This window comes from Pseudomonas sp. KCJK9000, from assembly GCF_046230725.1.
In the GTDB taxonomy this organism is placed as follows: Bacteria; Pseudomonadota; Gammaproteobacteria; order Pseudomonadales; family Pseudomonadaceae; genus Aquipseudomonas; species Aquipseudomonas promysalinigenes.
This window is the reverse complement of sequence record NZ_JBJJLN010000029.1, coordinates 1-56,353: the sequence shown is the minus strand read 5'-3', so window position 1 is coordinate 56,353 and position 56,353 is coordinate 1. Positions and strand designations below refer to the sequence as shown.

Sequence of the window (56,353 nt, the reverse complement as noted above, 5' to 3'; positions counted from 1 at the left end):
AAGTGGCTGCAAAGCCCAGCCCCGCACCCAGTACAACCAGGATCAGGGACAATGCAGCGGCAGCAGCAGCGCCTGCGAAAATAGCAGCCCAGGAAACACCTGAGCGGCTTTGCGTATCGACAACTGAGTAATCGGCAGAGGGGATCATGATGTGGTCGCCTATGTGTGTTGTTAGCGAGAATTCCATTCGCGCAATAACAGTTGCAGGCGCTGTGCCACTCTTTACAAAAAGTTACCGCCTTTAAAATCAATGAGTTATAAAAACCTGTGAATAATTGACCGTGCAAAATGCGCGAGTGGGTGTTCGGCATCAGGTGTTCTGCAATATTCTGGCGGCGATACAGGCAAGGCATGAACGGCCGATGACACTTCAAGATGGCCCCACCCAGACCCCTATCACCGCCGAGATCGTGCTGCGCTACCACCTGTGCTGGAAGCATCGCGACCTGGAAGGTGTGCTCGCGCTGTATCACCCTGACGTCCAGTACCGCGACTTTTTTCAGAACCGTGTACTGGGGTATCGCGAGCTGCGTGACTATGTGCGCGCCAGCCTGCCACACGAAGCCGGCGAAGACATCGTCCATAGCGACCGCATTCGTGTGGACGGTTGCACTGCCTTCATTCAGTACCAGGTCACGGTGCAGGGCGGCGATGGCCTGGTGGCGTTTCAGTCCAGCGAGGCGATCACCGTCAAGGATGGGTTGATCTGGCAGGTAAATGAATACGCCACTCTGGTACGTCAGCACGGCAACGGCCCGGCCAGCTGCGGCCCTCGCCCAGCCACTAGCCGCCTGGGGCTCTCGCCCCGTCAGTTGTCGACCATGGCCCAAGACCTGGAGCACTACTTCCAGCGCCAACGCCCTTACCTTGACCCAGAGCTGGACCTGCAACAAGTCGCCGATGCCAGCGGCTACAGCCGCAACCAGATCTCGTACTTGCTCAATCAGGTGCTGGGGCAAAGCTTCTACCGCTACGTCAACCAGGCACGCCTGCAGCATCTGATGGCGCGCTTGAATGAGGGCAGCGCCGTGGCGACCATCGACGAGCTGGCGTTCAATGCCGGTTTCAATTCGCTTTCGGCATTCTATAAATGCTTCCGCGAACACACAGGCCTCACCCCAAAAGCTTACTTGAAGCAAAATTCTCTGCGTGCACGCACGTAAGACAGGCGCCAGCCGCCCCTACTAGCATCGCCACAGACTTGTACGAATGTGGAGCAAAACCGATGCAATCGCTGCGCACGCTCAGCCTGTGGATGGACCAGCTTGACGAGCCTTTGTGCGCGCGCCCGGCCCTGCGCCAGGACCTGGATGTAGATGTTTGCATCATCGGTGCCGGCTACACCGGCCTGTGGACCGCCTACTATCTCAAACGCCAGGCCCCGCACCTGAACATTGCCGTGATCGAAGCCAACATTGCAGGTTTCGGCGCCTCGGGGCGCAATGGCGGCTGGCTCATGGGCAATTTGCTCGGCGAAGACCGCCTGCTGGGTACCGTCTCGGCGCAGCATCGCCGCGCCAGCATCGATTTGCTCCACGGCATCCCCGATGAAGTACACAGCGTGCTGCAGCGCGAAGGCATCGACTGCGATTACCGCAAAGCTGGCGTACTGTACTGCGCAGCGCGCTACCCTGAGCAGGAGCGCAGCCTGCGTGCCTACCTCGATGACCTGTATCGCCAAGGCATGACCGAGCAAGACTACTGCTGGCTGCGCCCTGAGCAGTTGGACGCCCAGCTGCGTATCAGCAATGCCTACGGCGCTATCTACAGCCCGCATACCGCGACCATTCAACCGGCCAAACTGGTGCGTGGCCTGGCCCGGGCCGTGGAAAGGCTCGGGGTGACGATTTACGAGAACACCCCGGCCATTGACTGGCAGCCAGGTGAAGTTCGCTCGCACTTGGCGCGCATCCGCTGCCAGTGGGTGGTGCCGGCGGTCGAAGGGTACGCCGCCAGCCTGCCGCCGCTAGGCAAACACCAGTTGCCGGTGCAGAGCCTGCTGGTGGCCACAGAACCCCTACCAGAATCCATTTGGGACCAGATCGGCCTGGCCCAGGGGCAGGCTTTCAGCGAGAGCAGCCGCCAAGTGACCTACGGCCAGCGCACCGCCGACAACCGCTTGGTGTTTGGCGCTCGGGGTGGCTACCGCTTTGGCGGCCGCCTGCGGGAGAATTTCAACCTCCAGCCAGATGAAATCGAACTGCGTCGTTATCTGTTCGGTGAGCTGTTCCCACAACTACGGCACGTGCGCATCACCCATACCTGGGGCGGCAACCTGGGCATGGCGCGGCGTTTTCATCCGCACATGTTGTGCGATCGCCAGCGCGGCATCGCCTTGTCAGGCGGCTATGGCGGCGAAGGGGTCGGCGCCACCAACCTCGGTGGCCGCACCCTGGCGGCTTTGATCCTCAATCAGCATAACCAACTGACTGCCCAGCCCTGGGTGCTCGACAACCGCCCGCTGTCCAGCTTGGCCAGCTGGCCGCCCGAGCCCTGCCGCTGGCTGGGGTACAACGCGATCATCAAAAGCTTCGTCCACGAGGATCGGACCCTCTCCAACCCCGCCAGCGCGCCTTGGAGGCGGCGCCTGGCCAGCTCGCTCGCGGACTTCATGGAAGGCTTCATGCACTGACTACCCTTTCTCGACACAGGATCCACCGGTCATGAGCATCACCCAGTTCAAACACACAGACAGTGCCGTGCTCGAAAGCTGCAACCCCGTTGCGGTGCCGCTTGGCGACACCGTGGCCGTGACATCGGTCACCTGCGTGGAACGCAGCGACGGTGTGGAAACCGGCATCTGGGAGTGCACCCCAGGGCGCTGGCGTCGGCAGATCGTCCAACAGGAGTTCTGCCACTTCATCAAAGGCCGCTGCACCTTCACCCCAGACGGTGGCGAGCCCCTGGTCATAGAAGCCGGAGATGCACTGATGCTACCGGCCAACAGCACTGGCACCTGGGATATCCAGGAGACCGTGCGCAAGACCTACGTCCTGATTTTCTGATCCGCTGATCGCCTGCCTTCGATAACAACAGACAAAGCAAGGTAACCCGATATGCGTACGCTTCTGATCGCCCCACTGATGCTGGCCGCCAGCGTGGCCAGTGCCGCCGAAACCGTGAAGATCTACAACTGGTCCAGCTACGTGGCGCCCGATACGTTGAAGAACTTCCAACAAGCCACTGGCATCGTGCCAACTTATGACGTCTACGACAGCAACGAAACCCTCGACGGCAAGCTGATGACCGGCAACTCCGGCTACGATGTGGTATTCCCCTCCAACCACTTCATGGCCCGGCAGATCCAAGGCAAAGCGCTCAAGCGCCTGGACAAGTCGCAGCTGCCCAACTGGCAGAACCTCAACCCGGTGCTGCTCAAGGCGCTGGAGGTCAATGACCCTGGCAATCAGTATGGTTTTCCGTACCTGTGGGGCAGCACCGGCATTGGCTACAACATCGACAAGGTCAAGGCGGTGCTGGGCGACAACGCCCCAGTGGATTCCTGGGACCTGATCTTCAAGCCTGAGTACATGAGCAAGCTTAAAAGCTGTGGTGTAGCGGTGCTGGACAATGGCCCTGAACTGCTGCCGATCGCCCTTCACTACCTTGGGCTGCCGCACCATAGCAAGAACCCGGCCGACTATGACAAAGCCAAGGCGCTGCTGATGCAGGTGCGACCCTATATCAGCTATTTCCACTCGTCCAAATACACAGGCGACCTGGCAAATGGCGATATCTGCGTGGTGGTGGGTTTCTCGGGCGATGTGCTGCAGGCCAAGAACCGCGCCGAAGAGGCGAAGAACGGGGTGAAGGTGGGTTACTCGATCCCTAAGGAGGGTGCGCCCATGTGGTTCGACATGGTCGCCATGCCGGCCGATGCCCCGGATGAGAAGGCGGGGTACGCCTACATGAATTACCTGTTGCAGCCGCAAGTGATGGCCAACATCAGTAACTACGTGCAGTACGCCAACGGCAACCTCAAGGCCGATGGCCTGGTGGACCCGGCGATGAAGGGCAATAGCATGATCTACCCGAGTGAGGAGGTAATGGGCAAGCTGTATGCCCTTGAGGCGATGCCAGCGAAGATCGACCGCATTCGCACGCGGATCTGGACCAGCATCAAGGCTGGTAACTGATCAATTTTAGGAAACTGGTCATCAGTGGGCGCGGGTTAACCTGCAAATGCGTCGGTGAGTTCACCCTCACAATTGCAGGTTGACCCGCGCCTACAGCGGGTCTGAATAGACCTTGGTAATCAGTGGTGCTCGCGGGTCGCTCGGAACTTGATGTCTGGCCAGCGCTCTTCCATCAGCGACAGGTTGACGCGGGTCGGCGCCAGATAGGTCAGGTGGCCGCCACCATCGATGGCCAGGTTTTCCATGGCCTTGTTCTGGAATTCCTCGAGCTTCTTCTTATCATCGCAAGCGATCCAGCGGGCCGACCACACGGTGATCGGCTCGTAGGCGCATTCAACCTTGTACTCTTCCTTCAGGCGGCTGGCGACGACGTCAAACTGCAGCACACCGACTGCACCGAGAATGATGTCGTTGCTGCGCTCGGGGAAGAACACCTGGGTCGCGCCCTCCTCCGCCAACTGTTGCAAGCCCTGACGCAGCTGTTTGGATTTCAGAGGGTCCTTCAGGCGCACCCGGCGGAACAGCTCTGGGGCGAAGTGAGGGATACCGGTGAAGCCCAGCGCTTCGCCTTCGGTGAACGTATCGCCAATCTGAATGGTGCCGTGGTTGTGCAGGCCAATGATGTCGCCGGCGTAGGCCTCTTCCAGTTGCTCACGCTCGGAGCTGAAGAAGGTCAGTGCATCGCCGATGCGCAGGTCTTTGTTCAGACGTACATGGCGCATCTTCATGCCCTTTTCGTATTTGCCCGAGCAGATGCGCATGAAGGCGATGCGGTCGCGGTGCTTGGGGTCCATGTTCGCCTGGATCTTGAACACGAAACCTGTGAACTTCTCTTCAACGGGCTCGACGGTGCGCTCATGGGCGACACGACCCAACGGGCGAGGCGCCCAATCGACTACAGCGTCCAGCACATGGTCGACACCGAAGTTACCCAATGCCGTACCGAAGAATACCGGGGTCAGCTGGCCGTCGATGAACTCTTGCTGGTTGAACTCGTGGCAGGCTCCCTGCACCAGCTCCAGTTGTTCGACGAACGACTCGTACTGATCGCCCAGGTGCGCGCGGGCCTCGTCGGAGTCCAGCCTCTCGATGATCTTGGCTTCGGTACGTTCATGGCCATGGCCTGGGGTGTAGACCACGATGTAGTCCCCGGTCAGGTGATACACGCCTTTGAAGTCGCGGTAGCAGCCGATAGGCCAGGTGATCGGCGCGGCCTTGATCTTAAGAACCGCCTCGATCTCGTCGAGCAGTTCGATCGGGTCACGGATGTCCCGGTCGAGTTTGTTGATGAAGCTGACGATCGGCGTATCGCGCAGGCGGCAAACGTCCATCAGGGCAATGGTCCGTGGCTCAACGCCTTTACCGCCGTCGAGCACCATCAGTGCCGAGTCCACTGCAGTCAGGGTGCGGTAGGTGTCCTCGGAGAAGTCTTCGTGGCCGGGGGTGTCGAGCAGGTTGATCATGTGCTCGCGGTACGGGAACTGCATCACCGAGGTGGTGATGGAGATGCCGCGCTGTTTCTCCATTTCCATCCAGTCGGAAGTGGCGTGGCGGTCGGACTTGCGCGACTTCACGGTACCGGCGACGGCAATGGCCTTGCCCATCAGCAGCAGCTTCTCGGTGATGGTGGTCTTACCGGCGTCGGGGTGGGAAATGATTGCGAAAGTGCGGCGCTTCGCGACTTCGGCGGCCTGGTTGGTCATGGGAAATCGCCTGACTGAGGATCGAAAAGGGGCAGTATCATACCCGAATCCGCAGGCAGACCAAAGCACCGGCGCGCCGCCTGTTGAGGCGACACACCGGTTGCGGATCAGTGGTCGTCCAGCAACTCTTCACCGATGTCGGTGATTTCAAGCCGCAGGTCCAGCACCGGCCCACCGTGGGAAACCGCGTACGCCATCCACTGGTCAGCCACCTCGGTACGGCCGTAGCCACAAAGGGCAAGGTTGGTTGGCGTCCAGATCTGCGCTTGGATGTGCTGGCCTGGCGCCAAGTCATCGCCAACACTGACGAATTCATCATCCTGCAGGGTCATGACGCTCCACAGGCGGTCAGTGGCGGTTGGCTCCTTGTAGAGCTTGGCGTAGCCGTTATTGGTCAGTTCAAGGTTGCGCACCTTGGTGTTGAAATCCCGCCCGGTGCGACGGCTCCACGACTGAATGTCGTAGTAACGCATGCCGTGCTCGTCTTCCATGCAGCGAAACCAAAGGCGATGCGGCTCACGCCCGGCCACAGGCGTGATGATCATGTAGTCGTCGGCCGTGAAGGCAGCTCGTCCATCCTTTTCGGCCAATTTGGCGAAATTCAGATACCCCTCAAGCATCGGGGTGATACAGGCGACATGCGCCACGAACGATCGGTCATACACATGATTGAACATTTTCAGCTCCTGTAAGCGACTTAAGTCAGGTTTTTCAACCGCTTGTCGGCATAGCCGACACCCTTGATTTGAAAGGCCTGGGGCGCTGCGAAGCAGTGGGAATATTTGTGCGGGAAGGAAATCGGCGCTGGCCAAATGCCGCCTCAAATGGGAACCTTTGCGCCCACGGAGACGTCCATTCCCCTGCAACCCGCTTCGCTTGGGGACTGGTTTCATCAGCATTTTCGGGCCCGACGGGGTTCGGCTCATGGCTTGAAAGCAGCCTTCGGTTGCCTCTTGCTGCTATTCGCGAACACACCACCCGCCGCCAGCATTGGCCGGCATCGAAGAAGTGTGCTCGCCGACAAAACAAGGAGTCCGCCTGTGGCTAAACGCTACGGAAAAGGGCTGTTGGGATGCGCCACCGTGCTCATCATCCTAGCCCTGCTGGTCCACTGGATCGGCATCGATACGATCGTGCGATATCGCGACGATCTTCAGTTCTACCTGCAAGCGCACCTGGTCCTGGTGCTGGCTTCGATGGCGGCGGCGCTGGCCGTGGGCATCCCTGCCGGCATTGCCTTGAGTCGACCGCACCGGGTCGACAAAGCCGAGCGCTTCATGCAGTTCTTCAACGTAGGCAACACCATCCCCCCGCTGGCCGTACTGGCCATTGCTCTGAGTATCCTCGGCATCGGTGCCGGGCCTGCGATCTTCGCGCTGTTCCTCGCCTCCCTCCTGCCCATCGTGCGCAACACCTACGAGGGCCTCAAGAACGTCCCCGCCTCACTCAAGGAAGCCGCCACCGGCATCGGCATGACACCGCGCCAGCAGCTCTGGCAAGTGGAACTACCTAATGCTGTGCCGATCATCGTCGGCGGTGTGCGGGTGGCCCTGGCGCTGAACGTCGGTACCGCGCCCTTGGCGTTTCTGATCGGTGCCAACAGCCTTGGCAGCCTGATCTTCCCCGGCATCGCCCTGAACAACCAGCCACAACTGTTGCTGGGTGCAGCCTGCACCGCGCTGCTGGCCCTGATTCTGGATGCGGCAGTGAGTTTTGCCAGCAAGCGCTGGCTGGAACGCGGCCTGGCTGGTTAACGAGAGGGAAACCATGAAGAAGAAAATCGCCTTGCTGCTGGGCGCGGCACTGCTGTTCGCAGGTTTTGCCCAGGCAGCGGAGAAACCGCTGATTCGCATCGGCGCGCGGGTGTTCACCGAGCAGACCGTGCTTGCCGAAATCACCGCGCAATACCTGCGTGCCAACGGCTTCGACGTACACGTCACCAACGGCCTTGGCAGTAGCCTGGCACGCCAGGCACAGGAAACCGGGCAGCTCGATCTGATGTGGGAATACACCGGTGTTTCGCTGGTGTCCTACAACCACATCGAAGAACGCATGCCCAGTGCAGAGGCCACCTACGCCAAAGTCAAGGCGCTGGATGCGAAGAAGGACCTGATCTGGCTGACGCCGTCGAAGTTCAGCAATACCTACGCTTTGGGCCTGCCCAAAGAGGTGGCTGAGGCTTACCCACAGGTCAACACCATCAGCGACCTCAACCAGGTACTGCGTGATGAAAGCGACCGCAACCACTTGGTTGCCCTGGACACCGAATTCGCCAACCGGCCGGATGGCCTCGTGGGCCTCAAGCAGATGTACGACCTGCAAGTGGGGCGCGCCAATATCCGCCAGATGGATGCCGGCCTGGTCTATACCGCAATGCACAACAACCAGGTGTTCGCAGGCTTGGTGTACACCACCGACGGCCGCCTGAGCGCCTTCAAGATCAAGCTGCTCGAAGACGACAAGCACTACTTCCCCGATTACACCGCCGCCCCGGTGGTGCGCAAACAGATCATCGACGCCAACCCGAAACTGGTGGCGCTGCTCAAGCCACTGGCCGAACAGCTCGATGACGAAACCATGCGTCAGCTCAACGCCAAGGTCGATGTCCAGCACCAGAGCCCGACCAGCGTGGCCGCTGCCTTCCTGCGCGAGCACCCCTTGAACAGCGAGGTACAGCCATGAATCTGTTTGACACGTTCGCCCATCTTGACTGGGCCTTGGTGCTGCAGCTGACCTGGCAGCACATCATGCTGGTGGGCGTGGCGGTGGGCCTTGCGATTATCGTCGGGGTGCCGCTGGGCATCCTGATGACCCGCTTCCCGGTGGTCGCCGGCCCTTTGCAGGCCAGTGCCACGGTGCTGCTGACCATCCCGTCGATCGCGCTGTTTGGCTTGCTGCTGCCGTTCTACTCCAAGTTCGGCCAAGGACTCGGCCCACTGCCCGCGATCACCGCAGTGTTTCTTTATTCGCTGCTGCCGATCCTGCGCAACACCTACCTCGCCCTGACCAACGTCGAGCCCGGTATCCGTGAGGCGGCGCGGGGGATCGGCATGACCTTCGGCCAGCGCCTGCGCATGGTCGAGCTGCCCATCGCCGTGCCCGTGATCCTCGCCGGCGTGCGCACCGCCGTGGTGATGAACATCGGCGTCATGACCATCGCCGCCACCATTGGCGCCGGCGGCCTGGGGGTGCTCATTCTCACCTCAATCAGCCGCAGCGACATGTCGATGCTGCTGGTCGGCGCTGTGCTGGTCAGCCTGCTGGCGATCATCGCCGACCTGCTCCTGCAAACCCTGCAACGTGCCCTGACTCCAGAAGGACTGCGCTCATGATCGAACTGAAGAACCTCAGCAAAACCTTCAACGTCAACGGCAAGGACGTCAAAGCCGTCGACGCGGTAAGCCTCACCGTCAATGAAGGCGAAATCTGCGTGTTCCTCGGCCCATCGGGCTGCGGCAAGAGCACCACGTTGAAGATGATCAACCGCCTGATCACGCCCACCTCCGGGCAGGTGTTCATTAATGGCGAAGACACCAGCGCGCTGGACGAAGTGACCCTGCGCCGGCACATCGGCTACGTGATCCAGCAAATCGGCCTGTTCCCCAACATGACCATCGAGGAGAACATCACCGTGGTCCCGCGCCTGCTCGGCTGGGACAAGCAAAAGTGCCGTGAGCGCGCCCGTGAGCTGATGCACATGATCAAGCTAGAACCCAAGCAGTACCTGCAGCGCTATCCGCGCGAGCTTTCCGGTGGCCAGCAGCAGCGTATCGGGGTGATCCGCGCGCTGGCTGCCGAAGCACCGGTATTGCTGATGGACGAGCCGTTCGGCGCAGTCGACCCGATCAACCGCGAGATGATCCAGAACGAGTTCTTCGAAATGCAGCGGGCGCTGAACAAGACCGTGATCATGGTCAGCCACGACATTGACGAGGCGATCAAGCTCGGCGACAAGATCGCCATTTTCCGCGCCGGTAAACTGCTCCAGCTCGACCACCCGGATACCCTGCTGGCGCACCCTGTGGATGATTTCGTGAGCAATTTCGTCGGCCAGGACAGCACCCTCAAGCGCCTGCTGCTGGTGCGTGCCGAAGATGCCGCAGACAACGCGCCATCGGTCAGCCCGCAAACCCCGGTCAATGATGCCCTGGAGCTGCTCGATGAGCATGACCGTCGTTATGTGGTGGTGACCGACGGGCAGAACAAGGCACTGGGTTACGTACGCCGCCGCGACATGCATCGCCAGCAAGGCACCTGCGGCGACTTCCTGCGCCCGTTCAACGCCACTGCATCGCACGACGAGCATCTGCGTATCCTGCTGTCGCGGATGTACGAGTTCAACCGTGCCTGGTTGCCGGTGCTGGACGCTGAGCAGGTATTCCTTGGCGAGGTCACACAGGAGTCGATTGCCGCTTACCTGAGCTCCGGGCGCTCACGTGGGGCGAAGACCAGCATTGTTTCGCCTGCCGAGGTCGCAGCTTCCTGACGGCATCATCCAGGCTTAGATGGCAGTGATGCTCATGGACGAGCACTGTCCGCCTGTCGGTAACAAAAAATTTATGAGTCATTTTCTGCACGCCGGTCCCAGAAAACCGTGGCCATAAATATGAACACTAAAGCCTCCTCCCCGTGTGCTGTCGCTCCCGGCCGCACCGGCAAAACCCTGTAGGTGCGGGTTAACCCGCGATGGGGCCAACTCGCTCCATTCCACAATTTTTTACGCTTGAAAGTGCCAGGGGAACATCAGCTGGTCATGCGAGTCGGTTATTCAGTGGGAAGGGTGCCGTTCCACGACGATCACGCCCGGATTGCCTGTTGATTCTGCATTCTTCACGCCCTAAAGTGCGCGCCGAACGTCCATGCTGGAAACGATCCATCCGGCTCAAGTACTGAGTAGGCGAACCAAAGTGGGGATACGGAGGACGTTCAGTTGCAGCCACTTATTCTTTCAGTTTGCCCATGGAGTCCCTGAGCATGTCGATCCAGGTCGAAGACTATTTCGCACGTGACACCTTCCAGAAAATGAAGGCGTTCGCCGACAAGCAGGAAACCCCGTTCGTACTCATCGATACCCAGATGATCAGCCAGGCCTACGACGACCTGCGCGCAGGTTTCGAATTCGCCAAGGTGTACTACGCGGTCAAGGCCAACCCCGCCGTCGAGATCATCGACCTGCTCAAAGAAAAAGGCTCGAGCTTCGACATCGCCTCGATCTACGAGCTGGACAAAGTGATGAGCCGTGGCGTCAGTGCCGACCGGATCAGCTACGGCAACACCATCAAGAAATCCAAGGACATTCGCTACTTCTACGAGAAGGGTGTGCGCCTGTACGCCACCGACTCGGAAGCAGACCTGCGCAACATCGCCAAAGCCGCGCCGGGCTCTAAGGTCTACGTGCGCATCCTTACCGAAGGCTCGACCACGGCCGACTGGCCGCTGTCGCGCAAATTCGGCTGCCAGACCGACATGGCCATGGACCTGCTGATCCTCGCCCGTGATTTGGGCCTGGTGCCTTACGGCATTTCCTTCCACGTAGGCTCCCAGCAGCGCGACATCAGCGTGTGGGATGCGGCCATCGCCAAGGTCAAGGTGATCTTCGAGCGCCTGAAGGAAGAAGACGGCATCGAGCTTAAGCTGATCAACATGGGTGGCGGCTTCCCGGCCAACTACATCACCCGCACCAACAGCCTCGAAACCTATGCCGAAGAGATCATCCGCTTCCTGAAGGAAGACTTTGGTGACGACCTGCCGGAGATCATCCTTGAGCCTGGCCGTTCGCTGATCGCCAACGCCGGCATCCTGGTCAGTGAAGTGGTACTGGTGGCACGCAAATCGCGCACCGCCGTCGAGCGCTGGATCTACACCGATGTGGGCAAGTTCTCCGGCCTGATCGAAACCATGGATGAAGCCATCAAGTTCCCGATCTGGACCGAGAAGAAAGGCGAAGCCGAAGAAGTGGTCATCGCCGGCCCGACCTGTGACAGCGCCGACATCATGTACGAGAACTACAAATACGGCCTGCCGCTGAACCTGGCCATTGGTGACCGCCTGTACTGGCTGTCGACCGGTGCCTACACGACCAGCTACAGCGCAGTTGAATTCAACGGCTTCCCGCCGCTGAAGGCTTACTACCTGTAAAGCCAAACGGGGCCTGATGGCTAATGCCAGTCAGTTGAGGCTGATGCTTTGAGCGTTAGGCCATAGGCCGCAAAATCCGATACCGGTGATCTGGTGTCGGATTTTTTTTGGCTTGGTTTGAGCCTTTTGGTGGCCGTGAGATCGAGCGCCGCCCGCGCGGCGCATCGCGAGCTGCGCTCGCTCCTACGTTTGTTTCGGGCCAATTAATCCTGCGGGGTTTGCGCGCGGACGCCTTGGCGCATGGCGCGATATCGCGTTGTATGAACCAGGCGGTCGCGCGCGCCCGCAACAGGCGTTACTGGCCCGAAACAAATAATCCTGCGGGATTTGCGCGCGGACGCCTTGGAGCCTGGCGCGATATCGCGTTGTATGAACCAGGCGGTCGCGCGCGCCCGCAACAGGCGTTACTGGCCCGAAACAAACGTAGGAGCGAGCGCAGCTCGCGATGCGCCGCGCGGGCGGCGCTCGATATACGCCCCACAGCAAAACCTAAGCCAAGCCCCTAAAGCCGTCATGACCTGCACGCTCTAACACCACTCCTACAAAGTGCTGCGCTCGACCTGCTGCAACCGCTCGGCATAGCGCGCTGCGTAAGATGTCAACATCGGCCCCGCGCCCTGCAAGGTCACCAAGGCACTGCGCAGAAAATTCAGGTTGCCCTCCAACCGCGCCCGTTCCAGCCAGGTTCCAGCCTCGGCCAACTCGCCACGCTCGGCCAACACCATGGCCAGGCTGAACATGCCGCGAAAATCCCCCGCCTCAGCCGACCGCCGATACCAACGCACCGCCCGTGCCGGGCTTGGCGCGGTGGCGATGCCATGCTCCAGGTAGCGCCCATACAGGTTCATCGACTTGGCATGGCCCAACAGCGCGGCCTTCTCGTAACAGATCAGCGCCTGGGCTTGATTGACCGGCAGCCCACGCCCAGTCGCGAGCATGTTGCCAAGGTTATAGAGGCCCCAATCGAGCCCTGCATCGGCGGCCTGCGCATAATGAATGGCCGCTAGTGCATCATTCACCTCGCCTCCCCAGCCCTGCTCGTGGCAACGACCGAGCATGTTATGCGCCATGGCATTGCCGCCCTGAGCTGCAATGGCGAACCAACGCCGGGCCACACGTGCATCCTGCTCGATGCCAAGGCCATCGAGCAGGATTTGCCCAAGCAGCAACTGCGCCTCGACCATGCCCTGCCCCGCTGCCGCCAGAATTGCCTGAGCCGCCTTGCCTGGGCTGTGTTGGAGCATCGCCTGCAGGCCGGCAGCATCCACCACTTCTTCACGCCGTAACTGATAGGACACGGTTCAGACCTCGGCCCAGCGGCGCAGCAAGTTATGGTAAGTGCCTGTCAGTTGCAGCAAGGATGGATGGTCTGGCACGTCGGCGCTAAGTTGCTGGATGGCATTGTCCATCTCGAACAGCAGCGCGCGCTGGCTGTCCTCGCGCACCAGGCTCTGGGTCCAGAAGAATGCCGCATAGCGCACGCCGCGGGTCACCGGGTTGACCTTGTGCAAACTGGTGCCGGGGTACAACACAAGGTCACCGGCTGCAAGCTTCACCTGCCGCTCGCCATAGGTGTCCTGAATCACCAGCTCACCACCGTCGTAGCTGGCTGGGTCGCTGAGGAACAGGGTCGAGGACAGATCAGTGCGCACCCGTTCGGCGCTGCCTTTGGGCTGGCGCAGCGCATTGTCGATGTGGAAACCGAAATTTCCGCCCTCGCGGTAGCAGTTGATCAGCGGCGGGAATACCTTGTGTGGCAGCGCCGCCGACATGAACTGGGGGCATTGCCACAAGCGATCGATCAGCGCACTGCCGATTTCCTTGGCCAGGGCATGGCCTTCTGGCAATTGCAGGTTGTGCTTGGCCTTGGCCGACTGAAAACCGGCCGTGGCCTTGCCATCTGCCCAGTCGGCCTGCTCCAGCGCTACGCGAATGCGAGCCAGCTCTTGAGCATCGAACACCCCTGGAATATGAAGCAACATGCGACGGCACCGTTAAGAACTGTAAGATTTCGATGATATTGATTCCCTTTTACACTGCACAAGCCCTGACCGGGCTTACACGTTTCAGTGTCGCTAAAACGTAAAGAGAATATGTAAAGATTGTAAATTTCTAGCGAATGGTAACGAGTCTCAATTGTGCCTTACAAATCCTTACATTAACATCCGCGGCCTTCACACCTTGGGGAAGGTCCAGCGCAATGCCAAACGTACCATCTGCAGTAAGCTCACCACGCTCGATCGTAACCGCCATCGGCTTAGCCCTCGGCGCGTCCGGCGCCTATGCTGCCGACCCGGTCGCCAGCACTGCCTTGACCCTCGACGCCACCAGCGTCAAGGGTAAAGCTGAGCAGGCCAGCACCGATTACCAGGTCGAGCGTGCCTCCTCGCAGAAGTACACCGCACCGCTGGTGGACACCCCGCGCTCGGTCACCGTCATCCCGCAACAAGTCATCAAGGACACCAATGCCCTGACCCTGCAGGACGCGCTGCGTACCGTACCGGGAATAACGTTTGGTGCTGGCGAAGGCGGCAACCCGCAAGGCGACCGCCCGTTCATCCGCGGTTTCGACGCCCAAGGCGACACCTACCTGGATGGCGTGCGTGATACCGGGGCCCAGAGCCGGGAAATCTTCGCCATCGAATCGGTCGAAGTGGCCAAGGGCCCGAACTCGGCGATTGGTGGTCGTGGTGCCGCAGGCGGTACCATCAACCTGGTCAGCAAGCGTGCCCACCTGGGCAACTCGCTCGACGGCGCCTGGACCTGGGGCAGTGACCAAACCCAGCGTTACACCCTCGATGGCAACTACCAGTTCAGTGACACCGCAGCCGGGCGCCTGAACCTGATGACCCACGACAGCAACGTCGCCGGCCGCGACAAGGTCAATTACGACCGCTGGGGTATCGCCCCCTCGCTGGCGTTTGGGTTGGGGACGCCCACCCGCGTCAACCTTGACTACTACCACCTGGAAAGCGACGACCTGCCTGACTCGGGCATTCCCTACGCCATCCCGACCGGTGGCAGCAACGCACGCACCTCTGCTCACCCGAGCAAGCCCTACGACGGTGGCGACAGCGACAACTTCTACGGCCTGACCGACCGCGATTTTCGCAAGACCCGCGTCGATATCGCCACCTTCGCCATCGAGCACGACCTTAGCGACACTCTGACGGTGAAAAACACCCTGCGCCATGGCAACAGCATGCAGGACTACATCCTCACCCAGCCCGATGACAGCAAGGGCAACGTCAACAACGGCAGCGTCTGGCGCCGCGCCAACACACGGGTTGGCAATACCGCCACCACAACTAACCAGACCGACCTGTTCGGCGAGTTCTACCTGGCCGGGCTGAAGAACAGCTTCTCCACCGGAGTGGAACTGAGCCGCGAAGAAAGCCAGCGCTCGTCCTACACCGTCAACACCGATACCGTGCCAGGCGGCGCCGCCAACACCAACTGCACCCCCGGCATGATCGGCGCCAGCAGTGGCTATAACTGCACCTCGCTGAGCAATCCGAACCCGGACGACCCGTGGAGCGGCAGCATCGCCCGCAACTATGCTGGCACCACCACCAACAGCAAGACCCGTGCACTTTACGTGTTCGACACGCTGGAACTGACGCCGCAGTGGCTGCTGAACATGGGCCTGCGCTACGACCACTTCGATACCGACTACAAAACCTACAACGCAGCAGGCACTACGACCGCCAAGGGCCAGGACACCAGTGAGTTCGTCACCGGCCAGTTGGGGCTGGTGTGGAAGCCTGCCGAAAACGGCAGCATCTATGTGTCCTATGCCACCTCTGCAACGCCACCTGGCGCGATGCTCGGCGAAGGCACCGAAGGCAACCCACTGCCAGGCACTCCTGATCGCAGCGGTAACTTGCTCAGCAGCGACCTGGAGCCCGAAGAAACCACAAACTACGAGATCGGCACCAAGTGGGACCTGCTCAACGAGCGCCTGTCCCTGGCCGCCGCGCTATTCCGTACCGAGAAGGAAAACGCCCGCGTACAGGTAGGCACCACCAGCTACGAAAACGTTGGTGAAACCCGCGTGCAGGGCATCGAGTTGTCGGCCAGCGGCAAAATCACTGACAAATGGCAGGTATTTGCTGGCTACACCTACATGCAAGCGCGCCAGATCGATGGTGGGCCCATTGGCGGGGTCAACGATGGCAACCAACTGCCGAACACCCCCAACAACAGCGCCAGCCTGTGGACCACTTACTCGATCACACCAAAGCTGACCGTTGGCGGCGGCGCATTCTATATGGATGAGGTCTACGGCAACGTGGCCAATACCACGGTAGTAGACAGCTACGTGCGCTACGACGCCATGGCTGCCTACAAGCTGACCAAGAACGTCGACCTGCAACTGAACGTGCAGAACCTGACCAACGAGGTGTATTACGACAAGGCCTTCTCTACTCACTTCGCCAATCAGGCAGCGGGCAGGACCGCATTGCTGACCACCAGCGTCCACTTCTGAAGATCCGAAGCCCAGCCCCGTTCACTCCAGTGAGCGGGGTTTTTGCGTATCAAGGCATAATCCCCGCCGCATAGAGGGCGGTAGCGACACAAGGTGAAGACGTGGTGAAGAAGACGCTGTTTCAACTGCACTGGTTTTTTGGCATCACCGCAGGCCTGGTGCTGGCAGTGATGGGTATCACCGGTGCGCTGTACTCGTTCCAGGAAGAGCTGCTGCGCGCCTTCAACGCCGATGTCCTCAAGGTTGAAGTACGGGCTGAGGGCGTACTGCCGCCAGCCGAGCTGGTTAGCCGCGTGGAAACCGCCCAGGGCGAGAAAGTTTCGATGCTGTGGGTGGATGTACGCGATGGCAACGCTGCGCGGGTGTTCTTCACCCCGCCACCCGGCGAGCGCCGGGGCACACTGCGCTATGCCGACCCCTACACTGGCGAGCTCAAGGGCGATGCCGCCGGCCAGGGTTTCTTCAACCTGATGCTGAGCCTGCACCGCTTCCTCGCCATGGGCGACACTGGCCGGCAGATCACCGGCGCCTGCACCCTGATGCTGGTGTTTTTCTGCCTGTCCGGCCTCTATCTGCGCTGGCCGCGCAAGGCGCTCAACTGGCGGACCTGGCTGACCCTCGACTGGGCCAAAAAGGGCCGTGCCTTCAACTGGGATCTGCACGCTGTGGCCGGTACTTGGTGCCTGCTGTTCTACCTACTGTTCGCGCTTACCGGGTTGTTCTGGTCTTATGAATGGTATCGCTCGGGGCTGAACAAGCTGCTGGCGGAGCCAGCGGCCGGTCAGCAGCACAAACGCGGTGAAGGCCGTGGCCGTCATGGGCCGCCCAACATCGACAAGCATGCGCCGCCGCTGGTGGTCGACTACGACGCTATCTGGGCCACCCTCAAAGGTGCAGCCGGCCCGAGCCTTGCCACCTATAACCTGCGCCTGCCGCCAGCGGGCAACCAGCCGGCGAATCTGTTCTATTTGCTAGAGGGTGCAGCCCACCCACGGGCATTCAACACATTGGTAATCGACCCGGCAACTGGCCAGATCAAGCGCCAAGAGCGCTACATCGAAAAGCCCTTGAAGGCTCAGTTGCTGCAAAGCGTCTACGCGCTGCATGTCGGCGAATACTTCGGCCTACCCGGGCGCATCATCGTCACCATCGCCAGCCTGAGCATGCCGCTGTTCTTCGTCACCGGCTGGCTGCTATACCTCGACCGACGGCGCAAGAAGCGCCAAGTGCTTGCCGCCCGCAGCCATGTCGACGCTCGGCAGGGCGACGGTGACAGCTGGCTTGTTGGTTTCGCCAGCCAAAGCGGCCTGGCCGAACAACTGGCTTGGCAAAGCGCAAGCCAGCTGCAGGCAGCGGGCTTGCCGGTACGCGTCCGCGCCCTGGCCGAGCTGAATGAGGCCGACTTGAAGCAGGCCCGTCGCGCCCTCTTTGTGGTCAGTACCTTCGGCGACGGCGAAGCACCCGACAGTGCCCGGGGCTTCGAACGCAAGGTGCTCGGCCAGCCCTTGACGTTGAACCACCTCAACTACGCCCTACTCGCCTTGGGGGATCGGCAGTATCCACATTTCTGTGGTTTCGCCCGACGCCTGCAGGCTTGGTTGAGTGATCGGGGCGCCAGCAGCGCTTTCGGCCCAGTGGAAGTGGACAATGCCGACCAGGCCGCTGTGCAGCTCTGGCAGCAGCAGCTGGCGCAACTGACCGGTGTTCAACCTGTCAGCGCCTGGCAGCCGCCGAGTTTCGGCAACTGGACCCTGGTCAGGCGCGAGCAGCTCAACCCCGGCAGCCAAGGCCAACCGGTCTACCTGCTAGGCCTGCGGCCAGAGCAACCGGCCAGTTGGGAAGCCGGTGACCTGGTTGAAATCCTGCCGCTCAATGGGCGCGCCCGGATTGATGCATTTGTGCATGGCATGGCGCAGGACGCCAATGTCAGCGTGCAGGTCGAAGGCTTGCACACAACCCTGAGCCAGGCCCTGGCTGGCCGCCAGCTGCCGAGCCGTCGCGACCATCTGCTTGGCCTGCACCCGCAGGCCCTGGTTGATGCCCTGGTACCGATCGGCACCCGCGAATACTCCATCGCCTCCATCGCCAGTGATGGGGTGCTGGAGCTGATCGTGCGCCAGGAGCGTAATGCGCACGGCCATCTCGGCCTGGGCTCGGGCTGGCTGACCGAATACCTGCCGCTTGATGGCACCCTAAGCCTGCGCTTGCGCCGCAATAGCAGCTTCCACCTGCCCCAGGCTCCTGCACCGATGATCCTGATCGGCAACGGCACGGGGCTGGCAGGCCTGCGCAGCTTGATGCGAGCGCGGGTCAATGCTGGCGAGCAGCGCAACTGGTTACTGTTCGGTGAGCGCAACCGCGCCCATGACCTGCTGTGTGGCGCAGAACTGCAGGGCTGGCTCGCCAGCGGCGACCTGGCACGGCTGGACCTTGCCTTTTCACGTGATCAGGCCGAAAAGGTGTATGTGCAGGATGTGTTGCTGCAGCAGGCCGAGACCTTGAAGCAATGGGTGCTAGACGGGGCTTGTGTGTATGTCTGCGGCAGCCTGCAAGGCATGGCGGCAGGGGTGGACGCAGCGCTCAAGGGCATCCTTGGAGAAGCGACTGTGCAGCAGCTGATAGAAGATGGGCGTTATCGGCGGGACGTGTACTAACCGAAAAATGATGTAACCAAGTCCGGCCTCTTCACTATTAAACCCGCGAAGAGGCCGGTTCTGCTTCAGTGGATTTCGTAGGTATCGGCATCCAGGTTGGCCGGAAATTTGGTGCGGTAGGCCGCCAGCTCCGCCGCGCTCAACACCGCTGTGAACACCCCGTCCGCTTCCCCCGCACTGAGCAGGCTCTCGCCCTGGAAGTCCAGCACCTGGCTGTCGCCGGAATAGGCAAAGCCTTTGCCATCGGTGCCCACGCGGTTCACCGCTGCTACATAGCACAGGTTCTCGATGCCCCGCGCCGGCAGCAGCCGGTTCCAGTGCAGGCGCCGTGCCGCAGGCCAATTGGCGGTGTACAGCAGCAGGTCGGTGTCCTGAGCATCACGGCTCCATACCGGGAAACGCAGGTCATAGCAGATCAGCGGACGCACCCGCCACCCCTTGAGCTCGAACTGCACCTGACGCTCACCTGGGGTGTAGTGCTTGTGCTCGCCGGCCATGCGGAACAGGTGACGTTTATCGTAATGCAGCACCTCGCCATCCGGGCGCGCCCACAACAAACGGTTACGGTGACTACCGTCGGCAGCCTGGATGATCACGCTGCCGGTGACCACCGCATCGATGCGCTTGGCCTGGGCCTTGAGCCACTTGTAGGTTGGGCCGTTTTCAGGCTCACACAAGGTTTGCGACTGCATGGAAAACCCTGTGGTGAACATTTCCGGCAGTACCACCAGGTCGGCACCGCGCGCCTGATCCAGCAGCACCTCGAAATGCGCATAGTTGGCTTCACGGTCGTGCCAGGCCAGGGCGGTCTGCACCAGGGCGATTTTCAGGTTAGGCAGTGCACTCAGATCGCGCATAGTTTTTCCGCTGCCTGGCGCAGCGTCTCCTCACGTTTGGCAAAGCACAGGCGCACCAGGCGTTGCTCGGGGACAGGTTGCTGGTAGAATACCGAGACCGGAATGGTCGCCACACCGTGCTCGCGGGTGAGCCACATGGCCATGTCGACATCGTTCAGGTCCGGGCGAATTTGCGAATAGTCCACCAACTGGAAGTAAGTACCCGCGGTAGGGGTAAACCGCAAACGCGAGCCTTCGAGCAGGCCGCAGAACAAATCGCGCTTGGCTTGGTAAAACCCCGGCAGCTCATCGATGTGCTCCGGGTGCTCGGCCATGAAGTCGGCCAAGGCACACTGCAGTGGTGTAACACCGCAGAAATTGACGTACTGGTGCACCTTGCGCAATTCGGCGGTCAAGGCCGGTGGCGCGATCACATAGCCGGTTTTCCAGCCGGTGACGTGGTAGGTCTTGCCGAACGAGCTGATGACGAAGGCGCGTTGGTACAACTGTTCATGGGCCAGCACACTGGCATGGCGCACGCCATCGTAGACCAGGTGTTCGTAAACTTCGTCGCTGACCAGGTAGATATCGCGGCCTGTGATCAGTTGCGCCAGTTGCTCGAGGTCCTCACGGCTGATCAATGCACCACTAGGGTTGTGCGGCGAATTGAGGACGACCATGCGCGTACGGGGGCTTAAAGCATCGCTGAACGCCTGCCAATCGATGCGGAAGTCGCCGTCACTGAGCTGCACATGCACACAGCGCCCGCCTGCCAGTTCAACCGACGGCTCGTAACTGTCGTAACAGGGGTCGAAGACGATCACCTCGTCACCTGGGTGAACCACTGCCTGGATGGCGCAGAAGATCGCTTCCGTGGCGCCAGGGGTGATGGTCACTTCATGGTCAGCATCCACCATGGCGCCATACAACCTGGCGACTTTGGCGGCCACCTGCTGACGCAGGGCCGGCAGGCCAGTCATCGGGCAATACTGATTGTGACCGGCGGACACATGCCGACCGACCGCATCGAGCAGCGCTTGCGGGCCGTTGAAGTCGGGAAAACCCTGGGACAGGTTGAGCGCGCCGGTTTGCGCGGCCAGCTCAGACATGGTGGTGAAGATGGTCGTGCCGACATTCGGCAGTTTGCTGCGGATCATGGAGCCCTCTTTCCTGGGGTGTATCCGGCACGGGTGGAGTCCGAGCATAGCGGATCGCGTGGTCAGGAAAAAGGTTGAAACAATAACAGGATTGCTCTGGATCAAAGGGCAATTTCGCGGGTAAACCCGCTCCTACAGGTGATGCGTAAATCAGCATCGGCACCCCGTCGTAGGAGCGGCTTTAGCCGCGAAGCAGAATCAGCGCTTGTCGCGGCGCTTTTTCTCGGCCTTCTTGTGGTGGGACATCAAGCGGCGCTTCTTGTTGACCTGGCGATCGGTGAGGGTATTTTTCTTGCCCTCATAGGGGTTTTCACCACCTTTGTACTCGATGCGGATCGGGGTACCGACCAACTTGAGCACACGGCGGTAGGTATTTTCCAAGTAGCGCGAGTAAGACTTGGGAATCTTCTCGGTCTGGTTGCCGTGGATCACGATCAGCGGTGGGTTGGCGCCGCCGAGGTGGGCATAACGCAGCTTGATACGGCGACCGTTGACCAACGGCGGCTGGTGCTCGCTTACCGCGTCTTCGAGGATCTGTGTCAGGCGGCTGGTCGGCCAGCGGGTGACCGCAGACTTGAACGCGGCCTGTACCGACTTGTACAGGTTGCCCACGCCGGTGCCATGCAGGGCTGAGATGAAGTGAATGTCGGCGAAGTCGACGAAGAACAGCCGACGCTCCAATTCGGTCTTGACGTAGTCGCGCTCGCCCGGCTCCATGCCGTCCCACTTGTTCAGCGCGATGACGATGGCGCGGCCGGCTTCGAGGGCGAAGCCCAGCAGGTTCAGGTCATGGTCCACCACACCTTCGCGGGCGTCCATGACGAAGATCACGACGTTGGCGTCCTTGATCGCCTGCAGGGTTTTGACCACCGAGAACTTTTCGACTTCCTCGTGGATCTTGCCGCGCTTACGCACACCCGCGGTGTCGATGAAGGTGTACTTTTCGCCATCACGCTCGAACGGGATATAGATACTGTCACGGGTGGTACCTGGCTGGTCGTAGACCACCACCCGCTCTTCCCCAAGCATGCGGTTGACGAGGGTCGACTTGCCCACGTTCGGGCGGCCGATGATGGCGATCTTGATGCCATCTTTCTCGCTCGGGCCAGGGATGCGGACAGCTTCCTCGCCCTCGGCGACCTCAGCGTCCAGGGCTTCCTCGACCTGGTCACGCGGGATGTGGCCGAGCACAGCTTCCATCAACGCGTTGATACCCCGGCCCTGGGAGCCAGCCACCGGGATGGCGTTGCCCATGCCCAGCGGCGAGAACTCTGCGCGCGCCACATCGGCATCGATGTTGTCGATTTTGTTGGCGACCAGAATTGCCTCTTTGTTGCGCTTGCGCAGGTGCTCGGCAATCATCTGATCCGCGGCGGTCATGCCGGCGCGGGCGTCAACCAGAAACAATACATAGTCAGCTTCTTCGATGGCCATCAGCGACTGCTCGGCCATCTTCTCGTCCATGCCCACTTCGTCACCGGTAATACCGCCGGTGTCGATCAGGATGAAGGAACGACCCTGCCAGGAGGCATCACCGTACTGGCGGTCACGGGTCAGGCCCGACAAGTCACCGACGATGGCATCGCGGGTCTTGGTCAGGCGGTTGAACATGGTGGACTTGCCGACGTTCGGGCGGCCCACCAGGGCGATTACGGGAACCATGCGGCTCTCCACTCTTGAATTCTTGAAAATGCAAAGGCCGCTGCAAGGCAGCGGCCGGAGTTCGGGCGGCGTATCCTGCGCCGCGGCCTGAAGCCCACCAGGGCTCCAAGCATAGCTTCAGCGAACGGTCAGTGCCTCGAGCTTACCGCTATTGCCAAAGACGTAGATGGTGTCGCCGACCACAAGTGGACGAGCGCGCACACCATCGCTGTCGATCCGCTCACGGCCGACGAAACGGCCATCGACCTGGCTCAGCAGGTGCAGGTAACCTTCGAAGTCACCCACCGCCACGTAGCTTGAGAACACCTCTGGCGCGCTCAACTGGCGACGGGCCATCGAATCGTTGCTCCACAGCGCGCTGGAAGAACGTTCGTCAACACTCTCGACAGTACCGCTGGCTTCGCTGACATAGACGTTACCGTAACCCTGGGCAACGCCCACGTAGCTGGAAGCATCGCGCTGCCACAGCACACGGCCGCTTTCCAGGTCCAGGCCCGCGACGCGGCCCTGGTAGGTGCTGACGTACAGGGTACCACCGGACAGCAGCAGGCCGCCGTCGATATCCACCACACGGTCCAGTTCGGAACGGCCCTGTGGCACGGCCACGCGGCTTTCCCACACCGGCACGCCGTTGTTGATGTCAACCGCAACCACTTTACCGGTGGACAGGCCAGCCACCGCCAGGCGGTTGGTAGCGATCGGTGCACCGGTGCCACGCAGGGTCAACACGGCCGGGGTGCTCTCGTAGATCCAGCGGCGGTCGCCAGTGGCGGCATCCAGGCCAATCAAGCGATCGTCCTGGGTTTGCACCACTACCACGTCACCGTTGTTGGCCGGCGGCGCGAGCACTTCACTGGTGACGCGCGCCTTCCAGCGCTCCTCACCCGTGCTGGAATCCAGCGCGATCACCTCACCCTTGAGGGTGCCGAGCATGACCAGGCCATAACCGACACCAACAGCGCCGGAAACTGGCTTTTCCAGGTCCTTTTTCCATACCACGTCGCCAGTGAGGCGGTCGAGGGCGAACACTTCGCCGTTGACATCGGAGGCATAGATGCGGTCGTTCTCGATCGCGGGAACCAGCGTGTTGTAAGTTTCACCCTGACCGTCACCGATCGAACGGCTCCACAGTTTTTTCAACGCCACTTCTTCGGTGAACTTGGTCAGTTCGGCCGGAGGCAGTTCCTTTTTGCTGTTGCTGCTGCAACCTGCGGCCAGCACGGCCAGGGTCAGCACTGCTGCTTGTTTCCAACCGATCACTTACGCATCCCCTTTGGCCAAGTCATCCAGCTTCAGTTGCAGGCCACCGACCGCTGCTTCATCAGACAGCGCGGCCTTGGCTTTTTCGTAGGCACTGTGGGCATCGTCACCGCGCCCCAATTGCACCAGCAGGTCTCCCTTCAACTCTTCACGGCTGGCCAGAAACGCTTTTTCAGTGTCACCATCGAGCAGCTTGAGGGCCTCTTCGGCCTTGTTCTGCGCGGCGAGCACACGGGCCAAGCGCTGGCGCGAGATCTCACCCAGGGTGACGTCGGCAGGCTTGTCCAGCACGCTTTTCAGCTCGGCAGCAGCGTCGTCGAGCTTGCCAGTTTCGACCGCAACCTTGGCCACGAACAGGCTGCCGTACTGAGCGTACGCGGTACCGCCGAACTCGCTCTTGAGCTTGCCGGCCAGTTCCGCAACCTTGGTCGCATCAGGCTGGCCGGTCGGCGTCAGGCTGGTTTCTAGCAGGGCCTGATACAGCTGCGAAGCACCTTGCGCCTGGTTGCTCTGGTACTTGTGCCAGGTATTCCAGCCCAACACCACCACGCCAGCCAGCAGGGCACCGGTCAGCAGCGGCTTGCCGTTGCGGCTCCACCAGTCCTTGACTCCGGCCAGTTCATCATCGGTACTCGACACCCCAATACTCCTTTTCGCCTATTCGCTTGTTGAACCGCGTTACGCCTGGGCGATCGCGGTTTCCAGGTGCTCAGCCAGAGCATCCCAGGCAATGTTTTGTTGTTCGCCCTGACCACGCAGGGGCTTGATGCCAACTTCCTGCTTGGCCAGCTCATCGTCGCCGAGAATCAGGGCGAACAGGGCGCCGCTCTTGTCGGCTTTCTTGAATTGACTCTTGAAGCTGCCGCCCCCGGCGTTGACTGCCAGGCGCAGGCCCGGCAAGCGATCACGCAGGCCCTCGGAAACACGCAGAGCGGCCAACTCCGCCTGGTCGCCAAAGGCGCACAGGTAGACGTCGATGGTACGACTGATCGATTCAGGCACCTTGCCGAGGGTTTCCAGCAGCAGGATCAGGCGTTCGATACCCATGGCGAAACCTACACCAGTGGTAGGCTTGCCGCCCATCTGCTCGACCAGGCCATCATAACGGCCACCTGCGCATACAGTGCCTTGAGCTCCGAGCTTGTCGGTGACCCACTCGAACACGGTCTTGCTGTAATAGTCCAGGCCACGTACCAGCTTGGTATTGATCACGAACGGAATGCCGGCGGCATCCAGGCGAGCCTTGAGGCCCTCGAAGTGCGTGCGGGAGTCTTCGTCCAGGTAATCTTCCAGCTTCGGGGCGCCGACCAGCACCGCCTGGGTGCCTTGGTCCTTGCTGTCGAGAATTCGCAGCGGGTTGCTCTTGAGGCGGCGCTGACTGTCTTCGTCGAGCTGCTCAAGGCGTGCGCTGAGGAATTCGACCAGGGCGTCACGGTAGCGGGCACGGGCTTCGCTGGTGCCCAGGCTGTTGAGCTCCAGCTTGACGGCATCCTGGATGCCCAGCAGGCCCCATAGGCGCCAGGTCAGCATGATCAGTTCGGCGTCGATGTCCGGGCCGTCGAGGTTGAATACCTCCACGCCAATCTGGTGGAACTGGCGATAACGGCCTTTTTGCGGGCGCTCATGGCGGAACATCTGGCCGATGTACCAGAGCTTCTGCACCTGGCCATTGCCGGTTATGCCGTGCTCCAGTACAGCGCGCACGCAAGCGGCGGTGCCTTCTGGGCGCAGGGTGAGCGAATCGCCGTTACGGTCTTCGAAGGTATACATCTCTTTTTCGACGATGTCGGTGACTTCACCGATCGAGCGCTTGAACAGCTCGGTGAACTCGACGATCGGCGTGCGGATCTGGCTGTACCCATAGGTATCCAGCAGCCCGGCAACGGTACCTTCGAAGTAGCGCCAGAGCGGCGACTGCTCTGGCAGGATGTCGTTCATGCCACGAATGGCTTGCAGCGATTTGCTCACGAAAAGTCCTTACGAATCTATGTGTCAGCTACGGGCGATCAGTGCCGCGTCAGCCTCGACCTTTTCGGCCGCTTTCTGGCGGATGAGCTTCTCCAGCTCATCGACCAGGTTGTCATTGGTCAGCTTCTGTGCTGGCTTGCCGTCGATATACACAAGGTTAGGCGTGCCACCGGTCAACCCCACGTGGGACTCCTTGGCTTCACCCGGCCCGTTGACCACGCAACCGATCACCGCCACATCCAGCGGGACCAGCAAGTCCTCGAGGCGCCCTTCCAGCTCGTTCATGGTCTTGACCACATCGAAGTTCTGCCGCGAACAGCTCGGGCAGGCGATGAAGTTGATGCCACGCGAACGCAGGTGCAAAGACTTGAGGATGTCGTAGCCAACTTTCACTTCTTCGACAGGGTCAGCCGCCAGCGAGATGCGGATGGTATCGCCAATGCCTTCGGCCAGCAGCATACCGAGGCCGACAGCGGATTTCACCGTCCCCGAACGCAGGCCACCGGCTTCGGTGATACCCAGGTGCAGCGGTTGAATGATCTGCTTGGCGAGCAGGCGATAGGCCTCCACGGCCATGAACACATCCGAAGCCTTGACGCTGACCTTGAAGTCCTGGAAATCCAGGCGGTCCAGATGTTCGACATGACGCAGGGCCGACTCCACCAATGCAGCTGGGGTCGGCTCGCCGTACTTCTTCTGCAGGTCCTTTTCCAGGGAGCCTGCATTGACGCCGATGCGGATTGGAATACCACGGTCGCGCGCAGCATCGACCACCGCGCGCACGCGGTCTTCGCGGCCAATGTTGCCGGGGTTGATGCGCAGGCAATCGACGCCAAGCTCAGCCACGCGCAGGGCGATCTTGTAGTCGAAATGAATGTCGGCAACCAGCGGCACGGTGACCAGCTGCTTGATCTTGCCGAACGCTTCGGCGGCGTCCATGTCCGGTACCGACACTCGCACGATATCGACGCCGGCATCGACCAGGCGCTGGATCTGCGCCACGGTGGCCAGCACATCGTTGGTGTCGGTGTTGGTCATGCTCTGCACCGCGATGGGGGCATCGCCACCCACCGGCACATTGCCGACCCAGATTTTGCGGGATTCGCGACGTTTGATCGGAGATTCGCCGTGCATGACTTTACTGTCCCAACTTCAGGCGAGCGGTTTCGCCACTGGTGAACGGGGCAACATCGACCGGCTGGCCGTTGTAGCTGACCTGGGCGCCCCGGGCAAAGCCCAGACGTACCGCAAATGGCGGCTTGCCGGTCAGTTCGAGGTTGTCCCCCTTGCGCTTGATGGCGCTGAACAGCACCTTGCCATTGCCATCGGACACTTGAGTCCAGCAATCGGCGGTGAACTGGATTGCGACCTTGGCGCTACCGGCCGGTACAGCCGCCGGGGCAGCAGGCTCGGCAGTTGCCGGGGCGCTGGCCGCTGGGACGGCTGGGGCTGCGGGGGCGACGGTGGTGGCCGGTGCCTGCTGCACTGCAGCCGAACCCGCAGCCGAAGCCGGGGCAGACTCAGCCGGGGCAACTTCGCTGGAGGGCTGGGTAACCGCGTCGGTTGGCGCCTGCTGCAGCGCCAGTGGCGCACTCTCAGGCTGCTGACCCGCCGTCACGGCCTGGTCTTCAGGCTCATCCAGCGGGTGGATCTGCGTGGTACCGTCGGCGCTTTCGACTTCGACATGTTCGAGGGCAATTTTCGCCAGGTCCTTGCCTTTGAGGCTGCCCTTGTCCTGCCACCAGATGAAACTGCCACCCACCACCGCGACCAACAGCAGCAAGGTCACGCCGCGCATGATGTTATGCGACAAACGCATCGGTTCTTCGATACGGCCGAGCGAGTGCACGTCACTGCCTTTGGCATGGGTGCCGGTGTACTGATCGAAGGCTTCGACCAGAGGTGCCTGATCCATCTCCATCAGTTTGGCGTAGGCGCGGATGTAACCTCGGGCAAAGGTGTGCCCTGGCAGCTTGTCGAAGGCGCCGGTTTCCAGGTGATTCAAGGAACTGACGGTGAGGTTCAGCTTGCGGGCCACCTCGGCTTGCGACCACTCCCGTTTCTCGCGGGCCTGGCGCAACAATTCACCGGGGTTCTGGCCAGTCGCTGCTGCTACTTCGGGATGCGCGGCTTTCATCGTTGCTCCGACAGGTATTGCTGATATTCCGGCGTACCGGGATAAAGTCGTTGTAATTGCTGGCCAAGATCGGCCAGGGTACCTTGCTCGTCGAACACACGGGCAAGGCGGCTGCCCAGCAGCAGGCTACGGGCGGTGTGATCGCTCAACTGGCTGAAACGATCGTAGTATTCACGGGCCGGCACATAATGCCTGTTTTCGTAGGACAACTCAGCCATTTCCAATAACGCTCTGGGCTGGCGTCGGTCGAGTTGCAGGGCCTTGGTCAGATACGCATGTGCCTGGTCGCGATCGTCGAGCTTCAGAGCCGTGAGGCCAAGGTTCTCGTACACGCGCGAGCGTTCAGGATACAGGGTATCGGCACTGGCCAGGCGAAACATCTGCTCGGCTTGGGCAAAACGTTGCTGAGCATATAGGAAACTGCCGTAATTGTTGCGAATTCGCGTATCGCCAGGGCGCGACAGTAGCGCTTTTTTGAAATGCGCCTCGGCCAGGGCAGGCTCCGCCTCGGCCAGGGCAGGCTCCGCCTCGGCCTGGAACACCAGGGCCAGGGCCGCATGGGCATCGGCGTCACCTGCATTGAGGGCCAGGGCTTTGCCAAGAGGCGCCTTGGCCTGCTGGGTCAAACCTTGTTGCAGATACCCCAGGCCAAGCTGCGTGTACGCACGGCCTGCCTCCAGCCGCCCTTGCCGATTGGCAAGGGGGTCGCTTGCTCCGCCGGACACGCAGCCGGCCAGCAGCGATAGCGCAAGGATCGACAGCGCGGCGCGCAAGCTCATGACAAAGCCAGGCTCAGTGGCGCACGCCGCTGACTGGCTGCTCAGCGTCAGCGGACAGCTGGCGGACAGCGATATAGCGCTCGCTGCGGCGGGTACGGTCGTTGACCTGACCGACCAATTGACCACAGGCCGCGTCGATATCGTCGCCGCGGGTGGTACGGGTGGTGACGTTGAAGCCACCATGGTGCAGCAGGTCCTGGAAGCGGCGGATAGCATTGTTGCTCGGCCGCTCGTAACCCGAATGAGGGAACGGGTTGAACGGGATCAGGTTGATCTTGCACGGTACGTCGCGCAGCAATTCGATCATTTGCGCCGCATGCTCAGGCTGGTCGTTGACGTCCTTGAGCAAGGTGTACTCGATGGTCAGCACACGCTTGCCGCCAAGGGTCGACATATAACCCATGCACGACTCAAGCAGCATCTTCAGTGGATACTTTTTATTGATCGGCACCAGCTGGTTGCGCAGTTCGTCGTTGGGTGCGTGCAGCGACAAGGCCAGCGACACGTCGATGTGCTTGGCCAGTTCGTCGATCATCGGCACCACGCCCGAGGTGGACAGGGTGACGCGGCGCTTGGAAATGCCATAGCCCAGATCTTCCATCATGATCTTCATGGCGGCGATGACATTGTCGAAGTTCAGCAGAGGCTCGCCCATGCCCATCATGACCACGTTGGTAATGGCGCGGTCGATCTTGGCAGGGACGGTCCCAAAAGATTTGTTCGCAAGCCACACCTGCCCGATCACTTCGGCGGCGGTGAGGTTGCTGTTGAAGCCTTGCTTGCCGGTGGAGCAGAAACTGCAGTCCAGGGCGCAGCCGGCTTGGGACGATACGCAGAGCGTGCCGCGGTCGTCGGTAGGGATGTAGACGGTTTCGACGCAGCTGCCGGAGGCAACGCGGATCACCCACTTACGGGTACCGTCTGCGGAAATGTCTTCACTGACCACTTCCGGGCCGCGAATCTCGGCAACGGCCTCGAGTTTTTCGCGCAAGACCTTGCCGACATTGGTCATGGCGGCGAAATCGTCGACGCCAAAATGGTGAATCCACTTCATCACCTGCCCGGCGCGAAAGCGCTTCTCCCCGATCGAGTCGAAGAACTGTTCCATTTCCTGCAGGGTCAGCCCCAACAGGTTGATTTTGCCGGTAGATGTCGTCATGGATTCACCTTCACCCTTAAGCTTTCGCTTAGCGAGTGGTTACCTCGGTAGCAGCGAAGAAGTAAGCGATTTCGCGGGCAGCAGCAGCTTCGGAGTCCGAACCGTGAACGGCGTTGGCGTCGATCGACTCAGCGAAGTCAGCGCGGATGGTGCCTGGAGCAGCTTCTTTAGGGTTGGTAGCGCCCATCAGCTCACGGTTCAGAGCGATGGCGTTTTCGCCTTCCAGAACCTGAACGACGACCGGACCGGAAGTCATGAAAGCAACCAGGTCACCGAAGAAGCCACGAGCGCTGTGCTCGGCGTAGAAGCCTTCGGCTTCGGCTTTGGACAGTTGCTTGATTTTCGAGGCAACGATTTTCAGGCCGGCTTCTTCGAAGCGGGTGGTGATCTTGCCGATAACGTTCTTGGCAACGGCGTCCGGCTTGATGATCGAGAAAGTACGTTGAACAGCCATGGAAAACTCCAGAATATGAGTGTTACGAAAAATTAAACCCGCGAATTATACGCGGGTTCCAGGGGATTGCCTAACCTGCAGCGTCACGCTTAGTCGGCTTCGTCAATCCAGGCCGCCTGGATGGCCTCGAGCACTTTTTCACCGCCTCGTGACGGATCGTCGCTGAACTCCGGCAGCGCCAGCACCCAACGGTGCAGATCGACGAAATTCACATATCTAGGATCGACTTCCGGCTTGCTTTCTGCAAGCTGGATGGCGATCTCAAGTACATCAATCCATTTCAGGCTCATGGGGCAAATCTCAGTGCGGTGCTTCGGCAGCGTGGTTGAGCGAATATTTCGGAATCTCGATGGTGAGGTCCTCGTCACCGACGATAACCTGGCAGGCCAGACGCGATTGCGCCTCCAGGCCCCATGCCTTGTCCAGCATGTCTTCTTCCAGCTCGTCGGCCTCCTCGAGCGAGTCGAAGCCTTCACGCACGATGCAATGACAAGTGGTGCACGCGCACACACCACCGCACGCGCTCTCCATCTCGATGTGGTGCTCGTGGGCCAGCTCCAGAATGTTGGTGCCTGGCTCCACTTCAACCACCAGCCCTTGCGGGCAGAACTTCTCGTGCGGCAGGAAAATCACCTGGGGCATCGGTTACTCCTCGATCTCATTCAGGTTGCGCCCGGCCAGTGCGGCTTTGACCGTCGAATCAAGGCGACGGGCGGCAAAAGCATCGGTCACCTGCGACAGACGCTTGGTCTGCTGCTCGATGGCGGGGCCATCGGTGCCGTTGAGCAAATCACGCAATTCTTGCATCTGGTACTCGATGGCCACCCGCTCATCTTCGCTGAGCAAGCGTTCACCGTCGGCATCCAGGGCGCCCTGCACCGCTTCGAGCAGGCGCTCACCGTCGACCTGGTGCTCGCGCAACTGGCGCGCCTGCTTGTCGGAGCCTGCGTGCTCGAAGGAATCCTTGAGCATGCGGGCGATCTCGCCGTCGGTCAGGCCGTAGGACGGCTTCACCTGAATGCTGGCCTCAACCCCCGAACCCAGTTCGCGGGCGGCCACGCTGAGCAGGCCGTCGGCGTCGACCTGGAAGGTCACGCGGATCTTCGCGGCGCCGGCGACCATGGCCGGAATGCCGCGCAACTCGAAGCGCGCCAGGGAGCGGCAGTCGCTGATCAACTCGCGCTCACCCTGCAGCACGTGGATCATCATGGCCGACTGGCCGTCTTTATAGGTGGTGAATTCCTGGGCACGCGCCACTGGAATGGTGGTGTTACGCGGGATCACCTTTTCCATCAGCCCGCCCATGGTCTCGAGACCAAGTGACAGCGGGATGACATCGAGCAGCAGCAGTTCGCCGCCTTCGCGGCGGTTGCCGGCCAGGGTGTCGGCCTGAATGGCAGCGCCGATGGCGACGACCTGATCGGGGTCGATGGAGGTCAGCGGCGTACGCCCGAACAGCGCACCAACGGCTTCACGCACTCGCGGCACGCGGGTCGAACCACCGACCATGACCACGGCGCCCACCTCGTCCAGCTCGACACCGCTGTCGCGCACGGCGCGCCGGCAAGCTTTCAAGCTGCGGGCGACCAGGGGTTCGATCATGGCTTCGAAGGCCACTCGGCTCAGCTCGCCGCGCCAGGCGCCATGGCTGACAGTGACGCTATCGGCGTCGGTCAGGGCCTCTTTGGCAGCGCACGCGGCTTGCAGCAGCTGGCGTTGGGTGGCCGGATCGAGGTCGGCCGAGAGGCCCGCCTGCTCGATGATCCAGCCGGCGATGGCGTGATCGAAATCGTCGCCACCCAGGGCCGTATCGCCACCTGTGGCCAACACCTCGAATACACCCGCAGTCAGGCGCAGGATGGAAATATCGAAAGTACCGCCACCCAGATCATAAATGGCCACCAGGCCCTCGGCATTCTGGTCGAGCCCATAAGCCACGGCAGCGGCAGTTGGCTCGTTGAGCAGGCGCAGTACGTTAAGGCCAGCCAGACGGGCAGCATCCTTGGTGGCTTGGCGCTGGGCATCGTCGAAATAGGCAGGCACGGTGATCACTGCACCCACCAGCTCACCGCCAAGGGTGGCTTCGGCGCGCTCGCGCAGCACCTTGAGAATGTCGGCGGAGACTTCAACCGGGCTTTTCGGGCCCTGCACAGTGTCGATGAACGGCATGTGCGACTCGCCGCCGACAAAGCGATAAGGCAGCTGCTCGCCGAGCTGTTTTACATCTGCCAGGCCTCGCCCCATCAGGCGCTTGACCGACAGCACGGTGTTCAGCGGGTCGCTGGAAGCCGCTTCACGCGCTGCCAGGCCAACTTCATTGTGGTCGGCCAGGTAACGCACTGCTGACGGCAGAATGACGTTGCCCTGCGCATCAGGCAGGGGCTCGCTGCGACCGCTGCGCACGGCAGCGACCAGAGAATTGGTGGTACCCAGGTCGATACCCACCGCCAGGCGGCGCTGGTGCGGCTGAGGGCTTTGACCGGGTTCGGCGATCTGCAGTAGGGCCATGCTTATCTGAATACCTTAGGTGTCGCCACGGGCGCCACCGGGTTAGTCGTCGAGGCGCTCTTCGAGTTGGCGCACTTCTTGGGCGAGCTTGTCCAGGAATTGCATGCGGCGCATCAGGCGCTCGGCCTTGTCGCGCTCGGCAGGCACATCCCAGCAGGCGGCGAAATCCTCGTTCAGCGTGTCCTGAGCAGCCTTCAGGCGCTTCTTGAACACAGCCACGCCGTCGAGGTCGGCTTCATCCTGCAGCTCTTCCAGCTCTTCGCGCCACTGCATTTGCTGCATCAGAAAATCAGGGTCGTGGACCGTGACCTCCTGGGGCACTTCGTGGCCACCGATGGCCAGCAGGTAACGGGCACGGCGCGGCGCGCTGCGCAGCGTCTGATAGGCATCATTGAGGGCCGCAGACTTTTCCAGCGCCGCCCGCTGCTCGCGCTCGGAGGCGTCAGCGAAGCGATCCGGGTGGACCTCACGTGCCAGTTCGCGATAGCGAACGGCCAGTTTATCGAGGTCCAGACGGAAGCAGGGCTGGAGGTCGAACAGAGCGAAGTGACAAGGAGTACCCACGGCCAGCCTCAAACGTTGAAGCTTTCGCCGCAGCCACACTCACCGCGCACGTTGGGATTGTTGAACTTGAAGCCTTCGTTCAAACCTTCCTTGACGAAGTCCAGCTCGGTACCGTCCAAGTAGACCAGGCTCTTGGGATCAATGATCACCTTGACGCCGTGGTTCTCGAACACCTGGTCTTCGGCGGCCAGCTCGTCGACGAACTCCAGCACGTAGGCCAGGCCCGAGCAGCCGGTGGTGCGCACGCCCAGGCGAATGCCCTCACCTTTGCCACGCCCATCGAGGGAACGGCGAATGTGGTTGGCGGCGGCTTCTGTCATGCTGATAGCCATCGGAACTCCTTGAGTCTTGCGGGCGGGCTTAGATCAAGCCTTTCTTCTGCTTGTAGTCGCGAACGGCTGCCTTGATGGCATCTTCGGCGAGTACCGAGCAGTGGATCTTCACTGGCGGCAACGCCAGCTCTTCCGCCAACTGGGTGTTCTTGATGGTTTCGGCTTCGTCCAGCGTTTTGCCCTTCATCCATTCGGTGGCCAGAGAGCTGGAAGCGATGGCCGAACCGCAGCCGTAGGTCTTGAACTTGGCGTCTTCGATGATGCCTTGCTCGTTGACCTTGATTTGCAGACGCATCACGTCACCGCACGCCGGGGCGCCGACCATGCCGGTGCCGACATCTGGGTCCTCGGCATTCATCTTGCCGACGTTACGTGGGTTTTCGTAGTGGTCGATGACCTTTTCACTATATGCCATGGTGCAATTCCTTCCTCATCAGGGAGCCGCTCTTGCCGGCGACTGCTTAGTGGGCGGCCCACTCGATCTTGGAGATGTCGACGCCGTCTTTGTACATGTCCCAAAGCGGCGACAACTCACGGAGTTTGTTAACGGCCTCGCAGACTTTCTGCGCGGCGTAGTCGACTTCTTCCTCGGTTGTGAAGCGGCCGAAGGAGAAGCGGATCGAGCTGTGCGCCAACTCATCGTTGCGGCCCAGCGCGCGCAGCACATAGGACGGCTCGAGCGAAGCGGAGGTACAGGCCGAACCGGAGGATACGGCGATGTCCTTGAGCGACATCAGCAGCGACTCGCCCTCGACATAGTTGAAGCTCAGGTTGAGATTGTGCGGCACGCGTGCAGTTTTGCTGCCGTTGACGTACAGCTCTTCAAGGTCCGATACCTGCTTGAAGAAACGGTCACTCAGGGCCTTGATGCGCACGTTCTCGGCGGCCATTTCCTGCTTGGCGATGGCGAACGCCTCGCCCATGCCGACGATCTGGTGGGTTGGCAGCGTGCCCGAACGCATACCGCGCTCATGGCCACCACCATGAATGATGGCTTCCAGACGCACCCGCGGCTTGCGGCTGACGTACAGCGCGCCAATACCTTTAGGGCCATACGCCTTGTGAGCGGAGAACGACATCAGGTCGACCTTCAGCTTCTGCAGGTCGATTTCAACCTTGCCGGCCGATTGAGCGGCGTCGACGTGGAACAGCACGCCGCGCGAACGGGTCAGTTCACCGATGGCAGCAATATCATTGATCGAACCGACTTCGTTGTTCACGTGCATCAGCGAAACCAGGATGGTGTCGTCGCGCAGCACCGCCTCGACCATGGCCGGGGTGATGATGCCGTCTTCGCCCGGCTCCAGGTAGGTGACTTCGAAACCTTCACGCTCGAGCTGGCGCGCGGTGTCCAGAACCGCCTTGTGCTCGATCTTGGAGGTGATGATGTGCTTGCCTTTGCTCTGATAGAAGTGCGCCACGCCTTTGATGGCGAGGTTGTCGGACTCGGTGGCACCGCTGGTCCAGACGATTTCGCGCGGGTCGGCATTGATCAGCTCGGCGACCTGACGACGGCCGTTCTCAACCGCTTCTTCGGCCTTCCAGCCGAACACGTGGGAACGCGAAGCCGGGTTACCGAAGTTGCCGTCGACCAGCAGGCAATCGGCCATTTTCTGGGCAACACGCGGGTCGACCGGCGTGGTAGCGGAATAATCGAGGTAGATCGGCAACTTCATGGGTATCTCCTATCAGGCGGTGGCGTCGCTCGTCGCGGCTAATGGTCAGTCGACGGCAGACGTCTCAATCTTGTCCAGCTGGGCGGTACGGCCTGCGACTCGCCGCAGGTCCTGGCGCTGAGCGACTTCCTGCACCTCACGGCGCATGACAAGGTCGGCCAGGCTGATGCCGCTGAGGAATTCGTGAATCTGCTGGCTGAGGTCGCACCACAGGTGGTGGGTCAGGCAGGTGTCACCGGCATGGCAATCCCCAAGCCCCTGGCAACGGGTGGCATCGACCGATTCGTTGACCGCATCGATGACCTGGGCCACCTGGATGGTTTCCATGCCGCGCGACAGCTGATAACCGCCGCCAGGGCCGCGAACGCTGGAAACGAGGCTGCTGCGGCGCAGCTTGGCGAACAGCTGTTCCAGATAAGAAAGGGAAATGCCCTGGCGCTCGGAAATGTCGGCCAAAGACACAGGCCCATGCTGCGCGTGCAGTGCCAGGTCGAGCATGGCAGTGACGGCGTATCGGCCTTTAGTAGTCAGTCGCATGGCTAATGGGTACCACGGGAGTTACGGGATGTGTGCAAGTATGCGATTCCCGAGCATTTAAGTCAACTATTAGACCTAGTGCTTTAGTCGGGCTTGCATCTGGAGGGCGGGCGCGATTGTAGCAGCAACGGGGCGCGAGCACACGCCCCATGTGTCAGAGCCGCGCGGACGCGGCGCGATCAATGCGACTGAGTGTCGCGCTCAGCGGCCTGGGTTTGTTGGATGAAGTCGTCTTCAGGGAGCTTGGGCAGCTCTTTGGCACAATAGTCGCTGCCCATTTTGGTCAGGGCCCCGCACATGCCTTCGAGGCGCTCGTCGACGGCCTGCAGATGGTCGAGCATCTGGCCAATGGCGCGAGCCACCGGGTCCGGCATGTCGCCGCTGACGCCGTAGGCATCGAAGCCGATTTTCTCGGCCATGGCCTTGCGCCGCGCCTCGATGTCGCTGTCCTCGCTCTTGACGATGATCCGCCCAGGGATACCCACCGCCGTTGCACCGGCCGGCACCGCCTTGGTCACCACCGCGTTGGAGCCAATCTTGGCGCCCGCCCCGACGGTGAACGGGCCCAGCACCTTGGCACCTGCGCCTACCACCACACCGTTCTCCAGGGTTGGATGGCGCTTGCCTTTGTTCCAGCTGGTGCCACCAAGGGTCACCCCCTGGTAGAGCGTGACATCGTCGCCGATTTCGGCGGTTTCGCCGATGACGATACCCATGCCGTGGTCGATGAAGAAGCGTCGACCGATGGTTGCGCCCGGATGGATTTCGATACCGGTCAGCCAGCGGCCGAAGTTGGACACCAGGCGTGCCAACCACTTGAAATCACGCTTCCACAGGGCATTACCCAAGCGGTGCAGCCAAATGGCATGCATGCCGGGGTAGCAAGTCAGCACCTCGAAAGCGTTGCGCGCTGCAGGATCACGATGAAATACGCTTTGGATATCTTCACGCAGACGTTCGAACATCTGTCAGTCCTTCCGTTTATGCGGCTCGCCCCGGACCACTTTCTGGGTCTCGGTGAGGATGCCGCGCAAAATGCTTATTTCCGTACGCTCGACCGAACTACGCCCATACAACCGGCGCAAGCGCGGCATCAGGTGTTTGGGCTTGGCCGGGTCGAGGAAGCCGATGTCCACCAGGGTTTTTTCCAGGTGTTCGTAGAACAGCTCCATTTCGTCCATGGTCGCCAGTTCGTTGCCGCGCCTAGCGCCGGCGTCAGCCTTCTCGATGCTCAAGGCCCCGCCCTCGGCCCCCAGCCAGGCCATGCGTACCTCGTAGGCAAGCACCTGGACCGCTGCAGCGAGGTTCAACGAGCTGAAGTCTGGATTGGAGGGAATATGCACATGGAAGTGACATCGCTGCAGTTCGTCGTTGGTCAGGCCGGCATGCTCACGCCCGAACACCAGGGCGATGGACTCACCCGCCATGGAATGCTCCACTGCCTTGACCGCGCACTCGCGCGGATCGATCAGCGGCCAGGGGATACTCCGCTCCCGGGCGCTGGTGCCCATGACCAGGCTGCAACCGACCAGCGCATCCTCAAGGCTGTCGACCACCTGGGCATTGGCCAGGATGTCGTCAGCTCCGGAAGCTCGCGCGCTGGCTTCATCAGCTGGAAAATCTTTTGGCTGCACCAGCACCAAACGCGACAAGCCCATGTTTTTCATGGCACGCGCAGCGCCGCCGATGTTGCCGGGGTGGCTGGTATTGACCAGAACAACACGAATATTTTGCAGCAAGGTGTTGTGCTCACAGATGCAGGTTTGGGGGGAAACGATCTTACAGAACCGACCAGCGTAACGCCAAGAAAGCAAATGTGACACTTCTGCCGCCAAACTTTTCTGCTAGAATGTCCGGCTTTATTCTTTAACATCTCCAGGTGACCCGCCCATGCAGCCTATGCTGAATATCGCCCTGCGCGCCGCTCGCAGCGCCAGTGAACTGATTTTCCGCTCCATCGAACGCCTGGATAGCATCAAGGTCGACGAGAAAGAGGCCAAGGACTACGTCTCCGAAGTGGATCGCGCCGCCGAGCAGAGCATCGTCAATGCCCTGCGCAAGGCCTACCCGAACCACTCCATTCAAGGTGAAGAAACCGGCCTGCACGCCGGCACCGGCGAAGAAGGCAAGGACTACCTGTGGGTCATCGACCCGCTGGACGGCACCACCAACTTCCTGCGTGGCATTCCGCACTTTGCTGTCAGCATCGCCTGCAAATACCGCGGCCGCCTCGAGCACGCCGTGGTCGTCGACCCAGTACGCCAGGAAGAATTCACCGCCAGCCGCGGCCGTGGCGCCCAGCTCAATGGCCGCCGCCTGCGCGTCAGCTCGCGCACCAGCCTCGAAGGCGCCCTGCTGGGCACCGGCTTCCCATTCCGTGACAACCAAATGGCTGACATGGACAACTACCTGGGCATGTTCCGCGCCCTGACCGGCCAAACTGCCGGTATCCGCCGCGCAGGCTCCGCCGCACTGGACCTGGCCTACGTGGCCGCTGGCCGCTTCGACGCCTTCTGGGAGTCGGGCCTGTCCGAGTGGGACATGGCAGCAGGCGTGTTGCTGATCCAGGAAGCCGGCGGCTTGGTGAGCGACTTCAACGGTGGCCACGATTTCCTCGACAAAGGCCACATCGTTGCGGGCAACATCAAGTGCTTCAAGGCCGTACTCACCGCTATCCAGCCACACCTGCCAGAGCACATGAAGCGCTAAGCGCCAATTGCCGGCCATAAAGAAAGCACCCCATGGGGTGCTTTCTTTTTGCCTGAAGATTGGTAGCGCAATCAAAGGTCAACCGAGGCCAACTAGCGCGACGCAGACCTCAAAGCTTAGGCTGCAGGGGCCAGCGCAAATAGGACCGTCACTGCCCAGCTTCACTGAGAATCAGCTTGCCATTCTTGTCCACAGGAATGGTCGAGCCTGGTTCGTGATCCATCTTCACCTGCCCCGCCTTGTCGCCAAGCGTGTATTTGACGTTATACCCGACTACCTTGTCGCTGACGTCATGCACGGTGTTGCAGCGCGTTTGGGTGGTGGTATAGGTGTCACGCTGCTGCATGCCTTCCTGCACCTTGTTCCCCGCATAACCACCACCGACAGCACCTGCCACGGTGGCGATCTTCTTGCCAGTGCCGCCGCCAATCTGGTTACCCAGCAGTCCACCGGCGAGCGCACCGACCACAGTACCAGCAATCTGGTGCTGATCCTTGACCGGCGCTTGGCGCGTGACGGTCACGTCTTTGCACACCTCACGCGGTGTCTTGATCTGTTGCTTGATCGGTTGCACATCGGTGACCTGGGCATATTCAGGCCCTTTGTTCACCAAGCTGTAGGTGGCCACAGCACCTCCGGCGGTTACACCGACAGCACCCAGTACAGCGCCTACCAGCATTGATTTGTTCACATGAACCTCCTGTTGTACCTGCAGGAGTCAACCTGCTTTCTCCCTGCCTTGGAGCAAAAAAAAAGGCGCGAGTTCAACACTCGCGCCTTTGGGGTCGCCGAACGGCGTAAGACTAATCGTCAGGGACGATCATCCACACCGTCGGTTTTCGCTGGTGGAATCAGGTCTTCGCTATTCAAGTTCAGCCAGATCAGCACCACGTTGGCGATGTAGATCGATGAATAGGTACCTGCCATGACGCCGATGAACAGCGCCAGCGAGAAGCCGAACAGGTTATCGCCCCCAAAGAACAGCAGCGCAGCGATGGCCAGCAAGGTCGAGACCGAGGTTGCCACGGTGCGCAGTAAGGTCTGGGTGGTCGAGACGTTGATGTTCTCGATCAACGACGCTTTGCGCATCACACGGAAGTTTTCACGCACCCGGTCGAAGACCACGATGGTGTCGTTGAGCGAATAGCCGATGATGGCAAGTACCGCTGCCAGTACCGTCAGGTCGAAGGTGATCTGGAAGAACGACAGAATGCCCAGGGTGACCACCACGTCGTGAATCAACGAGATGATCGCACCCACGGCGAACTTCCATTGGAAGCGGAATGCCAGGTAGATGAGGATACCGCCCAAGGCCAGCAGCATGCCGAGGCCACCCTGATCGCGCAGCTCTTCACCTACCTGCGGGCCGACGAACTCGACTCGCTTGATGGTCGCTGGGTTGTCGCCACCGATCTTCTGTAGCGCAGCTGCCACTTTGTTACCCAACTGCGGGTCATCGCCCGGCATACGCACCAGCAGGTCGGTGGTGGCGCCAAAGCTCTGCACCACAGCCTCGTGGAAGCCGGAGTCGACCAGCTCGGCGCGCACCGCCTTCAGGTCAGCCGGGCGCTCGTAGGTCAGCTCGATCAGCGTACCGCCGGTGAAGTCCAGGCCGAAGTTCAGGCCCTTCTGCCACCAGCTGAATAACGCCAGTACGGTGAGGAGCACGGTAATGCCGAACGCGACATTGCGCACGCCCATGAAATTGATGGTTTTCATCGTAGCTCCCTCAAACCCACAGCTTCTTGATGTCACGCCCGCCGCAGGTCAGGTTGACCAAGGCGCGAGTTACCATCACGGCAGTGAACATCGATGTGAAAATCCCGAGGGACATGGTGACGGCGAAGCCTTTGACTGGCCCGGTACCCATGGCGAACAGAATGCCACCCACCAGCAGGGTAGTCAGGTTGGCATCGACAATCGCCGAGTAAGCACGGTTGAAGCCTTCGTGAATGGCCCGCTGCACCGACATGCCCGCTGCCAGCTCCTCGCGAATACGCGAGAAGATCAGCACGTTGGCATCCACCGCCATACCCATCGTCAACACGATACCGGCGATACCCGGCAGGGTCAGCGTGGCCCCGAGCAACGACATCAACGCCAGCAACAGCACCATGTTGCCTGCCAGGGCGATGGTTGCCAGCACACCGAATCCGCGGTAGATGGCGATGATGAACAGCGAGACGAACAGCATCCCCCACAGCGACGCATCGATACCCTTGGTGATGTTGTCCGCACCCAGGCTAGGGCCGATGGTGCGTTCCTCAGCGAAGTACATCGGCGCCGCCAGACCACCGGCACGCAGCAGCAGGGCCAGTTCCGACGACTCACCCTGGCCATTGAGGCCGGTGATACGGAATTGGCTGCCCAGTGGCGACTGAATGGTTGCCAGGCTGATGATCTTCTTCTCTTCCTGGAAGCTCTGAACGGCAACGTCCTTCTCGACGCCGTCGACGGTCTGCTTGACATAGCGTGTGACCGGCTTCTGCTCGATGAAGATCACCGCCATGCTGCGGCCCACATTGCTGCGGGTTGCGCGGCTCATCAGCTCGCCACCGTGACCGTCCAGACGGATGTTCACCTGTGGGCGACCATGCTCGTCGAAGCTCGCCTGGGCATCGGTCACCTGGTCACCCGTGATGATCAGGCCACGCTCCACAGCAGCGGAGCGGTTGCCTTCGCGGAACTCGAAGACCTCGGTAGTAGCCTTGGAAGCACCAGGCTCGGCGCCAAAGCGGAACTCCAGGTTGGCGGTCTTGCCGAGGATGCGCTTGGCTTCGGCAGTGTCCTGAACGCCCGGCAGCTCGACCACGATGCGGTTGGCACCCTGACGCTGTACCAGCGGCTCGGCCACACCCAGCTCGTTCACACGATTGCGCACGGTGGTGAGGTTCTGCTTGATCGAGTACTCGCGGATCTCGGCGACTTTCGCCTGGGTCAGCGCCAGACGCAGCACCGCCAGGTCATTGCGCTCGGTGGTGGTCAGGTCGAAATCATTGAAATTCTTGCGGATCAGGGCACGTGCCTGTTCGCGGGTGGCGTCGTCAGCGAAGCCCAGCATCACAGCGCCATCTTGCGGCGGCAGGCTGCGGTAGCGAACGCGCTCTTTACGCAGCAAGGTCTTGACCTCGCCTTCGTAGACTTTCATGCGGGCAGTCATGGCCTTGTCCATGTCCACTTCCAGCAGGAAGTGCACACCACCGGACAGGTCCAGGCCCAGCTTCATCGGGCTTGCGCCCAGGTTACGCAGCCACTGCGGCGTCGTTTGAGCCAGGTTCAAGGCCACGACGTAGTCATCGCCCAGCGCCTTGCGCACAACATCCTTGGCTGGCAGTTGATCTTCCTGGTTGTTCAGGCGAATCAGCCCACTGCCCTTCTCACCCAGGCTGGCACCCTTGACGGTGATGCCAGCATCGCTCAGCGCCTTGCTGACGCGATCGAGGTCGGCCTGCTTGACCTGCAGCGCCGAGCTGGCACCACTGATCTGCACCGCCGGATCGTCCGGGTAGAGGTTGGGAGCGGAATAAATGAAACCGATCGCCAGTACCACCAGGATCAGTGCGTATTTCCACAGAGGGTATTTGTTCAGCATCACGCCGCCCGTTCAAGACGCGGGGCGCTTTGCGCGCCCCGACTGGAAAAATGAAACCGGTAACTCAGATAGCTTTGAGCGTACCTTTTGGCAGGGTGGCCGCGATGGCACCCTTCTGGAACTTCAGTTCGACGGTATCGGAAACTTCCAGTACCACGAAGTCATCGGAAACCTTGACGATCTTGCCGGCGATGCCGCCGTTGGTGACAACTTCGTCACCCTTTTGCAAGTTGCTCAGCAGGTTCTTCTGCTCTTTGGCACGCTTGGCCTGTGGACGCCAGATCATCAGGTAGAAGATGACCAGGAAACCAACCAGGAAAATCCACTCGAAACCGGTACCGGCGGGGCCAGCGGCGGGTGCTGCAGCGTCCGCGTATGCGGCGGGGATCAAGAAGCTCATTGGGCACTCCTAATGTAATTTTCGAATAATAATTGCGAACAGTCAGGCCAAAGGCGGCACAGCAAGCCCGCGCTTGGCGTAGAAGGCGTCGACGAAGGCGGCCAATTTACCCTGTTGAATAGCCTCGCGTAAACCGGCCATCAAGCGCTGGTAATGGCGCAAGTTGTGGATGGTATTCAGCATGCTGCTCAGCATTTCGCCGCACTTGTCCAGATGATGGAGGTAGGCACGGGAGAAGTTGGTGCAGGTGTAGCAATCACAGGTCGGATCCAGTGGCGAATCATCATGGCGATGGAACGCGTTACGGATCTTGATCACCCCTGTATCGACGAACAGGTGGCCGTTGCGCGCATTGCGCGTAGGCATCACGCAGTCGAACATGTCGACGCCGCGGCGCACACCCTCAACCAGATCTTCAGGTTTGCCTACTCCCATAAGGTAACGAGGTTTGTCAGCGGGCATCTGATCTGGCAGGTAGTCCAGCACCTTGATCATTTCGTGCTTGGGCTCGCCCACCGACAGCCCGCCGATGGCCAGGCCGTCGAAGCCGATGTTTTCCAGCGCTTCGAGCGAGCGCATGCGCAGGTCCTGATACATGCCGCCCTGGACGATGCCAAACAGTGCGGCAGTGTTGTCGCCATGAGCATTCTTCGAGCGCTGAGCCCAGCGCAGCGACAGCTCCATGGAGGTGCGCGCCACATCATGCTCGGCCGGGTACGGCGTGCACTCGTCGAAAATCATGACGATGTCCGAGCCCAGATCGCGCTGGACCTGCATCGACTCTTCCGGGCCCATGAACACTTTGGAGCCATCGACCGGCGAGGCGAAGGTTACACCCTCTTCCTTGATCTTGCGCATGGCACCCAGGCTGAACACCTGGAAGCCGCCAGAGTCGGTCAGGATAGGGCCTTTCCATTGCATGAAGTCGTGCAGGCCGTTGTGCTTCTTGATCACCTCGGTGCCTGGGCGCAGCCACAGGTGGAAGGTGTTGCCCAGAATGATCTCGGCACCGATGGCCTCGATGTCACGCGGTAGCATGCCCTTGACCGTGCCATAGGTACCCACTGGCATGAAGGCTGGGGTTTCGACCGTGCCACGGGGGAAGGTCAACCGGCCACGACGGGCCTTGCCGTCGGTAGCCAGCAGTTCGAACGACATTCGACAGGTGCGACTCATGCTTGATCCTCTGGGCCGCGTGGCGCCGGATTGCGGGTGATGAACATGGCATCACCGTAACTGAAGAAGCGGTAACCGTTGTCCACCGCTGCCGCGTAGGCAGCCATGGTCTCGGGGTAACCGGCGAAGGCCGAGACCAGCATCAGCAGCGTGGACTCCGGCAGGTGGAAGTTGGTGACCAGGCAATCGACAACATGGAAGGGGCGGCCTGGGTAGATGAAGATGTCGGTGTCGCCGCTGAACGCCTTGAGCACACCGTCGCGCGCCGCGCTTTCCAGCGAACGCACGCTGGTGGTGCCGACAGCGATCACACGGCCGCCACGGGCGCGGCAGGCCTCGATGGCGTCGACCACATCCTGGCTCACTTCGAGCCATTCTTTATGCATATGGTGGTCTTCGATCTTGTCGACGCGCACCGGCTGGAAGGTGCCTGCGCCCACGTGCAGCGTGACGAACGCGCGCTCCACGCCCTTGGCGGCGATCTTTTCCAGCAGCGCCTGATCGAAGTGCAGGCCGGCAGTTGGCGCTGCGACGGCCCCGGCGCGTTCGGCGTAGACAGTCTGGTAACGCTCACGATCCGCGCCTTCGTCCGGGCGGTCGATGTAGGGCGGCAGCGGCATGTGACCGACCCGATCGAGCAGCGGCAACACCTCTTCGGTAAAGCGCAGTTCGAACAACGTATCGTGGCGGGCGACCATCTCGGCCTCGCCCCCACCGTCGACGAGAATCACCGCACCCTCTTTGGGCGCCTTGCTGGCACGCACATGGGCCAGCACTCGGTGACTGTCGAGCACGCGCTCGACCAGCACTTCCAGCTTGCCGCCGGAGGCTTTCTGCCCAAATAGCCGCGCCGGGATCACCCGGGTGTTGTTGAACACCATCAGGTCACCAGGCTGCAGATAGTCGAGCAGATCCGGGAATTGCTTGTGTGCCAGCGTACCGCTCGGCCCATCGAGGACCAGCAAACGGCTGCCATGGCGCTCGGCCAGAGGATGGCGGGCGATCAGGGAATCAGGGAGTTCGAAGGAAAAATCGGCGACGCGCATGATGATGTTCGGGTTCGACAGGGCCGGGAAGTTTAGCCCAATGTGTGAAAATAGACCATGAAAGCCGATTGACCGACCAAAGGCATGTCTCTATACTGCGCGCCACACGCCCTGATGGCGGAATTGGTAGACGCGGCGGATTCAAAATCCGTTTTCGAAAGGAGTGGGAGTTCGAGTCTCCCTCGGGGCACCAAAATCCGGAAAAAACCGACCCTCGGGTCGGTTTTTTTTCGCCTGCCGTTCGGTCCCACCCGTGCCACTTTTGGCGCCAACCTGCTGACCTCGCCCACGCCGCGCATCCAAGCAATCAATTGGCCAGGTCACCGATAATGGCCATAAGCTGTCATTCGTCGGTTATATGCCAAAAGTATTGCCTCAGTAGTGGCACTTAGCCATAGTCGCGCCTTTATCCACCACTACTGCGTGCCCCATGAACAAAACCGCACCTTGGCTAGCAGCAATGACGCTGCTGAGTGGGTGCAATGGAATGCCGACCGCTTACGTTTCCGATCCTGTCTACGATCAGGCTTTTGTCGTTACCTCTGGTGCCCCCCTGCCGATGCTGCTGATGGCGACCGCCATCCAGTGGAATGAAGAGTACGCCGTCACTGCCAAGCACACCCCTTTCCTTCGCAATGTGGTCCACGAAGGGTTGGGCGATGTGGTGTTCTTCAAGCACAAGGCCAATAAAGTGCCCCAATGGCGCCAGTTCGTCCCAGGCGAATCGGTGACGGCGGTCGGCTTCAACAGTTTGATGATGCCGGTACAGGGCAAAGGCCATACCCTCGCCTCGCTGGTGCGTCTGAGCGGTACGCCAGGCAGCGTCTTCTACTCGGTGCATGATGGCCCGATCACCAAAGGCATGTCCGGTGGGCCGGTGTTCGCCGACGACGGCAATGTGGTCGGGATGAATGTGGCGTACATCGCCAAAGACCAGATAGATGCCCGCACTCGGCCAGACCTTGCCGACAAGCAACGGATCAGCGTTTTCATGTCCTACAGCGAAATCGACAAGGAATGGCGCCGTTTCCAGTATCTGGCTCACAGGAGCAAGCCCCAGGGCGCGCCTGCGGCCATCAAAGGCTTTGTCGCGGTGGCGAATAAGCCTTGATACGCCACGGGGGTTAGGCCAAATGAAACAACACGTTCAGTAACAGCGTGGCGCCCTGCCCCCAGAACCAACGCCATCGAATGACGTCACATCCTGCATCTCTGGCTTTTCGAGACAGCCCCGTGAAAGACGTCATCGCCCGCAAATACCGCTTGATCGTCAAGACCTTCGGCTACATCGGCTGGTCGCTGGTCTGGCTACTGGTGTGGGACGTGTTGGTCACCATCGACTTCATGCTGTTTCTCGACAGCAAGTTCACCCTGCCACTGATCCCGCTGACCTTGCTGGGTTCGGCGCTGGTGGTGCTGGTGAGCTTTCGCAACAGCAGTGCCTATAACCGCTGGTGGGAAGCGCGGACGTTGTGGGGTGCGCTGGTGAACAGCTCGCGCAGTTTCGCACGCCAGACCTTGACGCTGATCGATGACCCCGACGGCAGCCCGAACCCGGTCAAAGCCACGCTGCTGCGTCGGCATATCGCCTACGTGAACTGCCTGGCTTCGCACCTCAAAGGGCAGGCCTGCCCAGAGGAGCTGATGGCATTCATCCCGCCGGGTGAGTTCGAACGGCGCAACCGCTCCAACAACTTCGCCAACGACATCCTCAGCGGCTCGGCAGGGTTACTGGCCCGGGAATACCAAGCCGGCCGACTCGACAGCATCCGCCTGGCGCGCCTTGAATCGACACTGGTTGACCTGTCCAACGCCCAGGGCGGCATGGAGCGCATCGCCAATACCCCATTGCCGTACCCTTACGTGTATTTTCCGCGGTTGTTTATCACCCTGTTCTGCTTGATCGTACCGGTGGGGCTGGTGGAGTCATTGGGTTGGTTCACACCGCTGGCATCGACGGTGGTGGGCTTCATGCTGCTGGCCATCGAACGAATCGGGACCGACCTGCAGAGCCCGTTCCGCTCCAGCGAGCATCAGATCCAGATGGATAGCATCTGCGAGACCATCGAGCGCAACCTGGAGTCGATGCAACGTGAAGCACACTGTGGCGAGTTGGTTTCATGACTTGAGCCCGCTCAAGCCCGCACGTAGCGCTGGCGTAGCACATCACTCAAGGCATCGACCAGCAGCACCAGCAGCAACATGGCCATGATCACCGTGCTGGCCTGGGCTTCCTGGAACAGGCTCAGGGTGGTGTAGAGCATCTGCCCCAGCCCCCCAGCGCCGACGAAGCCCAAAACGCTGGCCATGCGAATGTTGTTTTCCCAGCGGTAAAGGCTGTATGCCAGTAACTGCGGCCACAAATTGGGCAACGTGCCAAAGCAGAACGCCGCTACCTGCCCGCTACCCTGCAGGCGAATGGCCGCAGCGGGTGCCGCCGGTGCGTTCTCCAGTGCCTCGGCGAACAGTCGCCCCAGCACCCCTGTAGTGTGGAGCGCCAAAGCCAAGGTGCCAGCGTTGGGCCCTAGCCCCGCCGCCAGCACCGTCAAGGCCGCCCATACCAGTTCGGGAATCGCCCGCAGCGCATTGAGCAGCAGCCGCGCAACGGATTGCAGCGGCCAGCCGAAACGGCCCGCTGCCGGCAGGGCCAGCAACAGGCCCAGCAGCATTGCCAGCAAGGTGCCCATCCCCGACATGGCCAGGGTTTCCAGCGCACCACGCCCGACTGCCCGCAGGTGTTCGCCGGAAAAATCCGGATGCATAAAGCGCGCAGCGTATGCGCCCATCTGCCCGAGCCCGCCATCGCCCACCAACGCATGCAGGTCCAGGTCCAGGTAGCCGAACGACGCTGCCACTGCCGCCACAATCGCGGCGAGCACCAATAGATTCACGACCCGGCTCATGCCAGCCGCCCACGCAGGAAGCGACTGAGCAGGTCCGCCAGCAGCACCAGGCCGAGGAACGCCAGCAACATACTCGCCACCTCACCGCCTGCGAACATGCGCATCGACAGGTCGATCTGCTGCCCCAGGCCACCTGCACCGACAAAGCCCATCACCACCGATGCGCGCACGGCGCACTCCCAGCGGTACACGGTATAGGACACCACCTCTGCCGAGGCGTTGGGCAAGATGCCGTAACAGAACGCCGCCAACCGACCACTGCCGCCCTGTAGCAAAGCATGGGCCGGGCGCTGGTCCACCGACTCGAAGATCTCTGCATAGACTTTGCCCAACATGCCGCTGTAAGTAATGGCGATCGCCAATACCCCCGCCGTAGGCCCAAGGCCCACGGCCCGCACGAACAGCAACGCCCAGACGATCTCCGGCACGCTGCGCAGAAAAATCAGCAAGCTGCGCACAGGCAGGCGCACCAGCCGCGACCACAGCCCCGCACGGCCCCCGCGTGACGCAGCGCGCAGCGATAGCGCACGGCTGGCCAGCAGGCTACAGGGAACTGCCAGCAGCAAGGCCAAGGCCATGCCGGCAGTCGCCACGGCAAGGGTCTGCAAGGTGGACTGGTATAGCAACTCGAGAAAATCAGCACTGTGCGCCGGGGGCCAGAAAGCGCGGGTGAAACTGGCGATTTGCTGACGGTTTTCTGCCTGCAGCAACACCCCTGGGTTGATCTCGCTCAGTTGCAGGCCAGGCCAAAGCACGGCCAACACCAGCAGGGTCACCAGCAACCGGGGTAATGCAGCCGGGTCGCGAGTATCGGCGCTCAGCATCGCGGAATCTGCACCGTCAGCGCCGATTCTTGGGGTTGTACGGGTGAGCCCAGCTGCTCGTTGGCGTAGAGCGCATCCAGCAACTGCTGGGTGACTGCCTCGGCCGGGCAATCGAACGCGACCTGCCCCTCACGAATACCGATTACCCGCGGAAAATGCGCCAACGCCAAGTCCACCGAATGCAGGCTGGCCACCAGGGTCACGTCATTGGCCAGGGCATGGCGGTTGAGCAAGGCCAGGCTGTGGTCAGCCAGTACCGGGTCCATGGCCGAGACCGGCTCGTCGGTCAACAGCAGCTGCGGGCGCTGGTATAACGCTCGGGCAATGCCCACTCGCTGCAACTGGCCCCCGGACAACTGCCCGCACTGCACAAACAATTTGTCGGCCAGGCCCAGCTCGGCCAGCGCTTGACGGGCACCCGGCAGATCCGTGGGGTATAACAGATTGAACAAGCCACGCAGCAGCCCCCATTGCCCCAGGCGCCCCGCCAGCACGGCGGTCACCACACGTTGGCGCGGTGGCAGCGGCGGCGCCTGATGCACCAAGCCAATACGCCCACGCAGGCGCTGGCGAGCCCTGGCAGGCATCGCCCAGGGCTGTTCACCGAACAGTTCCAGGTGCCCGCCTGTGGGCTGCACAGCGGTGGCCATCAGGTGCAGCAGGCTGGACTTGCCAGCGCCCGAAGGCCCGATGATCGCCACCCGCTCGCCCTTGGCGATTCGCAAATCGACCGCATCAAGCGCGCGCACCTGGCCATGGCGCAGGCTGGCGCCCTGCACATGAATAGTCACTTGAGCAGGCCGGCCTCACGTGCAGCTTGTTCGGTGCCGGCATAGTTGTCAGGGTTGGTTTCGATGAAGCGGCTGGCTGCCTGCAAGTCGAGAATGGCTTTGTCCTCCGGCTTGGCAGGGTCAAGGTCGAGAAACGCCTGCTTGATCTTCGCTTTCAGCGCAGGGTCCATGTTGCCGCGCACGGTCCAGTTGTAGTCATAGTAGGTCGGCGTGGTAGCGAAGACCTTGACCTTGCTGGTATCGACCTTGCCGGCATCGACCAGCTTTTGCCACACGCTGGCATTGAGCACCCCGCCATCGACTTTGCCAGCCTGCACCCAGGCAACGGTGGCGTCATGGGCACCGGAATAGGCCACACGGCTGAAATAGTTCTCAGGCTTGATGTTGTCCTGCTTGAGCATGAAGTAACGCGGCATCAGGCTGCCCGAGGTGGAAGAGATCGAGCCGAAGGCGAACGACTTGCCTTTGAGGTCGGCCAGGCTTTTGACGTCCGGGTTAGCGGTGATGAACTTGGACGTGAACTGCGCATCCTGCTCACGCTGTACCAGCGGTGTGGCGGTCGGGTCTTTCAGGTGGACCTGGACGAATGTGAAGCCGCCCAGCCAGGCCATGTCCAGGCGGTCGCTGGCCAGTGACTCGACCACTGCCGGGTAGTCAGCCACCGGTACGAACTTCACGTCCATGCCCAGTTGCTTGGACAGATACTCGCCCAACGGCTTGAACTTGCGCAGCAGCTCGGTCGGCGCCTCGTCGGGGATGGCGCTGACCCGTAGGGTGTCGGCGGCCTGGGCGGCTACGGCGCAGCAGGACAACACGAAGCCGGCGGCGAGCGCCAGGGGGCGTTTGAGCATGAGAGTTCTCCAGGACGGTTGCTGACAAAGGCCGGCATCCGCGCCGACCGTGGCAAGTATAAGAGCCACGGTCGTAAAGGCCAGCTTTGCTACAATCGGCGCACTAAACTGCCCTTTTCGAGGTACACGTGAGCGAGCCAATTCGCCTGACCCAGTACAGCCATGGCGCTGGCTGCGGCTGCAAGATTTCCCCCAAGGTGCTGGATGTGATCCTCGCCGAAAGCGGCGTCCAGGCACTGGACCCGAAGCTGTGGGTCGGTAACGCCTCACGTGACGACGCCGCCGTCTATGCCCTGGACGATGAGCGCGGGGTGGTATCGACCACCGACTTCTTCATGCCAATCGTCGATGACCCTTACGATTTCGGCCGCATTGCCGCCACCAATGCCATTAGCGATATCTACGCCATGGGCGGTGACCCGCTGATGGCCATCGCCATCCTCGGCTGGCCGGTCAACGTACTGCCGCCCGAAGTTGCCCGCGAAGTCATCCGTGGCGGCCGCGCCGTGTGCGCCGAGGCTGGCATCCCATTGGCCGGCGGCCATTCCATCGACGCCCCTGAACCGATCTTCGGCCTGGCCGTGACGGGCGTGGTGAGCAGGCGCCACCTCAAGCGCAACGATACCGCCACCGCCGGCTGCCGCCTTTACCTGACCAAACCACTGGGCATCGGCATCCTCACCACCGCCGAGAAAAAGGCCAAGCTGCGTGCGCAGGATCAAGGCTTGGCCCGCGATTGGATGTGTACGCTCAACACCCCAGGCAGCCGCTTCGGCAAACTCGAAGCAGTCAAGGCAATGACCGATGTGACCGGCTTCGGTCTGCTCGGCCACTTGGTCGAACTGGCCGAGGGCAGCGGCCTGACCGCTCAGCTGGACTACGCTGCCGTGCCTCGCCTGCCGAGTGTCGACCATTACCTGGCCGAGGGCTGCATCCCTGGTGGCACCCTGCGCAACTTCGACAGCTACGGGCACAAGCTTGGCGCACTGAGCGACGCGCAGAAGCACCTGCTGTGCGATCCGCAAACCAGCGGTGGCCTGCTGGTTGCCGTCGCCCCAGAAAGCGAGGCGCAATTTCTGGCAGTGGCCCACGAGCTGGGCCTGGATTTGGCACCGATCGGCCTGCTGGTCGAACGACAGAGCCACGCGGTCGAGGTGAATTGATGCGCCACGACTGCACCGACTTTCGCCAACTGTTTCTCGACGACGCACCGATGATGGACATGCGCGCGCCGATCGAATTCGCCAAAGGCGCCTTCCCCGGCACCGTCAACTTGCCACTGATGACCGACCAGGAACGGCAGAAGGTCGGCACCTGCTACAAACAACAGGGCCAGGCCGCAGCCATCACCCTTGGCCATCAGCTGGTCAGCGGCGCGACCAAACGCGAGCGGTTGCATGCCTGGGCCAGTTTCGCCAAGGCCCACCCTGATGGCTACCTGTACTGCGCCCGCGGTGGCCTGCGCTCGCTGATCGTGCAGCAATGGCTGCGCGAAGAAGCGGGCATCGACTACCCGCGCATCAAGGGTGGCTACAAGGCGATGCGCAGCTTTTTGCTGCAAACCACCGATCAGGCCGTAGAGCAATGCGATTTCGTACTCGTCGGCGGCCTTACCGGCACCGGTAAGACCGATGTGCTGCAGCAGCTCGACAACGTGCTCGACCTTGAAGGCCACGCCAACCACCGCGGCTCCAGCTTTGGCAAACGCGCCACCGCGCAGCCGGCGCAGATCGACTTCGAGAACAAACTCGCCATCGATGTGCTGAAAAAACGCGCGCGGGGTATCGAACAGTTCGTGCTCGAAGACGAAGGCCGCATCGTGGGCAGTTGCACGGTACCGCTAGCGCTCTACCTGGGCATGCAGCACTACCCTCTGGTGTGGCTTGAGGACAGCTTCGAACAGCGAGTGCAGCGTATCCTTCGCGATTACGTGGTCAACCTGTGCGCCGAATTCGTCGACGTGCACGGGCAGGATCAAGGCCGCCACCTGTATGCCCAACGCATGCAACAGAGCATGGCCAATATCCACAAGCGCCTGGGCGGTGAGCGCTTTCAGCGTTTATCCACGATGCTGCATCAAGCGCTGGATGAGCAATTGCGCAGCGGCGCAGTGGACTTGCACCGTGGCTGGATCGAAGGCTTGCTCAAGGAATACTACGACCCGATGTATGCCTACCAACGTGAGGCCAAGGCCGAGCGGATCGAGTTTGCCGGGGCGGCCGGTGAAGTGCGCGAGTACCTCAAGGCCCGCGCCGCACGGCTCATTGCCCGGGGCTGAGCACCCTTTCGAGCTCTGCGGCGCGCTCGCGGGTCATGTTCAGTACGCACATGCCACCTTCCAGTTGCGCCAGCGTGCCGCCACTGGCTTGCACATGGAAGGCACAGTTGCTGTCACGAAAAGCGATCCACTGGCGCTGGACATCGCGCAGCTGCTTCTGCGGGCCGCTTTCAAGCTTGCTGGCGAGTTGTTTGTATACCCGGTTCAGTCGCTGATCCTGAAGCTGGGTCTGGGCCTGGATGCAACGGCTCATGGCCACTGTACTGGAGGCGTTGTCCATGCACTTGCTGTAGGCCGGTGTATTTTCATCGCCCAGTGCCACGGGTGCAAAAAAGGCCAGTAGCAGCAGATAGCGTGGGTTCATGGCAAATCCTTTCATAGGGTTTGCACAGGCTCTGGCGGCATCAGCACCTTGCCCGGCTCGAATTGCAAAGAAGGCATCTGCGTGGCCGCATAAGCGGCCACGGCCAGCGCCGCGATCAGGGTGACATCCAACCAGTTCCAGGCCGGTACCTCGTTGCGGCTGCGCGCCACTGCGCACTGCCAGGCCTGGCCTGCACTGAACACCACCATAGCTGCCAACCAAAGGTAGAAACCGGCGCCGAAACCGATGCGCTCGGAAAATGCATAGCTGATGTTATCCGGCAGACGCTCAATGGCAAAGCTGCTGGCCGCCAGATACAGCGCCGCCAACCCCAATAGCAAAGCCAGCCGGCGCAGGCGCCGATGGCAGAGAATGGCCAACCCGAACAGCGGGTTGGCAAACCACTGAAACATGCCAAAAGGTACGCCCCAAGGGCCATACAGGAACATCTGCAGGGCAGGCATGTGCCGGCCTGCGCTCATCTGGGCTCCGTCGAAGGCCAGGCTCAGCAGGTACAGGGCCAGGCTCAGCGTCAAGTACCACCCAGGCAAGCGGGATATGTTCATGCGACCGGCGGTTCGAGCAGCAGGCCATAGATTCCCGAGTCGGTAAGCTCGCCGTTCACGCACCAGCGTGCCCGCAGCGTCCCTTCCAGCACGAAACCCTGGCGTTCGAGGGTGCGGGCCGAGCCTTGATTGCGCGGGTCGATCTCGCCCTCGAGGCGGCGCATGTGCAGGGTGTGGGCGATGTAGTCGATGAAGCAGGTCAATGCCTCGTCCATGTAACCCCTGCCCTGCACTGCGCTGGCAAGGCAATAGCCGATTTCGCCTCGGCGCGAGCCATCGTCGATGTTGAACAGTTGGACCATGCCGATCAGTTCACCGGTATCGCGACGGTACATGCCCAGCTTGAGTTGCTCGCCATTGGCATAGGCCTCGCGGTCTGCCGCCAGGGCACTTTCAGCTTCGGCCAAATCTTGCCAGGGGGCGTGGTGCCAGTAGCGCATGACCTCTGGGTCGGCCATGATTTTCAGCCATTGCGCGGCATCGGCATGGCGCATCGGCCGCAATTGCAGGCGCGGGCTGTCAAGGCAGAGGTCACTGGGGAAGCTGCGGGGTGGGGTCACACCGGATCTCCTGTCCATTGCTGGGGAGATGACAGTTTAACGTCATGTGGGGCTGGCGGTGTATGTCTTGGCTTTACGGCAAGGCGGCCATCGAACGCCGCGCTAGCGGCGCTCGACCTTGACTGCGCAGCCCCCTATCGGCCAACACCCTCAGGCGCGGCAGTTGGGAAGTTGCTCAGGCCACCTCCGCGCCTTCATCCGGCCAGTGCGGCTCGTTGGCCCCAGGTGGTGTCAGTGGCGGCAACCCGTAAGCGGCCCGCGCATCATCGCAACTAGGGTTATGCAGGCCACCCTCCCACGATGCTTGAAACTCGCGGCAGGGGCTGGAGCGGTTGGCGTAAATGGTGCACGCCACCTGGGTACCGATTTCGCCCTGTAGGCTGACACAGCGGCATGGCTTGGCGTCGGTGCCGATCATGGCAACACGGGAGGGATTAATCTGCACCACCAAGTCATCGGGCACGACACCGCCGGCAGACTGGCATTCGCCCCAGAAGAAGGACACACGGAAGTACCCGCAGCAGGCGCCGCAGTCAAGGCAAGGGTTATATTCGGACATGATGGCACGGAGGGAAGGTTGTTGTTATCGGGGCTCAGCCCGCGCGCCATTTGTAATCTAAGCCAGGTCGGCTGAGAAGAGGGGTGATGCAAAAATAGTTTGCCGTTGATCCGCCCGTCCGCGCCCGCCGAAGCGGGCGTGGGCGGGGCGTTACTTCTGGGTCAGCCCATCGGCCCGGAACATCTGGCGAATCCCGCGAATGGCCTGGCGAATGCGATCTTGGTTCTCGATCAGGGCAAAGCGCACGTGGTCGTCGCCATAGTCACCAAAACCGATACCCGGCGACACGCAGACCTTAGCTTCGGCCAGCAGCTTCTTGGCGAACTCCAGAGAACCCAAGTGTGCATAGTGCTCCGGGATCTTGGCCCACACGTACATCGACGCCTTCGGGTTCTCGACCATCCAGCCCAGCTCATGCAGGCCCTTGACCAGCAGATTGCGGCGCTGGCGGTACTGCTCGGCGATGTCGCGCACACATTGCTGGTCCCCTTCCAACGCGGCAATGGCCGCCACCTGTAGCGGGGTGAAGGTGCCGTAGTCGTGGTAGCTCTTGATCCGCGCCAGGGCGCTGACCAGCTCGGGGTTACCGACCATGAAACCGATGCGCCAGCCGGCCATGTTGTAGCTCTTGGACAGGGTGAAGAACTCCACCGCAATGTCCTTGGCACCCGGCACCTGCATGATCGATGGCGCCTTCCAGCCGTCGTAGACGATGTCGGCATAAGCCAGATCGTGCACCACCAGTACATCGTATTGCTTGGCCAGGGCCACCACGCGCTCGAAGAAGTCCAGCTCCACGCATTGGGCCGTGGGGTTCGACGGGAAGCCAAGAATCATCATCTTCGGCTTGGGGATCGACTCGCGAATCGCCCGCTCCAGCTCGTTGAAGAAGTCCACACCTGGCACCAGCGGCACGGAACGCACCTGGGCGCCGGCGATCACTGCGCCGTAGATGTGGATGGGATAGCTTGGGTTGGGCACCAGCACGGTATCACCGTGATCGAGGGTGCCGAGCATCAGGTGCGCCAGGCCCTCTTTCGAGCCGATGGTGACGATGGCTTCGCTTTCCGGGTCGATGTCGACCTCGTAGCGCGCCTTGTACCAGTTGGAGATAGCGCGGCGCAGGCGAGGAATGCCGCGCGAGGTGGAATAACCATGGGTGTCATCGCGCTGAGCGACCTGCACCAGCTTTTCGACGATGTGCGCGGGTGTCGCCCCATCGGGGTTGCCCATGCTCAGGTCGATGATGTCTTCGCCACGGCGACGGGCAGCCATCTTGAGTTCGGCAGTGATGTTGAAGACGTAGGGCGGGAGACGATCGATGCGCGCGAAACGGCGCGGCGAACCAGGATTGGACATGGTTTCCTCAACTGACGTAAGCGCCCGGAACCGTCCGAGCGACGCTGGCCGCTGCGGCGGCCTGAATCAGAAGATAGTGCCGAAACAGGATGCCTGTAAAGGACAATTTCTTGTTTTTATAAAGATTTTTAGATTATTTTTTGGAATGCAAAGATGTGAGTTTCTTATCCGTATAGGGGCCAATACCCAAATCCCAGGCATAAAAAACTCGGCACTTTGGCCTGAT

At 61.2% G+C, this 56,353-nt stretch carries 58 protein-coding genes and 1 tRNA gene (1 of these 59 cut by a window edge); 18 read left to right on the top strand and 41 right to left on the bottom strand.

Annotation, left to right across the window (positions count from 1 at the left end):
* On the bottom strand, positions 1-148 hold the 5' portion of the coding sequence (locus tag ACK59H_RS14490) for a hypothetical protein (protein WP_060480516.1). It extends 752 nt beyond the left edge of the window; only the first 148 of its 900 coding nucleotides appear in the window; the start codon lies at positions 146-148; its stop codon lies off the left edge, out of view.
* A 214-nt stretch (positions 149-362) separates the two neighbouring features.
* Here ACK59H_RS14490 and ACK59H_RS14485 point away from each other — a divergent pair, with 214 nt between their 5' ends.
* The 4 genes from ACK59H_RS14485 (at position 363) to ACK59H_RS14470 (ending at position 4,136) form a co-directional block, all read left to right on the top strand.
* Positions 363-1,163 (top strand): nuclear transport factor 2 family protein, encoded by an 801-nt coding sequence (locus ACK59H_RS14485; protein WP_060480515.1) that lies wholly within the window; start codon positions 363-365, stop codon positions 1,161-1,163.
* Between the two features lie 62 nt (positions 1,164-1,225).
* A complete protein-coding gene (locus ACK59H_RS14480) occupies positions 1,226-2,632 on the top strand; it encodes an FAD-dependent oxidoreductase (RefSeq protein ID WP_060480514.1) in 1,407 nt (468 codons plus the stop codon).
* 31 nt (positions 2,633-2,663) lie between these two features.
* Complete coding sequence (locus ACK59H_RS14475; protein ID WP_060480513.1) at positions 2,664-3,005, top strand: cupin domain-containing protein; 342 nt, start codon at positions 2,664-2,666, stop codon at positions 3,003-3,005.
* A 51-nt stretch (positions 3,006-3,056) separates the two neighbouring features.
* Positions 3,057-4,136 (top strand): polyamine ABC transporter substrate-binding protein, encoded by a 1,080-nt coding sequence (locus ACK59H_RS14470; protein WP_060480512.1) that lies wholly within the window; start codon positions 3,057-3,059, stop codon positions 4,134-4,136.
* A gap of 119 nt (positions 4,137-4,255) precedes the next feature.
* Here ACK59H_RS14470 and ACK59H_RS14465 read toward each other — a convergent pair whose 3' ends face one another.
* Positions 4,256-5,839 (bottom strand): peptide chain release factor 3, encoded by a 1,584-nt coding sequence (locus ACK59H_RS14465; protein ID WP_060480511.1) that lies wholly within the window; start codon positions 5,837-5,839, stop codon positions 4,256-4,258.
* Positions 5,840-5,946: 107 nt separating this feature from the next.
* Positions 5,947-6,516, bottom strand: coding sequence for a hypothetical protein (locus tag ACK59H_RS14460; protein ID WP_397468717.1), 570 nt, complete (start codon positions 6,514-6,516; stop codon positions 5,947-5,949).
* A gap of 363 nt (positions 6,517-6,879) precedes the next feature.
* Here ACK59H_RS14460 and ACK59H_RS14455 point away from each other — a divergent pair, with 363 nt between their 5' ends.
* From ACK59H_RS14455 to ACK59H_RS14435, 5 genes are all read left to right on the top strand, one after another.
* Entirely contained in the window at positions 6,880-7,593 is a 714-nt protein-coding gene (locus ACK59H_RS14455; RefSeq protein WP_207937254.1) for an ABC transporter permease, read from the top strand.
* 13 nt (positions 7,594-7,606) lie between these two features.
* A complete protein-coding gene (locus tag ACK59H_RS14450) occupies positions 7,607-8,521 on the top strand; it encodes a glycine betaine ABC transporter substrate-binding protein (protein ID WP_060480508.1) in 915 nt (304 codons plus the stop codon).
* Positions 8,518-9,171, top strand: coding sequence for an ABC transporter permease (locus ACK59H_RS14445; protein WP_060480507.1), 654 nt, complete (start codon positions 8,518-8,520; stop codon positions 9,169-9,171). Before ACK59H_RS14450 ends, ACK59H_RS14445 begins: the two co-directional genes overlap by 4 nt.
* Positions 9,168-10,325, top strand: coding sequence for a betaine/proline/choline family ABC transporter ATP-binding protein (locus ACK59H_RS14440; protein WP_186477668.1), 1,158 nt, complete (start codon positions 9,168-9,170; stop codon positions 10,323-10,325). The genes ACK59H_RS14445 and ACK59H_RS14440 overlap by 4 nt, the downstream gene beginning before the upstream one ends.
* Before the next feature lie 488 nt (positions 10,326-10,813).
* Complete coding sequence (locus tag ACK59H_RS14435; protein WP_060480505.1) at positions 10,814-11,977, top strand: type III PLP-dependent enzyme; 1,164 nt, start codon at positions 10,814-10,816, stop codon at positions 11,975-11,977.
* Positions 11,978-12,516: 539 nt separating this feature from the next.
* Here the strand turns inward: ACK59H_RS14435 and ACK59H_RS14430 are convergent.
* Entirely contained in the window at positions 12,517-13,275 is a 759-nt protein-coding gene (locus tag ACK59H_RS14430; RefSeq protein ID WP_060479429.1) for a tetratricopeptide repeat protein, read from the bottom strand.
* Positions 13,276-13,278: 3 nt separating this feature from the next.
* Positions 13,279-13,959, bottom strand: coding sequence for a Fe2+-dependent dioxygenase (locus ACK59H_RS14425; RefSeq protein WP_060479428.1), 681 nt, complete (start codon positions 13,957-13,959; stop codon positions 13,279-13,281).
* A gap of 218 nt (positions 13,960-14,177) precedes the next feature.
* Here ACK59H_RS14425 and ACK59H_RS14420 point away from each other — a divergent pair, with 218 nt between their 5' ends.
* Both ACK59H_RS14420 and ACK59H_RS14415 read left to right on the top strand, forming a co-directional pair.
* Positions 14,178-16,466: a TonB-dependent siderophore receptor gene (locus tag ACK59H_RS14420; protein WP_261744087.1), complete on the top strand. Its 2,289-nt coding sequence runs from the start codon at positions 14,178-14,180 to the stop codon at positions 16,464-16,466.
* A 101-nt stretch (positions 16,467-16,567) separates the two neighbouring features.
* On the top strand, positions 16,568-19,120 hold the full coding sequence (locus ACK59H_RS14415) for a PepSY domain-containing protein (protein ID WP_409264578.1): 2,553 nt from the start codon (positions 16,568-16,570) through the stop codon (positions 19,118-19,120).
* Positions 19,121-19,185: 65 nt separating this feature from the next.
* On the opposite strand, the gene ACK59H_RS14410 is transcribed toward ACK59H_RS14415, so the two are convergent.
* The 21 genes from ACK59H_RS14410 to trmJ form a co-directional block, all read right to left on the bottom strand.
* Entirely contained in the window at positions 19,186-19,977 is a 792-nt protein-coding gene (locus ACK59H_RS14410) for an amidohydrolase (RefSeq protein ID WP_060479425.1), read from the bottom strand.
* Positions 19,965-21,113 carry a pyridoxal phosphate-dependent aminotransferase gene (locus ACK59H_RS14405; RefSeq protein ID WP_060479424.1) on the bottom strand — a complete coding sequence of 383 codons (1,149 nt, stop codon included), beginning with the start codon at positions 21,111-21,113 and terminating at the stop codon, positions 19,965-19,967. Before ACK59H_RS14405 ends, ACK59H_RS14410 begins: the two co-directional genes overlap by 13 nt.
* 198 nt (positions 21,114-21,311) lie before the next feature.
* Positions 21,312-22,775: a ribosome biogenesis GTPase Der gene (gene der, locus ACK59H_RS14400; RefSeq protein ID WP_060479423.1), complete on the bottom strand. Its 1,464-nt coding sequence runs from the start codon at positions 22,773-22,775 to the stop codon at positions 21,312-21,314.
* 117 nt (positions 22,776-22,892) lie between these two features.
* On the bottom strand, positions 22,893-24,035 hold the full coding sequence (bamB, locus tag ACK59H_RS14395; protein WP_060479422.1) for an outer membrane protein assembly factor BamB: 1,143 nt from the start codon (positions 24,033-24,035) through the stop codon (positions 22,893-22,895).
* Entirely contained in the window at positions 24,036-24,674 is a 639-nt protein-coding gene (locus tag ACK59H_RS14390; RefSeq protein WP_060479421.1) for a tetratricopeptide repeat protein, read from the bottom strand.
* Between the two features lie 39 nt (positions 24,675-24,713).
* Positions 24,714-26,003 carry a histidine--tRNA ligase gene (hisS, locus tag ACK59H_RS14385; protein ID WP_060479420.1) on the bottom strand — a complete coding sequence of 430 codons (1,290 nt, stop codon included), beginning with the start codon at positions 26,001-26,003 and terminating at the stop codon, positions 24,714-24,716.
* A gap of 24 nt (positions 26,004-26,027) precedes the next feature.
* Positions 26,028-27,137, bottom strand: a complete 1,110-nt coding sequence (gene ispG, locus ACK59H_RS14380) for a flavodoxin-dependent (E)-4-hydroxy-3-methylbut-2-enyl-diphosphate synthase (RefSeq protein ID WP_060479419.1) — start codon at positions 27,135-27,137, stop codon at positions 26,028-26,030.
* A 4-nt stretch (positions 27,138-27,141) separates the two neighbouring features.
* Positions 27,142-28,140 carry a RodZ family helix-turn-helix domain-containing protein gene (locus ACK59H_RS14375; protein WP_060479418.1) on the bottom strand — a complete coding sequence of 333 codons (999 nt, stop codon included), beginning with the start codon at positions 28,138-28,140 and terminating at the stop codon, positions 27,142-27,144.
* Positions 28,137-28,919 (bottom strand): type IV pilus biogenesis/stability protein PilW, encoded by a 783-nt coding sequence (gene pilW / locus ACK59H_RS14370; protein ID WP_409264577.1) that lies wholly within the window; start codon positions 28,917-28,919, stop codon positions 28,137-28,139. Before pilW ends, ACK59H_RS14375 begins: the two co-directional genes overlap by 4 nt.
* A 13-nt stretch (positions 28,920-28,932) precedes the next feature.
* Positions 28,933-30,078 (bottom strand): 23S rRNA (adenine(2503)-C(2))-methyltransferase RlmN, encoded by a 1,146-nt coding sequence (rlmN, locus tag ACK59H_RS14365; protein ID WP_060479416.1) that lies wholly within the window; start codon positions 30,076-30,078, stop codon positions 28,933-28,935.
* A 28-nt stretch (positions 30,079-30,106) separates the two neighbouring features.
* Positions 30,107-30,532: a nucleoside-diphosphate kinase gene (gene ndk, locus ACK59H_RS14360; RefSeq protein WP_011532343.1), complete on the bottom strand. Its 426-nt coding sequence runs from the start codon at positions 30,530-30,532 to the stop codon at positions 30,107-30,109.
* Positions 30,533-30,621: 89 nt separating this feature from the next.
* Positions 30,622-30,822: a Fe-S cluster assembly protein IscX gene (iscX, locus tag ACK59H_RS14355; RefSeq protein WP_016713204.1), complete on the bottom strand. Its 201-nt coding sequence runs from the start codon at positions 30,820-30,822 to the stop codon at positions 30,622-30,624.
* Between the two features lie 10 nt (positions 30,823-30,832).
* Complete coding sequence (gene fdx / locus ACK59H_RS14350) at positions 30,833-31,174, bottom strand: ISC system 2Fe-2S type ferredoxin (RefSeq protein ID WP_060479415.1); 342 nt, start codon at positions 31,172-31,174, stop codon at positions 30,833-30,835.
* Between the two features lie 3 nt (positions 31,175-31,177).
* Positions 31,178-33,040, bottom strand: a complete 1,863-nt coding sequence (gene hscA, locus ACK59H_RS14345; protein WP_060479414.1) for a Fe-S protein assembly chaperone HscA — start codon at positions 33,038-33,040, stop codon at positions 31,178-31,180.
* A 42-nt stretch (positions 33,041-33,082) separates the two neighbouring features.
* Positions 33,083-33,604 carry a co-chaperone HscB gene (gene hscB / locus ACK59H_RS14340; protein ID WP_060479413.1) on the bottom strand — a complete coding sequence of 174 codons (522 nt, stop codon included), beginning with the start codon at positions 33,602-33,604 and terminating at the stop codon, positions 33,083-33,085.
* An 8-nt stretch (positions 33,605-33,612) separates the two neighbouring features.
* Positions 33,613-33,936, bottom strand: a complete 324-nt coding sequence (gene iscA, locus ACK59H_RS14335; protein WP_023630636.1) for an iron-sulfur cluster assembly protein IscA — start codon at positions 33,934-33,936, stop codon at positions 33,613-33,615.
* Between the two features lie 28 nt (positions 33,937-33,964).
* Positions 33,965-34,351, bottom strand: coding sequence for a Fe-S cluster assembly scaffold IscU (gene iscU, locus ACK59H_RS14330; protein WP_007929523.1), 387 nt, complete (start codon positions 34,349-34,351; stop codon positions 33,965-33,967).
* Between the two features lie 46 nt (positions 34,352-34,397).
* Entirely contained in the window at positions 34,398-35,612 is a 1,215-nt protein-coding gene (locus tag ACK59H_RS14325; RefSeq protein WP_060479412.1) for an IscS subfamily cysteine desulfurase, read from the bottom strand.
* 45 nt (positions 35,613-35,657) lie between these two features.
* Entirely contained in the window at positions 35,658-36,149 is a 492-nt protein-coding gene (gene iscR / locus ACK59H_RS14320) for a Fe-S cluster assembly transcriptional regulator IscR (protein WP_008092572.1), read from the bottom strand.
* Between the two features lie 179 nt (positions 36,150-36,328).
* Positions 36,329-37,114, bottom strand: coding sequence for a serine O-acetyltransferase (cysE, locus tag ACK59H_RS14315; protein WP_060479411.1), 786 nt, complete (start codon positions 37,112-37,114; stop codon positions 36,329-36,331).
* A 3-nt stretch (positions 37,115-37,117) separates the two neighbouring features.
* Positions 37,118-37,888 (bottom strand): tRNA (cytosine(32)/uridine(32)-2'-O)-methyltransferase TrmJ, encoded by a 771-nt coding sequence (gene trmJ / locus ACK59H_RS14310; RefSeq protein WP_060479431.1) that lies wholly within the window; start codon positions 37,886-37,888, stop codon positions 37,118-37,120.
* A 151-nt stretch (positions 37,889-38,039) separates the two neighbouring features.
* Between trmJ and suhB the strand changes: the two genes are divergently transcribed.
* Positions 38,040-38,858, top strand: coding sequence for an inositol-phosphate phosphatase (gene suhB, locus ACK59H_RS14305; RefSeq protein ID WP_060479410.1), 819 nt, complete (start codon positions 38,040-38,042; stop codon positions 38,856-38,858).
* Between the two features lie 148 nt (positions 38,859-39,006).
* Here suhB and ACK59H_RS14300 read toward each other — a convergent pair whose 3' ends face one another.
* From ACK59H_RS14300 to queA, 6 genes are all read right to left on the bottom strand, one after another.
* The gene (locus tag ACK59H_RS14300; protein ID WP_060479409.1) at positions 39,007-39,549 is read right to left on the bottom strand and encodes a glycine zipper 2TM domain-containing protein; all 543 of its coding nucleotides are present in this window, start codon (positions 39,547-39,549) and stop codon (positions 39,007-39,009) included.
* A 119-nt stretch (positions 39,550-39,668) separates the two neighbouring features.
* Positions 39,669-40,577, bottom strand: coding sequence for a protein translocase subunit SecF (gene secF / locus ACK59H_RS14295; protein ID WP_060479408.1), 909 nt, complete (start codon positions 40,575-40,577; stop codon positions 39,669-39,671).
* Positions 40,578-40,587: 10 nt separating this feature from the next.
* A complete protein-coding gene (gene secD / locus ACK59H_RS14290) occupies positions 40,588-42,450 on the bottom strand; it encodes a protein translocase subunit SecD (protein ID WP_060479407.1) in 1,863 nt (620 codons plus the stop codon).
* Between the two features lie 64 nt (positions 42,451-42,514).
* Complete coding sequence (gene yajC / locus ACK59H_RS14285; protein WP_008092587.1) at positions 42,515-42,850, bottom strand: preprotein translocase subunit YajC; 336 nt, start codon at positions 42,848-42,850, stop codon at positions 42,515-42,517.
* A gap of 42 nt (positions 42,851-42,892) precedes the next feature.
* Positions 42,893-44,008 (bottom strand): tRNA guanosine(34) transglycosylase Tgt, encoded by a 1,116-nt coding sequence (gene tgt, locus ACK59H_RS14280; protein ID WP_409264579.1) that lies wholly within the window; start codon positions 44,006-44,008, stop codon positions 42,893-42,895.
* A 14-nt stretch (positions 44,009-44,022) separates the two neighbouring features.
* The gene (gene queA, locus ACK59H_RS14275; RefSeq protein WP_060479405.1) at positions 44,023-45,072 is read right to left on the bottom strand and encodes a tRNA preQ1(34) S-adenosylmethionine ribosyltransferase-isomerase QueA; all 1,050 of its coding nucleotides are present in this window, start codon (positions 45,070-45,072) and stop codon (positions 44,023-44,025) included.
* Positions 45,073-45,180: 108 nt separating this feature from the next.
* Here queA and ACK59H_RS14270 point away from each other — a divergent pair.
* The 3 genes from ACK59H_RS14270 to ACK59H_RS14260 all read left to right on the top strand — a co-directional run bounded on the left by ACK59H_RS14270 (position 45,181) and on the right by ACK59H_RS14260 (position 47,196).
* A tRNA-Leu gene (locus ACK59H_RS14270) sits at positions 45,181-45,265 on the top strand.
* A gap of 294 nt (positions 45,266-45,559) precedes the next feature.
* Positions 45,560-46,183: a trypsin-like peptidase domain-containing protein gene (locus tag ACK59H_RS14265; RefSeq protein ID WP_230849778.1), complete on the top strand. Its 624-nt coding sequence runs from the start codon at positions 45,560-45,562 to the stop codon at positions 46,181-46,183.
* Positions 46,184-46,305: 122 nt separating this feature from the next.
* Complete coding sequence (locus tag ACK59H_RS14260) at positions 46,306-47,196, top strand: bestrophin family protein (RefSeq protein ID WP_060479403.1); 891 nt, start codon at positions 46,306-46,308, stop codon at positions 47,194-47,196.
* A gap of 11 nt (positions 47,197-47,207) precedes the next feature.
* On the opposite strand, the gene phnE is transcribed toward ACK59H_RS14260, so the two are convergent.
* The 4 genes from phnE to ACK59H_RS14240 are packed head-to-tail and all read right to left on the bottom strand — an operon-like array spanning position 47,208 to position 50,441.
* Complete coding sequence (phnE, locus tag ACK59H_RS14255) at positions 47,208-47,975, bottom strand: phosphonate ABC transporter, permease protein PhnE (RefSeq protein WP_060479402.1); 768 nt, start codon at positions 47,973-47,975, stop codon at positions 47,208-47,210.
* Positions 47,972-48,799: an ABC transporter permease gene (locus tag ACK59H_RS14250; RefSeq protein WP_060479401.1), complete on the bottom strand. Its 828-nt coding sequence runs from the start codon at positions 48,797-48,799 to the stop codon at positions 47,972-47,974. Before ACK59H_RS14250 ends, phnE begins: the two co-directional genes overlap by 4 nt.
* Positions 48,793-49,590: a phosphonate ABC transporter ATP-binding protein gene (locus ACK59H_RS14245; protein ID WP_060479400.1), complete on the bottom strand. Its 798-nt coding sequence runs from the start codon at positions 49,588-49,590 to the stop codon at positions 48,793-48,795. Before ACK59H_RS14245 ends, ACK59H_RS14250 begins: the two co-directional genes overlap by 7 nt.
* Positions 49,587-50,441, bottom strand: coding sequence for a putative selenate ABC transporter substrate-binding protein (locus ACK59H_RS14240; RefSeq protein ID WP_060479399.1), 855 nt, complete (start codon positions 50,439-50,441; stop codon positions 49,587-49,589). Before ACK59H_RS14240 ends, ACK59H_RS14245 begins: the two co-directional genes overlap by 4 nt.
* Positions 50,442-50,569: 128 nt before the next feature.
* Between ACK59H_RS14240 and selD the strand changes: the two genes are divergently transcribed.
* Positions 50,570-51,604 (top strand): selenide, water dikinase SelD, encoded by a 1,035-nt coding sequence (gene selD / locus ACK59H_RS14235; protein WP_409264576.1) that lies wholly within the window; start codon positions 50,570-50,572, stop codon positions 51,602-51,604.
* On the top strand, positions 51,604-52,719 hold the full coding sequence (mnmH, locus tag ACK59H_RS14230; protein WP_060479397.1) for a tRNA 2-selenouridine(34) synthase MnmH: 1,116 nt from the start codon (positions 51,604-51,606) through the stop codon (positions 52,717-52,719). The genes selD and mnmH overlap by 1 nt, the downstream gene beginning before the upstream one ends.
* Here mnmH and ACK59H_RS14225 read toward each other — a convergent pair.
* From ACK59H_RS14225 to alaC, 5 genes are all read right to left on the bottom strand, one after another.
* Complete coding sequence (locus tag ACK59H_RS14225; protein ID WP_060479396.1) at positions 52,703-53,083, bottom strand: lysozyme inhibitor LprI family protein; 381 nt, start codon at positions 53,081-53,083, stop codon at positions 52,703-52,705. The two genes, mnmH and ACK59H_RS14225, sit on opposite strands and share 17 nt — an antisense overlap.
* 11 nt (positions 53,084-53,094) lie before the next feature.
* On the bottom strand, positions 53,095-53,634 hold the full coding sequence (locus ACK59H_RS14220; protein ID WP_060479430.1) for a hypothetical protein: 540 nt from the start codon (positions 53,632-53,634) through the stop codon (positions 53,095-53,097).
* Between the two features lie 11 nt (positions 53,635-53,645).
* Positions 53,646-54,209, bottom strand: a complete 564-nt coding sequence (locus ACK59H_RS14215) for a GNAT family N-acetyltransferase (protein ID WP_060479395.1) — start codon at positions 54,207-54,209, stop codon at positions 53,646-53,648.
* A gap of 175 nt (positions 54,210-54,384) precedes the next feature.
* Positions 54,385-54,768 carry a YkgJ family cysteine cluster protein gene (locus tag ACK59H_RS14210; RefSeq protein WP_060479394.1) on the bottom strand — a complete coding sequence of 128 codons (384 nt, stop codon included), beginning with the start codon at positions 54,766-54,768 and terminating at the stop codon, positions 54,385-54,387.
* Positions 54,769-54,918: 150 nt separating this feature from the next.
* On the bottom strand, positions 54,919-56,127 hold the full coding sequence (alaC, locus tag ACK59H_RS14205) for an alanine transaminase (protein ID WP_060479393.1): 1,209 nt from the start codon (positions 56,125-56,127) through the stop codon (positions 54,919-54,921).
* Between alaC and ACK59H_RS14200 the strand changes: the two genes are divergently transcribed.
* Positions 56,126-56,353 (top strand): hypothetical protein (locus ACK59H_RS14200; RefSeq protein WP_409264575.1); only part of this gene is annotated, 228 nt, incomplete at its 3' end. The genes alaC and ACK59H_RS14200 overlap by 2 nt on opposite strands.

What these genes read in the sequence shown, in the direction of transcription:
- tgt (WP_409264579.1), bottom strand. Translation starts at nt 44,008, where the DNA reads ATGTCGTTCGAACTGCTGGCTACCGACGGCAAGGCCCGTCGTGGCCGG.
- ACK59H_RS14460 (WP_397468717.1), bottom strand. Translation starts at nt 6,516, where the DNA reads ATGTTCAATCATGTGTATGACCGATCGTTCGTGGCGCATGTCGCCTGT.
- hscA (WP_060479414.1), bottom strand. Translation starts at nt 33,040, where the DNA reads ATGGCCCTACTGCAGATCGCCGAACCCGGTCAAAGCCCTCAGCCGCAC.
- ACK59H_RS14250 (WP_060479401.1), bottom strand. Translation starts at nt 48,799, where the DNA reads ATGCTGAGCGCCGATACTCGCGACCCGGCTGCATTACCCCGGTTGCTG.
- ACK59H_RS14465 (WP_060480511.1), bottom strand. Translation starts at nt 5,839, where the DNA reads ATGACCAACCAGGCCGCCGAAGTCGCGAAGCGCCGCACTTTCGCAATC.
- ACK59H_RS14475 (WP_060480513.1), top strand. Translation starts at nt 2,664, where the DNA reads ATGAGCATCACCCAGTTCAAACACACAGACAGTGCCGTGCTCGAAAGC.
- ACK59H_RS14225 (WP_060479396.1), bottom strand. Translation starts at nt 53,083, where the DNA reads ATGAACCCACGCTATCTGCTGCTACTGGCCTTTTTTGCACCCGTGGCA.
- ACK59H_RS14435 (WP_060480505.1), top strand. Translation starts at nt 10,814, where the DNA reads ATGTCGATCCAGGTCGAAGACTATTTCGCACGTGACACCTTCCAGAAA.
- ACK59H_RS14265 (WP_230849778.1), top strand. Translation starts at nt 45,560, where the DNA reads ATGCCGACCGCTTACGTTTCCGATCCTGTCTACGATCAGGCTTTTGTC.
- yajC (WP_008092587.1), bottom strand. Translation starts at nt 42,850, where the DNA reads ATGAGCTTCTTGATCCCCGCCGCATACGCGGACGCTGCAGCACCCGCC.
- suhB (WP_060479410.1), top strand. Translation starts at nt 38,040, where the DNA reads ATGCAGCCTATGCTGAATATCGCCCTGCGCGCCGCTCGCAGCGCCAGT.
- ACK59H_RS14420 (WP_261744087.1), top strand. Translation starts at nt 14,178, where the DNA reads ATGCCAAACGTACCATCTGCAGTAAGCTCACCACGCTCGATCGTAACC.
- iscX (WP_016713204.1), bottom strand. Translation starts at nt 30,822, where the DNA reads ATGAGCCTGAAATGGATTGATGTACTTGAGATCGCCATCCAGCTTGCA.
- phnE (WP_060479402.1), bottom strand. Translation starts at nt 47,975, where the DNA reads ATGAGCCGGGTCGTGAATCTATTGGTGCTCGCCGCGATTGTGGCGGCA.
- ACK59H_RS14485 (WP_060480515.1), top strand. Translation starts at nt 363, where the DNA reads ATGACACTTCAAGATGGCCCCACCCAGACCCCTATCACCGCCGAGATC.
- ACK59H_RS14425 (WP_060479428.1), bottom strand. Translation starts at nt 13,959, where the DNA reads ATGTTGCTTCATATTCCAGGGGTGTTCGATGCTCAAGAGCTGGCTCGC.
- ACK59H_RS14410 (WP_060479425.1), bottom strand. Translation starts at nt 19,977, where the DNA reads ATGCGCGATCTGAGTGCACTGCCTAACCTGAAAATCGCCCTGGTGCAG.
- secF (WP_060479408.1), bottom strand. Translation starts at nt 40,577, where the DNA reads ATGAAAACCATCAATTTCATGGGCGTGCGCAATGTCGCGTTCGGCATT.
- ACK59H_RS14210 (WP_060479394.1), bottom strand. Translation starts at nt 54,768, where the DNA reads ATGTCCGAATATAACCCTTGCCTTGACTGCGGCGCCTGCTGCGGGTAC.
- der (WP_060479423.1), bottom strand. Translation starts at nt 22,775, where the DNA reads ATGGTTCCCGTAATCGCCCTGGTGGGCCGCCCGAACGTCGGCAAGTCC.
- cysE (WP_060479411.1), bottom strand. Translation starts at nt 37,114, where the DNA reads ATGTTCGAACGTCTGCGTGAAGATATCCAAAGCGTATTTCATCGTGAT.
- fdx (WP_060479415.1), bottom strand. Translation starts at nt 31,174, where the DNA reads ATGCCCCAGGTGATTTTCCTGCCGCACGAGAAGTTCTGCCCGCAAGGG.
- rlmN (WP_060479416.1), bottom strand. Translation starts at nt 30,078, where the DNA reads ATGACGACATCTACCGGCAAAATCAACCTGTTGGGGCTGACCCTGCAG.
- ispG (WP_060479419.1), bottom strand. Translation starts at nt 27,137, where the DNA reads ATGCACGGCGAATCTCCGATCAAACGTCGCGAATCCCGCAAAATCTGG.
- iscR (WP_008092572.1), bottom strand. Translation starts at nt 36,149, where the DNA reads ATGCGACTGACTACTAAAGGCCGATACGCCGTCACTGCCATGCTCGAC.
- secD (WP_060479407.1), bottom strand. Translation starts at nt 42,450, where the DNA reads ATGCTGAACAAATACCCTCTGTGGAAATACGCACTGATCCTGGTGGTA.
- ndk (WP_011532343.1), bottom strand. Translation starts at nt 30,532, where the DNA reads ATGGCTGTTCAACGTACTTTCTCGATCATCAAGCCGGACGCCGTTGCC.
- iscU (WP_007929523.1), bottom strand. Translation starts at nt 34,351, where the DNA reads ATGGCATATAGTGAAAAGGTCATCGACCACTACGAAAACCCACGTAAC.
- mnmH (WP_060479397.1), top strand. Translation starts at nt 51,604, where the DNA reads ATGCGCCACGACTGCACCGACTTTCGCCAACTGTTTCTCGACGACGCA.
- iscA (WP_023630636.1), bottom strand. Translation starts at nt 33,936, where the DNA reads ATGGCTATCAGCATGACAGAAGCCGCCGCCAACCACATTCGCCGTTCC.
- ACK59H_RS14325 (WP_060479412.1), bottom strand. Translation starts at nt 35,612, where the DNA reads ATGAAGTTGCCGATCTACCTCGATTATTCCGCTACCACGCCGGTCGAC.
- alaC (WP_060479393.1), bottom strand. Translation starts at nt 56,127, where the DNA reads ATGTCCAATCCTGGTTCGCCGCGCCGTTTCGCGCGCATCGATCGTCTC.
- ACK59H_RS14405 (WP_060479424.1), bottom strand. Translation starts at nt 21,113, where the DNA reads ATGATCCGCAGCAAACTGCCGAATGTCGGCACGACCATCTTCACCACC.
- ACK59H_RS14440 (WP_186477668.1), top strand. Translation starts at nt 9,168, where the DNA reads ATGATCGAACTGAAGAACCTCAGCAAAACCTTCAACGTCAACGGCAAG.
- ACK59H_RS14445 (WP_060480507.1), top strand. Translation starts at nt 8,518, where the DNA reads ATGAATCTGTTTGACACGTTCGCCCATCTTGACTGGGCCTTGGTGCTG.
- ACK59H_RS14375 (WP_060479418.1), bottom strand. Translation starts at nt 28,140, where the DNA reads ATGAAAGCCGCGCATCCCGAAGTAGCAGCAGCGACTGGCCAGAACCCC.
- pilW (WP_409264577.1), bottom strand. Translation starts at nt 28,919, where the DNA reads ATGAGCTTGCGCGCCGCGCTGTCGATCCTTGCGCTATCGCTGCTGGCC.
- ACK59H_RS14480 (WP_060480514.1), top strand. Translation starts at nt 1,226, where the DNA reads ATGCAATCGCTGCGCACGCTCAGCCTGTGGATGGACCAGCTTGACGAG.
- queA (WP_060479405.1), bottom strand. Translation starts at nt 45,072, where the DNA reads ATGCGCGTCGCCGATTTTTCCTTCGAACTCCCTGATTCCCTGATCGCC.
- ACK59H_RS14450 (WP_060480508.1), top strand. Translation starts at nt 7,607, where the DNA reads ATGAAGAAGAAAATCGCCTTGCTGCTGGGCGCGGCACTGCTGTTCGCA.
- ACK59H_RS14240 (WP_060479399.1), bottom strand. Translation starts at nt 50,441, where the DNA reads ATGCTCAAACGCCCCCTGGCGCTCGCCGCCGGCTTCGTGTTGTCCTGC.
- ACK59H_RS14470 (WP_060480512.1), top strand. Translation starts at nt 3,057, where the DNA reads ATGCGTACGCTTCTGATCGCCCCACTGATGCTGGCCGCCAGCGTGGCC.